This is a genomic window from Pseudoalteromonas sp. TAE56, assembly GCF_000497955.1.
Classification (GTDB): domain Bacteria; phylum Pseudomonadota; class Gammaproteobacteria; order Enterobacterales; family Alteromonadaceae; genus Pseudoalteromonas.
The window spans coordinates 76,827-134,497 of record NZ_AUTN01000062.1; the positions used below are offsets into that span (position 1 = coordinate 76,827).

Here is a 57,671-nt window from a genome sequence, read left to right on the forward strand (position 1 = left end):
GGCAGCAGCGCGGCACTCTTCGGTATCTTCATCTATAAAGGTAGTAATGCCTTTTACAAGCGCGTGCTCAAGGCGTTTTTCAACAGGCCATGTGCGCCATTCTAAATCTTCTACTCGCTCGGCTTGTGCCATACCAGAGTATTTTGGTGCAAGCTCTACTAAACGCTCGCCTGCACCTGGGTCTGTGTTAAGTATTACGTCTTCAACGGCTTTACGAAGCTCTTCTGGGATGTCGTCGTAAACGGCGAGTTGCCCTGCATTTACAATGCCCATATCCATACCCGCTTTTATGGCGTGGTATAAAAATACCGAGTGAATAGCTTCACGTACTGGGTTATTACCCCTAAATGAAAACGATACATTTGACACCCCGCCCGACACTTTACAGTGCGGTAAGTTTTGTTTAATGCGGCGTGTGCCTTCAATAAATTCTACTGCGTAGTTGTCGTGCTCTTCTATACCGGTGGCTACGGCAAATATATTAGGGTCGAATATAATATCTTCTGGTGGAAAACCAATGTCTTCTACTAATATTTTGTAGCTGCGGGCACATATTTCATATTTGCGGTCTGCTGTATCAGCTTGCCCGTCAGTATCAAACGCCATTACAACGGCAGCTGCACCAAAACGTTTTATTATTTTAGCTTGGCGAATAAACGGCTCTTCGCCCTCTTTTAGCGATATAGAGTTAACAATGGCCTTACCTTGAATACACTTTAGGCCTGCTTCTATTACTTCCCATTTAGAGGAGTCGACCATAATGGGTACGCGTGAAATATCAGGCTCTGAGGCTATTAAGTTTAAAAACTTAACCATCGCGGCTTTTGAGTCCAACATGGCTTCGTCCATGTTTATATCAATAACCTGTGCGCCATTTTCTACTTGTTCGCGGGCCACTGTTAGCGCGGCTTCAAAGTCTTCTTCCATGATTAAACGTTTAAACATGGCAGAACCGGTTACATTGGTACGTTCGCCGACATTAGTAAATACTGCTATTTGTTGGGTCATGTTGGCTCCTTAATTTAAGTTACAGGCTTCAAGGCCTGATAAACGCATGCGTACTTCAAGCTCTGGCAATTGGCGTGGTTTAACGCCCGCTAGACCTTTTGCAAAAGCACGAATATGCGCAGGCGTGGTGCCACAACATCCACCTACAATATTAATAAAGCCCGATTTACCCCAATCGATAATTTCGGCTGCCATTTCAGGCGCTTCTAAGTCGTATTCACCAAACTCATTAGGCAAGCCCGCATTAGGGTGTACCGATGTAAAGGTTTCGCACACGCGCGAAAGCTCTTCTACATATTGGCGCAGTAAATCAGGGCCAAGCGCGCAGTTTAAACCAATCGAAATAGGCTTAATATGGCGAATAGAGTTATAAAATGCTTCGGTTGTTTGCCCAGAAAGCGTACGGCCAGAAGCGTCGGTAATAGTGCCCGAGATCATAACTGGTAATGTGCGCCCTGCTTGCTCAAAGGCTTCTTCTACACCAAACGAGGCGGCTTTTGCATTAAGCGTGTCGAATATAGTTTCGATTAGTATTAAATCGGCGCCGCCTTCCATTAATGCAAGGGTAGACTCTACATACGCAGTAACTAGCTTATCAAAAGTAACGTTTCGGTAACCCGGATCGTTTACGTCTGGCGAAATTGAACACGTTTTAGATGTCGGCCCTAAAACACCGGCTACATAGCGCGGTTTTTCTGGCGTTTTAGCCGTAAATTCATCGCAAATTGCGCGTGCTAATTTAGCTGACTCTACGTTTATTTCGCGGCTTAGGCTCGCCATATCGTAATCTTCCATCGAAATAGTGGTCGAGTTAAACGTGTTGGTTTCGATAATATCGGCGCCCGCTGATAAAAAACCACTATGAATATCAGTGATTAAGTCGGGCTTGGTTAGGCTTAATAAATCGTTATTGCCTTTAATTAATACATGCCAGTCTTTAAAACGCTCGCCGCGATAGTCTTCTTCTTCTAGCTTATGATCTTGGATCATGGTGCCCATAGCACCATCTAAAATTAAAATGCGTTCTTTTAATGCTGCACTTATTTCGGCGTGTTTATTATTTGTAGGCGCGTTATTCGGCATAGTTGTTAGTCCTCACATCTTGGCTAACTAAATTAATATCATACGGTGTGGTTTGGTACACGTAGTAATTTAACCAGTTCGAAAAAAGTAAAAAAGCATGGCTTTGCCACGTTTTTGAAGGTTGTTTGGTTGCATCATCATCTGGGAAGTAATTTTCGGGTTTTGGTGCATTAGGACTTTTTTTACAATCGCGCTCGTATTCTGCTTTTAGCGAGTCGGCGTCGTACTCAGGGTGACCGGTTATAAACACTTGGCTACCCGATTTATTTTTAAGTAAGTAAGCCCCTACTCGCTCAGAACCTGCCAGTACTACTAGCTCATCGCAGGCGTTTATTTTATTTATATCAATGTGGCCATAACGTGAGTGCGGTACTAAAAAGGTGTCGTCGAATCCGCGAGTCAGTGCACCGTGATCAAAATAACATTGGTGGGTAAATACGCCACACAGTTTTTCGTCTTTTAAATCGCGCTTTAAATTGTAGCGATGATATAGCGCTGCATGTGCTGCCCAACACGAAAATAACGTAGAGGTAACGTGCTGCTCGGCCCAATCAATAATGACCTTTAGCTCATCCCAATACGCTACATCGTCGTATTCTAAATGGGCGAGTGGCGCACCAGTTACTATTAGCGCATCGTAATTGTTGTCTTTTACTTCTGAAAAATAACGATAAAAGGTATCAAGGTGCTCTTCTGAGTTGCTACTACTGCGGTGAGTGTCGAGGCGCAGTAGCTCTACGTTCACTTGCAAAGGCGAGTTGGCAAGCAAGCGAATAAACTGAACTTCGGTTTCTACTTTATTAGGCATTAAGTTTAAAATAGCCAAACGCATTGGACGTATTTCTTGCGTTTTTGCACGTGTTTTTGGCATTACAAATACGTTTTCTTGACGTAAACGTGCAATGGCCGGCAACTCGTCTTTTACTGTAATTGGCATACTTTACTCCTGCTCATAAAAACCGAAGGTTAATTATGAACTGAAAGTAAAAAATATCAACCTCTAGATGTATAGATGTCTAAATGAAATTTATTCATTCTATTAAATTAGGATTTACCGAGGTGGTATGTATGAGGAAAAACGTCTTTATTATAAAATAACCTGTTTTAATATTTTGAAGTAGCGCTACTAAAAACGAGTAGCGCATATGCAGTTAAAAACGGTAAATCACAGATAAATTAAGTGCGTAAATATCGCCTTGGTCTGCATCAAAATATTGATATTCTGCACTTAATTGCCAGCGTTGAGTTAGCCTAAAGTCAACGCCAGTTCCGTACGTTACGCCGCCTTCGTCGTAGTTTTGCTCCGTTATTAGCGTAGAGTTTGTATCTGTACCAGTTATTGATTCTGCCAGGTTTTTTAAGTCGCCTTCATTGTAACTTAATTTATTTCTACCATAGCCACCAAATAAAAACACATCAGCTCGAGATGAAATTGGATAATTAGCTTTTACAAATATACTTGTTTGCAAATCAAGGCTTGAATCGACTTCGCTCTTAATGAATTCTGAGCTAAGCGAACCGTCCTGTGGGTTCTGAGTGTAAACAATTCCGTTTAGAGGAGTTGACTCATCATTTAACCCAAAACCTATACGCCCTTCTAATGCAAAGTATCGCGAAAACTGATACCCAAACCGGCCGTAAAGCGTTGTAAACTGTATGCTATCACTCTCGTATACATCAATTTGCGTAGACCCTATCCCTACTCCTTGGTAATAACCATTTACGTGGAGTATGTCTGCTTCGCTCGAAAATGAGTATAAACCTAAAAGTAATGCCCCTAACTTTGTAACTATTTTCATGTTCATTCCTTTAAACCTTTGTAATATTAATAATATGATGTCTAACAACAAACTAAGTGTGGCCTGCCTATATAATTTACTTATACTTTGCAGCTTGTAAATATTCTGTACCATTTTTGTTAAAAATGGAATGTATTTGAACAATATAAAACAATAGATTACAGAATTTTACACAATAGAAATCCTGTAATAATAGTGTTTAAACGAGCAATCAAAACAAAGTACCGCTTAGGTAAGCGTATTGTTCTATACAGCATTCGTTGACTGTTTAACCCCTCAACAACTACAATACAACATTGAAATTTTTATTATTATTTGAAGGCTTTCCTCCATGGTTTTACCTGATAAATTTATATTCTCGATGAGTCGAGTATCTAAGGTTGTGCCACCTAAGCGCACTATCTTAAAAGATATTTCGTTACACTTTTTCCCTGGCGCTAAAATTGGTGTGCTTGGTTTAAACGGTTCTGGTAAATCTACGTTACTACGTATTATGGCCGGTGTTGACCAAGATTTTGAAGGTGATGCACATCCTCAGCCTGGTACAAAAATTGGTTATTTACCGCAAGAGCCTGTTTTAGACGAAAGCAAAACAGTTCGTGAAATTGTTGAAGAAGCTGTTGGCGAAGTTAAACACGCACTTAAACGTCTTGACGAAGTGTATAACGAATACGCCATGGAAGACGCTGACTTTGACGCACTTGCAAAAGAGCAAGGCGAGCTTGAAGCTGTTATTCAAGCGCACGATGGCCACAACATTGATAACGTTTTAGAACGTGCTGCTGATGCACTTCGCCTGCCAGAATGGGATGCTAAAATTGAGCACCTTTCAGGTGGTGAGCGTCGTCGCGTTGCTATATGTCGATTATTGCTTGAAAAACCAGACATGCTTATTCTCGATGAACCAACTAACCACTTGGATGCTGAGTCGGTTGCATGGTTAGAGCGCTTCTTACACGATTACGAAGGTACTGTTGTGGCGGTAACGCATGACCGTTACTTCCTTGATAATGTAGCTGGCTGGATATTGGAGCTTGACCGTGGTGAAGGTATTCCATGGGAAGGTAACTACTCTTCTTGGCTTGAACAAAAAGATGCGCGCTTACAGCAAGAACAAAAATCTGAAAAAGCACGTCAAAAATCAATTGCGCAAGAACTTGAATGGGTTCGTTCAAACCCTAAAGGTCGTCAAGCTAAGTCAAAAGCACGTATGGCTCAGTTTACTGAGATGCAGCAGTCTGATTACCAAAAACGTAACGAAACTAACGAGATGTTTATTCCACCTGGCCCGCGTTTAGGCGACCAAGTACTTGAAGTAACTAATCTTCGTAAGAGTTTTGGCGATCGCGTTTTAATTGACGATTTAAGCTTTAGCATGCCAAAAGGTGCCATTGTGGGCATTATCGGTGCGAATGGCGCGGGTAAATCAACGTTATTTAAAATGATAAGCGGTGAGCAAGAGCAAGACAGCGGTAGCATCACCGTTGGCGAAACTGTACACCTTGCGACAGTTGATCAGTTCCGCGATGGTATGGACGAAAGCAAAACTGTTTTCCAAGAAATATCAGACGGCCAAGACGTACTAAAAATTGGTAACTTTGAGTTCCCAAGCCGTGCGTATGTAAGTCGCTTTAACTTTAAAGGTAACGATCAGCAAAAGTTTGTTAAAGACCTATCAGGTGGTGAACGTAACCGTTTACACCTTGCTAAGTTATTAAAAGCTGGCGGCAATGTGTTACTACTCGATGAGCCAACTAATGACTTGGACGTTGAAACACTACGTGCACTTGAGAATGCTATTTTAGAGTTCCCTGGTTGTGTAATGTGTATCTCACATGACCGTTGGTTCCTTGACCGTATTGCTACGCACATTTTAGATTACCGCGACGAAGGTCAAATTAACTTCTTTGATGGTAACTATACTGAATACGAAGAGTGGCTTAAAAAGACACTAGGTGCAGCAGCAACTGAACCTAAACGTATTAAGTACAAAAAAATCGGTTAATAGCTGATTTTAGATAAATTCTTAAGCCCTGCATTTATGCGGGGCTTTTTTATGCCACCAGCATTACAGGAGCATATATTGCTAGCATGTAGAGAATTACCCGCTATGCTTAATTTATTATAAAAACAGTAAGGCTAAATTGGGTTATGCAAAATCGTCGTCAGTTTTCTCGTGTGTTATTTTCGACTACCGCTTTGTTATGTTTTGATGACCACAAGTATCCATGTAAATTACTTGATGTATCGTTACATGGCGCATTGATTACAAATTGTGATGCTTTTATTGGCAACCAAAATAGCCAAGCTGCTTTGCATTTTTCGCTTCCTCAAAGCGATATAGAAATTAAAATGGAAGTGGTAATTTGCCACATTGAAGCCGATCATATTGGTTTAAAATGCCATCATATTGATATAGATAGCATTACCTATTTAAAGCGTTTAATAGAGCTAAACTTAGCTGATGACGAACTATTACATCGCGAACTCGCCATGTTGATTCACGACACACAAGAATAGACTCATTTGGATTAGTTGATTACCATAGTGCAAACTTTTTAACTTGTGCAAACATGACTTTAAATCCACATTTACCTTTGGTGTATCACCCTAACTACTCGTTTAATTTTGATCCAAAGCATCGTTTTGCAATGAGTAAGTTTGCACATTTATATCAGCATGTTGCAGAGCTTGGTTTAATCGGCAGTAACCTGGTAGAACCAATTCTCGGTACGCCAGAGCCGCTTGAGCTAATACACTGCGAAAACTATATACATGACTTGTGGAATAACCGCCTAGATGAAAAAGCAATGCGCCGCATTGGCCTACCTTGGTCAAAAGAGCTTATGGCACGTACCTTTACAGCACCTCAAGGTACGCTGCAAACAGCTCGTTTAGCACTTAAACATGGTATAGCGTGCCACTTAGCTGGTGGTACACACCATGCGCATACCGATTTTGGCTCAGGCTACTGCATGGTTAACGATTTAGCCTTTACTACGCAAACTTTAATTGAATCGGGTGAAGTAACTAACGTACTTATTTTTGATTTAGACGTGCACCAAGGTGATGGCACAGCCGCAATGTTAGAGCATCAAGCATACGCTTATACTTGTTCTATCCATTGTGAAAAAAACTTCCCCTTTAGAAAGTCCGCTAGCGATTTAGATATTGGTTTAGCCGACAACATGAAAGACGACGAATACCTTGCCATAGTTGACGAAACCTTGAGTTATTTACTAAAAGAGCTAAACCCAAGCTTGGTACTTTACGATGCAGGCGTTGATATTTGGCAAGGTGATGGCTTGGGTAAATTAGATATCAGTTGGGATGGAATAATCAAACGCGACCACTTAGTGCTTAAACGCTGCCTTGAGCACAACACGCCCGTTGCCACAGTAATAGGTGGTGGCTACGATAAAGACCACCTTCGCCTCGCTAAACGCCACGCTATTGTTGTTGAGCAAGCTGCTGGCTTTTAGTTTGAAATAAAAATGTTAAATTCTCGTTCTTATTTAATATGTAAAATAAGAACGAACATATTATGAAACAACTATTTATTGCCATCGCACTAATTTTTATAAGCTTTACAAGCTATTCGCAAGAAGAAAGCACGCAAGAAACATACCCTAAGCTACCTACATTAAATTTACAAATGGCTGATGGTTCTGCTCTCAATACTCAAGATTTATTAGGTCAACCTTACGTTTTACACTTTTGGGCAACGTGGTGTCCGTACTGTAAAAAGCTACAGCCAGCACTTCAAAAAATTGATGATATGGGCTTAAAAGTTATTGCCGTGAGCTTTAAAGAAGATGACGATGCTGCTCCTGCTAAAGCACTTTCTAGCAGAGGTTATACTTTTAAAACAGCCGTAAAAGCCGATGCAATAGCACAGCAATTAGGTATACGAGGCACACCTACTACATTATTTGTAAATAAAGAAGGCAATGTAATTTGGCTGACTAATACGTCAAACCCAGAAGATCCAAACCTACATTTAAAGGCACGAACTTTGTTGCACTCCATCGATATGGCAACTGAGTAACTTATTGCGCTTTTAATTGATTAGGTGTTAGACCTGTCCAGCGCTTAAAGGCTCGCCGAAAGTTAGGTATATCGTAAAAAGCTAAATGCTCAGCGACCTGTTCGTTATGTTTAGCGCACAGAGTAAGTAGGTAAATAGCTTTGTGCTTATTTTGCTCATCTATTAACGCAGAAAAGCGTACTCCATTAAGTTTGAGCCTGCGCTTAAATGTAGCTGAGCTCATAGCAAAGTGCTTTGCTGTACACTCTAAATTAGCACTTGGGTGAGAGTATAAGTATCTACAAGCGGCTTCAATAAAAGTCATGCTAACTACGTTTTTATTATCTAGCTGCGACTGCGCTTGCATGAATCGTAATTGACTCGCATGCGGGTTTTTAGCTCTTAACATGGCTTTATTTAATACCCAGCGAGTACATGGCTTATCAAAACTTACCTTTAGCCCTAAATTTTGTTCGTATTCTTGAATATGCCTAGGGCGTTTAAAAGCAAAGTCGAACTGACAATACGGGTAACTTTCGCTCACTCGTTTAAGTAAACTATAAAATGCAGTGCTATATATCTCTAGCACATAGCGGTAAAGGCTTTCATCAAGCCCATGTGCTGGCTGAATATAAATATAAACGTTATCGTTTTTAATATACGTTTGGCTAAATAATAAAGGCGCTAATTGCATTCTTAAAAGTGATAATTGCTTTAATACTTGAGCTAAATTATCGCTATATATTAATGCCTGAGCTTCAGCTCGAGTGTCGTTAATAAGTTGACTACCGAGTAAAAAACCACTGTCAGTACTTTTCATCAATAACTTAAATTGAGCTAATAAACGCACCTGCTGAGACACACTAAATGCATGTTGAAAATTAAGTAAGTCTTGTTCAAAAATACCGGTACCGCGTAGCAGTTTATGTAAATTTATATCTCGGCTTTGAGCAAGCTCTACAGCTGACGTAATAAGCCCTTGAGCGCTTAAATATTTATCGTCTTGGCTAACAAACGTATGCACGGTGCACTACTTTTTGTTGATGCTTTTTTTGTTGTAATTGACTATGCAGTTGGCTTGTTAGTTTACTTGTACTACTATGCTTATTACCTTGTATTAAGGCGGTAGTGACATATTGAAATTTTGCTTTTTTAGATGCTTCAACTTTAAATGCACAGTGTTTTAGCGCTCCTTTAATTTGCGCCATCAGCTCTTTAGCTTGTTGCTCTGTAGTGGCTGGCATTAATACCATAAAGCAATCTCCTGCGTAGCGGCACACTACATCACTTAGTCGGCAGTTCATTAATAATAACTCGCTAATTTCACGTAGTAACCGGTCGCCTTCACTAAAGCCAAGCTCACTATTAAAATGAGAAAAGTCACGTATATCAATAGCTCCCAACCAAAACGGCTGTGTGTTAATTGATTGCTCATTAATTGCTGAATCTAGGTACTGCGCCTTATAAAGACCCGTTATTGAACACACCTTATCGTGCTCACGTAAATGCGCTTCACGGCGGCGTAGCTGACGATTTAATACGTACTGCTCTTGATGCCAATAATACAAACCTATACTTGTTAATAACATGCCTAACGGAGCGGGCAGAGATTCAATCCAACTCAGCCATTGGTGCGCGGGGTGCATTAGCCATTCATCAAGTAAATCGAGCGTTGCCGAGAACATAAACAGCCCTACTCCTATCACTAAGTAAGTGGTTACTTTACTCGGTGGTCTTGAAATTAATAACGCGATAATCCATACAAGTGTCATTAATACAATACCGCCCTCTCCCATAATATCGAGCCACTGAATACTGGCGTAAGTTTTTAATACTCCTAAATAACTACTTAAAAACACAGCGCTAAAAAACATCGCAATAATAGCGTTTATTAGTAATCGGTGGCTGATAAAAGGGTTAAATCGCATGTGCAGTATCTCGTTTATAAATGAGCTTTAAAGTTAGTTCATACAAGCTTGTGTTAGCAGGGTCATATTAGCTCAGCTATGTGACAACTAGATGATACATACCTTAAAAACAGCCCTGCACAGTAGATAACACCAGCCTTTACAGGGAGTGATAAAAGCTCAATACGCTCTACATATTGATCAAGTACCTCTAAATACATGCATTTAAACTAAACCCTGTCACATTTACGTAATCAATTATCTTTAGCTTGCTCGCCATACCAAGAAACAACCCTGTAATAACCAAGAGCAAATACAATGAAACACTTTAAAATAAAAGCACTGGTAGCCGCATTAGCGTTATGTAACTTAACGGCTTATGCAGAAGATGATGCAAAAGAAACCACGAAAAAAGATATAGAAGTTTCTGATAAAATTGTTGTATACGGTGAAATTGGTTATAGAAATCGCTCTGACGAACTCGCGCCAACCTTAGAATACTCACAAGAGTACTTTCAGCGTTTTGAGCCATTAACTGCAGGCGATGCATTAAAACGTGTACCCAGTGTTACATTTTTATCGGATGTACTTGAATCTGACGGTGCACGTATGCGGGGCTTGAGCCCTGCTTATACAAAGGTACTTATAAACGGTGAAGAAGTACCTGGCGCAGGTGCCGACCGTTCATTTTTTGTTGACCGAATTCCGGCTGAATTAATTGAACGCGTTGAAATTATTCGCTCATCAAGTGCCAATCGCTCAGCCGATGCGATTGCGGGCACATTAAATATCGTACTGCGCGATGGTTACAGCTTAGATGGTGGTTACTTACGCGCTGGCGGCTTACTTTATGATGATGGCGAGTTTAAAGAAAGCTTGGCTGCAGTGTACGGTACTGAATTTGCGGGGGGGCGATTATTACTTGGTGCAAATTTACAAGGCCGATATAACCCAAAACAAAAAACGAGCCTGCGCTACGGCGATAGCCCAGAAAACAATGTAAATTTTCAAACCGAAGAGTTTGATAACCGCGAAGACCAATCTGACACTCGCGATGGCGACGACACATCACTAAACGCCAGTTACGAAATTGTTTTTGATAACGATAGTCAGTTTAATATTAGCGCTATGTGGGTTGATACAGAGCGCACTGAAGATGAACGTTCGTTTGAATACGACGATACCACTGCAACCAGCAATGATATTGTAAATGGCGGAAACCTAGAAACCGATAATGCCAATGTTAAGTATATTGACCAAACTAATTACAACATCAATACCGCCTATGAATTTCCACTGCTAAACGGCACAAGTAAATTAAAGTTTGGTATCGCCAAATTTGACGAGTCGGTATACGAGCAAGAAGTAGAGCTTGATACGTCAGAGCTGCCAATGATATTTGAAGAAGAACAAGCTCAAAGTGACATAGACGATAAAGAATGGACCCTGCAGTGGCAACATAGCCAACCTTGGGGTGACAGCAAAGAAATTCAGTTTGGTGCATTTTTACAAAACAAAAAGCGCGATAGCAATATTTTTGAAGCCGAAGACGAGCTTGAATTAGCACTTACAAGCTGGGATCAATATGCGGGAACACCTTTATCTTTGGCTGTATTTACCAGTGAATTTGAACCGGTTGTTGGTGGCGTAAACACGCTAGAGGAAGACCGCTTTGATGTGTTTGCCCTTGTTAAACACCAAGATGATTTATTTGCCTGGGAATTGGGCGTTCGCTGGGAGTCTACTGATTCAAAAATTAATGATAAAACAATTGGTGTAACCGAAGATAACAATTACGATTTTGTTCTACCTTCTGCGCATTTTCGCTATAACGTGAGTGAGAATGGACGCGTTAGCGCCTCTGTTGCGCGTAGTTTACGACGCCCCGAGTTTGATTTTTTAACACCAGCACTTATCGAAAAAGAACTTGGCGATAACGACCAACTAGGTAACCCAGAATTAAAACCAGAATCAGCCTGGGGTATGGATTTAGGCTACGAATATCGCTTAGGTAAAAGTGGCGTTGTAGGCATTAATTTATTTTACCGCAAAGTAAACGACCTCATAGAAATAGCAAATACAGGACAAGAAGGCTCCGAAGGAGAAGGTACATTTGTATTGCAGCCTCGCAACACAGGCGACGGTAACGTAAAAGGAGTTGAGCTTGATTTATCTACTCCGCTTGGCGCATTTAGCATGCCTAATACGGGAGTATTTTTAAATTACTCATGGCTTGATAGTGAAGTAACCGACTTTTTTGGGTCTCGAAAATTTAACGATCAATCAGACTACGTTTATAACGTTGGGTTTATTCAAGACTTACCCGATCTCAAAGCTGCATTTGGTGCAACTTACCGTAAGCAAGGTGATGCTTATGGGCGTATTGTAGGTGAAGAAGTAACAACATCTTACAGTGCCGATCTTGAAGTGTTTATAGAAAAACGCTGGGAAAACGTAACGCTGCGTTTAGTGGGCTCAAACCTCCTTGATGCAAGTAAAGACGAAACCTTTAATAAGTTTGATACCGTATCAGATCAGTTCGATCGTAGCTTTGATGAGTACGAAATTGAATCTGAAGAAGCGGGTCCGGTTTATCAATTAATGCTGCGTTACGCATTTTAAGTCATGGTGTTTGCGTGGTAACAATGAAGTGACTTTCGATACGTTACTCAAAACGCTCTGATCAGCAAAGGAATTATAATGAATTTTAAATTAAATAAAGCAAAAGGTTTAGTGCTTACAAGCCTGCTAATAAGCACCTTAAGTGCTTGTAGCTATAACATATCAACTAAAAAAGCATTTGAGTCTATCGAGAGCAATGCTTTTGGCCCAAGCGAGAATATGCAAGGCTCGCAANAAGCCGTATGGATTAATGACAACAACTGGCTACTAGCAAGCGAAAGCCAAGGCTTGGTAATGGTAAACAGCCAAAACCAGCAGAGTAAAAACATTGCTAAAGGTAGTTTTGAGGCGCTTTCTATAAGTGCACTTAATAACTCCACTTATTTATTAGCGACCATTGATAATGACCAAGATAATGTCGTTATTTTTAAATTACAGCAAGCCAATAACAGCTGGAATATAAAAGAGTTAACTCGTATTAGCCCACCACAAGCTCAGCCCGATACGGTGTGTTTATTTAATAATAAAAACAATAATACTGTGTCGGCATTTGTGCCTGATGTACGTGGTTTGATCACCGAAACTGTTATTTACGACACAAGTAATAATGAAACAATAAATGTAAGCATGCGTGAATTTGCAGGAGTAAGCGAAGCTGCAGGATGCGCTGTGAGCGAGCAAAGCAACACACTTTTTGTAAGTGAAGGTGAAGTGGGTGTTTGGTCTATAAATGCCAATGCAGAGTCGCAAGCTGATAAAAAACCAATAGCACTCGTTGCTCCTTTTGGCTCACTAAATAGCGAAATAGGCTCTCTTTTTACATCAACCGACGGCACGCTGTGGTTTACAAGTACACATGATAATACAATTTATGCCTACAACCCTGTTACTAAAAGCATTAATAATTGGCAACTAAATGGCAATTTAGCTTTAGAGTCTGTTGCGGTTAAATACACCGCAAACAATAAGGCTATTGCGGTGTTATATAACGATGAAACAGGCGCATATACACAAAGTACATTACCAGCAACACCAGTTAAAAATGCGGGTAAAAACACTGTTAAAAAATTGACACATATACATGCCAGTGCACAAACAACGCCTGTACAAGCATTTGGTGATGCCGCAGATGATCCCGCTATTTGGGTAAACTCAAGTAACCCTGCAAAAAGCTTAATTTTAGGCACAGATAAACGTCGAGGCTTAATGGTTTACAACTTACAAGGCTGGCTTGAACAATCAATTGAGATTGGTCGCTTAAATAATGTAGATGTTCGCCAACACCCTAGTATTAAAAATAGTACGAATACTTTAATAACCGCGAGTAATCGGACAAATAACAGCATAAGTGTTTTAACAGTTGATAATAACGAGGTAAAACACCTTAATGATATTGCAACCAATCTCAGCGAAATATATGGCATGTGTATGTATTCATCAGCAACAGGGAATTATGTATTTGTTAATGATAAGTCAGGTCTTTATCAGCAATATAAGCTCGACGAAAGTGGCGATAAAGTAACAGGTAAATTAGTTCGAGAATTTAATCTACCTAGCCAACCAGAAGGCTGTAGTGCAGATGATGCGCGTGGTGAACTTTTTGCAGGTGAGGAAGACGCCGGTATTTGGTATATAGGCGCTGAGCCTACAACTGATAATACACCGGTTATGCTACAAGGCATAAATGAGCAACTTGTTGATGATGTTGAGGGTATGGAAATTTACCACGGCACAAACGCACGTTACTTAGTTGTTTCTAGCCAAGGCGATGATAGCTACGTGCTGTATAAAATAAGTAATAATATTCAGGATGTTAAAACACCCAGTTTAGAGTTTGCAGGTAAGTTTAATATAGTAAGTGACTTGGTTAACGGTATTGATGGCGCATCAGAAACTGATGGGTTAACCGTAACATCGAAAGCGCTCCCGGGTTATCCTGAAGGTATTTTAGTTGTACAAGATGGTTATAACCGACTACCGCAGCAACCACAAAACTTTAAAATAATAGATTGGCGAGAAGTAAAAAAAGCAATTAAGTAACGCTTATTTAATTGTGCTTACCCTCAATTGTAAAAGGCTCATTTGAGCCTTTTACAATATGCCTAACATTTGAATATTAAGTGCAATTAGCACAATGTAATATATATTTTTATACTACAATTTAAGCTCATAAATTAATTGAGATTATAATGCGCCTACTACTTACTTTATTACTAATCACTTTAAGTGGCTTTGCCGCAGCTGAAGAAGAAAAAGCAGAACTTCCACCGGTAGACCCCGCTTACAATGCTGAGCACCCTATGGTGTTGGTTAATCAAGGTTCGTCTATTATAGCAATGAATTTACCTGCTTATAATTCACCCAATAATGTGCAAGTAGTTTATAAAATAGGGAACCCCGATGTTGCATTTTTGGGCTTTGTTAGAAATGCAGAACTAATCACCGTAAAGCCACAAGCGTTTAATATTCAGCATTTAATGCGTGGTGAGGAAATTACAATTACTGCCGATATTTACGAGGGTGATTATCGACAAGGTGGCAGTTTAATTTATTCAAAAAAAGAACTGGTCTTGGATAAGCAATTGTATGCTAGAGAGCTTAAAGAGTTGAGTGAATCATCACAATGGCAAGACTACGACATGATCACACTAAACGGTACTGAGCGTATTTATATTCATAAAATTCAAAAAGCGCCGAGCTATAACCATCTTATTTTTGTCGATTTAGTTAACGCCTGTATGCAAAAGTTTCGGACATCTAAACGTGTACCACCTGAAAATGAGCTTACCTATAAATTTATTAATTGCGGTACGCTTAAACCGCTTTATTACAATGCGGATGATTTTAAAAAGTAAAAGAGCGAGAATAAAAATGTTCAATTACTTTAATATTTAGGCATAAAAAAAGGCTCTTTCGAGCCTTTGGATTAACTTTGGAATAGTTAAAAATTTTTAAATTAGGTAAGCGTTAATAGCTGTGGAGCAACGCTGTGATAATCAACAGCCATAGCAATACTTAACGCTATAATATTAATAATCGAAAATGCGAACACTTTACGTGCCCAACTGCTCATATCAATATTACGACGATAACCGCGCAGCGCCATTAACAACCACCAAAAGCTGGTAATACAAGCAACAGCCATAAAAGCAGCACCTGTGTAGCCAGTAATTGGCAACAACATCACAACTAATGCGTATACAGCGATGTAAAGTACGATATGGCGCTTTGCTTTATCAATACCTTGCGCTACTGGTAATACAGGAATACCTGCAGCTTGGTAATCTTTAAAGCGAAAAATAGCGATAGCGTAAGAGTGCGGCATTTGCCACAAGCTAAACATAACTAGCAGTATTAATGCGCCCATATCGAACAGCCCTGTTACGGCGCAGTAACCTACTACTGGCGGTACAGCGCCAGAAAGGCTGCCTACAAAAGTGCCATATACTGAGTTACGTTTCATGTAGAGACTATAAACCCCTACATAAATTACGTAGCCAAAGGCTGCAAAAAATACCGCGGCTTGAGTGGTATAGGCGATAAGTAAACCAAAGCCAATAACGCCCAATAAAATACCGTGGCTAAGTGCAGCAAAGGCCGACATTTCGCCTGTTACTGTTACTCGCGTACGAGTACGAGCCATGGCTACATCTATGTCTCTATCAATTACATTATTGATAGCACAACCCGATGCAACCACTAGCGACAAGCCAATTAATGTGGCAATCATTAACCATGGATCTATATCACCGCGCGAGGCAAGTAAAAACCCACCCGCTACGCTGATTAAATTGCCCATAATAATACCCGGCTTAGTCACTGATAAATAACGACGAAACATCTTAAACTCCTAGTACATCATCATTGCGTTAGATTCATAAATGATCCAAACAGATAACCCAACCACCATTACGATGATCAGGGCACTGAATAGGAATGAGAAAGTACTTGCACGGCCATTTTCGGTCGTAAAATTAAGGTGTAAAAAGTATTTTAAATGCACCCAAATTTGTACGATTGCTAAAGTAACAATGCTCCAAAGCGTTGTTACTTTTGAGAAGTCACCTTCCATTACCATGTAAAACGGTATAACAGTTAAAATTACCGATAGCACAAAGCCAATTAAGTAAGTTTTAACACTGCCATGAGATTCATCATGATGATCACTTTGCGTTTGCTTTAACGCATGCGTTTCGCTGTGGCTCATTACATTGCTCCCATCAAATAAACAACGGTAAATACACAAATCCAGACAATGTCTAAGAAGTGCCAAAATAGGCTCAAGCAACTTAAACGCGTTACGGTTGCTTTACCTAGACCACGTTTAGCAACTTCAATCATCATTATGGTCATCCAAATTAGACCGGCTGTTACATGTAAACCATGTAGGCCAACTAATGAGAAAAACGATGTTAAAAAGGCACTTTGTTGTGGGCCATTACCGTGCACAATTAGATGATGAAATTCGTATACTTCCATACCAATAAACACAGCACCTAAACAAAACGTAACAAATAACCAAGTCAGTGTTAGTGCCTTTTTTTGCCCTTGAGCGGCAATCATGGCAAAGCCAAAGGTAATACTACTAATAAGTAGTGCAGCAGTTTCTACTGCTACAAAGTCGAGTTCAAAAATATCTTTACCCGATACACCACCTGCTGTGTTCATAAATAAAACAGCGTAAGTGGCAAAAAACGAGGCAAACAATAGGCAATCGGTCATTAGATATAACCAAAAGCCAAATATCGTATCGCCAGATGTGTCGTGATGATCATGCGCGTAGGCATGGTCATCGTGTGATACAGAGTCTAAACTTGCTGATTCTAAATTTGCTGAAAGTGTACTCACGCTTTTAGCTCCTTATTCCCACTTGAATTATATGCAGCTTCAATACGTGCAATTTCATCAGGTTGTATGTAGTAGTCAACATCGCTGGTGTAACAACGCTTGATAAATATGGCAATTCCGCCCACTAGCCCTACAACAGCTAACCACCAAATGTGCCAAATCATTGCAAAACAAAAAGCGGTTAGGCTGGCTGNCTGCCATAAGTACACCTGCGGAGGTATTCTTAGGCATATGAATTGGGCTGTAGCTTGCTTTTGTTTGATAAGCTTGGCCTTTTTCTTTCGCTTCGGTCCATGCATCAATGTCATCAATGTGTGGAATAGTTGCAAAGTTATAAATTTGTGGCGGAGAACTTGTAGCCCACTCAAGTGTGTGGCCGTTCCACGGATCACCTGTTGTATCGTCAAGCGCTTCGCGGTCTCTAAAGCTCACATATAGTTGAATAACTTGGCTAATAATACCGAACATAATAATTACAGCGCCGCCTGCAGCAATGTATAACCATATGTTCCAATCTGGATTATTAGTGTGGTTTAAGCGACGTGTCATACCTAAGAAACCAAGTACGTACAGCGGCATAAATGCTACGAAGAAACCAATAATCCAACACCAAAATGATGCTTTGCCCCATTTTTCGTTAAGTTTAAAGCCCATTGCTTTAGGGAACCAAAATACAAAACCGGCAAGATAACCAAATACAGCACCACCAATAATTGTGTTATGGAAATGTGCAATTAAAAATAAGCTGTTATGCAGTACGTAATCCGCACCTGGAATAGCAAGTAATACACCAGTCATACCGCCTACGGTAAAGGTAACCATAAAACCAAGAGTCCAAAGTACGGGTACACTAATACGTAAACGACCTCGGTAAATGGTAAATAACCAGTTAAACAACTTAACCCCAGTTGGTACGGCAATAACCATGGTCATTACCCCAAAGAAAGCGTTAACGTTAGCACTCGACCCCATCGTAAAGAAGTGATGTAGCCAAACAATAAAGCCTAAAATTGAGATTGCACCGCTGGCGTAAACCATCGATTTGTAACCAAATAGACGCTTACCTGCAAAGGTCGAAATAATTTCAGAGAAAATACCAAACGCTGGTAATACTAATATGTATACCTCAGGGTGACCCCATGCCCAAAACAGGTTGATGTACATCATGGCGTTACCGCCCGCTGCATTGGTAAAGAAGTGAAAGTCGAGATAACGGTCAAGCGTTAGCATTGCAAGTACTGCAGTTAAGATTGGGAATGATGCAGCAATTAAGATGTTTGCCCATGTACATGCCCATGTAAAAATAGGCATTTTCATTAGGGTCATACCTGGTGCACGCATTTTAAACACGGTCGCTAAAAAGTTTACTGCTGTTAGAAGTGTACCGAGCCCGGATATTTGCAAGGCCCAAATATAATAATCTACCCCCACCCCAGGGCTAAAGGTCAACTCCGAAAGCGGCGGATAAGCCACCCAACCTGTTTTAGCAAACTCACCAAACACTAGCGACATATTAATTAAAATGGCACCGCTGGCTGTAAACCAAAAGCTTAAGTTATTTAAAAATGGGAATGCAACATCGCGAGCACCAATTTGAAGTGGTAATACAATGTTCATTAAGCCAATCATAAATGGCATTGCCATAAATATGATCATAATTACGCCGTGGGCAGTAAATATTTGGTCGTAGTGCTCAGGGGGTAAGTAACCTGGCGCACCACTGGTAGCAAGTGCCAACTGCGCACGCATCATTATTGCATCAGAAAAGCCACGAAACAGCATTATTAGTGCTAAAAGAATATACATTACGCCTAAGCGTTTATGATCAACAGACGTGATCCAGTCGCGCCAAAGCACGCCCCACTTTTTATACTTTGTAATAAGCCCAGCAATAATAAGCCCAGCTATCGCAATAACCGACATCGTGAACACAAGAATTGGCTCATGAAACGGAATTGCGTCGAGAGAAAGATTACCTAATAACGACATTATTATTCCTCGCCTTGGCTGTGAGATGAAGGCATTGAATGCTCATCCATTTCATGATGTTTTTTACTCATTTGCCCATGTTCGCCCATTGCATGATGTTTTTTGTTCATATCACCATGTGCCTGCATGTATTTCATAACGATGGTATGGAATAAGCCGTCATCAACTTTACCGTAATAAGCAACAGGGTTATTTTCGCTCGCTTTTGCAAGCTCAACATAATTTGCATGAGTTAGGTTATTAGCATTTGTTTTAATGTTACTAACCCACTTATCAAAGTCTTCTTGAGTAGGGGTAGCAATGGCATTGAATTTCATACCAGTAAAACCAGCACCACTGTAATTTGCCGAAAAGCCTTTAAACGTGCCGGGCTCATTAGCAATTAAGTGAAGCTTGGTTTCCATACCGGCCATTGAGTATATTTGACTACCCAATTGCGGAATGAAAAACGAGTTCATTGTGCTCTCTGAAGTGATTTTATATTCGACAGGTACATTTGCCGGAAAAACTAGTTCGTTCACCGTAGCAATACCTTGCTCAGGATATATAAATAGCCACTTCCAGTTTAATGAAACCACTTCAACAGTAAGATGTTTACCTTTACCTTCAATTGGTTTGTATGGGTCAAGCTCTTGAGTAGACACCCAAGTAATAACACCTAAAATGATTACAATAACAACAGGGACTGCCCAAACTGCGGCTTCAATTTTATTTGAATGAGCCCATTTTGGAGCATAAATTTCATGAGTTTGCGTGTCTCTATATTTCCATGCGAAATACAAAGTCATCACAATAACGGGAACGACTACAAGCAACATAAGCACGGTTGCGATGATGATTAAATTTTTTTCATCAATGCCTATTTGCCCTTTTGGATCGAGTATCCCGCCTTTACAGCCTGACAATGCCAGTACTGTACTAGCTAAAGCAATATTACAAAGGTTACGAATTAACAAGGGAGTATCCTACAAACCTGGAGTTTCAGTTTGCTGCTTTAAATAAAAAATAAAACAACGATTTTTCGATAAAAACCCAAGTTAACTAGAATTAAATTATAAAAATAAGGGACTGAAAAGTTGCAAGTGGATGCAAAAATTACCTAGCAACAAACCCAGCTTTCTAAACGCATTTATATAACGTAATAAAAGTTAACTTGGGTGAGTGGTGGTTGGCTGAAATGTGTTTAAAGAAACACGAAGCTACTTTGTTTTAGCTAACCTTAATTATTTACAGCAAGAACAAATAATTAAAACCAGCAACAAGATGCAGCGTTACAGGCAACCTGTAAAGCTAGGTGGAGCACGACAACCATGTGAAGAGATCACAGGTTGCTGAACTTTAGCCTCGCTAAAAGCAAAGGCTGCTTTACGGAGGATTATGCCAGCACGACGCGCTGGACAAATATGGAACAATAACCAACAAAGGCCAATAAGTAACTGACTTGATATGATCGGATGAGCTAAAAATTGCGCAAGATTAAGTAACAGTGGCTCTACAATAAACCCATCACTTAATAGCGCTTCAAGCTTGAAGGCATCCTCTAATGCACCGCTTAGCAACATTACAGTATTAAACACTAATAAAGTTATAGCTACACACACGCCCTTGCCTGCTTTATTCAAGCGTTCACACGTCTGCGGCTCGCCAGAGGCAAGTTCCGTAGCTGTATGATGCAAAGAAAGTGTGTTCAAAGACATTAACCTACTAAAATGACTATAACAAAATTAGAGTAATACAGTTTGCAATGGAAAAATTTAAAAAACATTGCTGTTGTAAACCCTGAAACCAGGTGCTAAATACAATCAAATCCAGCTAGCACATATTTACCTAGCGAAAATTGATCCGTATCAACCAAACTTTCAAAACTTACTGAAAGTTCGAACGTGAGTATAACAAAGAGAATTTTCTGTTCAACTAAAAATCAATTAATTTGAGTTAAGCTTTCGAAGCTATTTTGTTAATAAAAAATAACACGATAAAAAACATTCGGTTAGCTAAAATAAAAAACGATTTAAAGAGAAATATTTAATAGGATTATAGGTTTTTAGGAGGGAGTAATAATTGTGTGGCACAAATAAAAACAGCCCAAATTCAGTCACCACCGAACTTGAGCCGCCTTTCACACTGACAACATCTTCACACACAATATAAAGATTCTTGGTTTACACTACGTGGCAATTGTAGGGAATAAAAACAACTCAAGCTAAGTCACCACCGAACTTGAGCTGCCTTTCACACTGACAACATCTTCACACACAATATAAAGATTTTTGGTTTACATTACGTGGCAATTGTAAGGAATAAAAACAACTCAAACTCGTTCTTTATGGAAGTGAATCCACCGAACTTGAGTTGCCTTTCACACTGACAACATCTTCACACACAATATAAAGATTTTTGGTTTACACTGCGTGGCAATTGTAGGGAATAAAAACAACTCAAACTCAGTCACCACTGAACTTGAGTTGCCTTTCACACTGACAACATCTTCACACACAATATAAAGATTCTTGGTTTACATTACGTGGCAATTGTAGGGAATAAAAACAACTCAAACTCGTTCTTTATGGAAGTGAATCCACCGAACTTGAGTTGCCTTTCACACTGACAACATCTTCACACACAATATAAAGATTCTTGGCTTACACTGCGTGGCAATTGTAGGGAATAAAAACAACTCAAACTCAGTCACCACCAAACTTGAGTTGCCTTTCACACTGACAACATCTTCACACACAATATAAAGATTCTTTTAAGCGAGGCTAACTTATGCCTCAAGCTTATGACGAGAGCCTTGCTCTTTGTCTATGGTTAAACTTTAGAGTGTTAGCTCCAATTTGACAAACGAGAAAAATAAACCTAATAGGTGAAAAAAACTAAACTATATACCTTTGTCTAATACATTTAGATTGGATTGCTTTGGAAACTATGATGCGAAGGCGTTTTACAGGCACAAAAAAAGCGCTATAAAGCGCTTTTTAATATTTAAGACAGGCTTAAATAATTTGGTTTTCTTTCCAGGCTTGCTCTTTTGCTAAACGGTTTTTGCGTTTATCACATGGATCATCGCAATCACAGGCTTTATCAATACCAACCGAACCTAAACCACCACAGCTGCTTGCCATAGATTTTTTTTGCACGATCATACCAACGGCCATAGCCGAAACTATCAAAATTAGTAAGCCAAAAGTAAGAAGAAAAAGTGACATTGCTTAGCCCCTATTGATCAGCAATAAATTAAACTCAAATATTTTTGAGCGACTGCTATTATATACCCAAATAACACGGAAATAAACAAGTCAGCACCATACTATAAATAAGGCTTAAATGCTGGGCTTGAGTAGGTAACTAAACCCTCTTTTGATTTACCTATTAAATAAACCGGTAAATCATGTTGTTCAGCATAAGCTTGCGCTTTTTGCATCCCCATTACAGTAAGTGCCGTCGCTAAACCATCTGCCGTCATAGCGCTTGGATGAAGCACAGTTACCGACACTAAGTCGTGCTTAATAGGCATACCTGTTGCTGGATCAATTAAGTGGGTATAGATCTCGCCATCCATTTTATAAAAAATACGGTAATCACCCGATGTCGCTATACCACTTGTACCTGGCGATAAGACACGGTGTACCTTACGCTCTCCAGGTTGCGCATCTGGTTGCTCAATCGCGATTTTCCAATCCTGATTATTTGGCTTTTCACCTGCTATACGCAGCTCACCACCAATCTCAACCATGTAATTAGTAATGTCGTGGCTTTCTAATAACTGGGCAACTTTATCAATACCATAGCCCTTAGCTGTTGCCGAAAAAGAAAGCTCCAGTCCATTAACTGTTTTAGCCAGTCCTTGCTCATTTAAGATAAGTTTATCAATGCCTATTTTTTCAACCATACTTGCAAGCTCTTCATCACTTGGGCGATTAGTTGGTTTTTTATCAGGCCCAAAGCCCCATAAATCAATTAAAGGCCCCATTGTTACGTCGAGTGTTTTAGTCGATTCACCCAAGCGAATAGACTCGCTTATAACAGCCCTAAAATCTTCGCTAATTGGCATGACTTGATTTGCAGGTAATCTGTTAAATGTATTTATTTCAGAGTCTTCTATGTAAGTAGACATAGATTGGTTCACATCTTTTAAAACAGCGTCTATTTGCAGCTGTAGTTGTGAAGCCGATAGCTGGGCTTGCTCATCATAATATTTAATATGATAAGTGGTACCCATAGTCTTACCTTCTAAAAAGGTTTCTTTTAACTCTGGCTTTTCACCACACCCAGACAATAATACAGTCAGTGTAATTAGTAAAAAGGCCATTATGCCCTGTGAAGTACTTACTCGATTCATAACAGCTCTACTTAATAGATTGATAAAATTAAAGAATAAAAAAAGCCTCGTAACACAAGTGCTACGAGGCTGGTATTTTAACCAAAACTAAACTGTTTTGGTATTAGTGTTAGCCACCGAAGTCATCTAGTAAGATATTTTCGTCTTCAACACCTAAATCTTTAAGCATAGTAATAACTGCCGCATTCATCATTGGAGGACCACACATGTAGTACTCACAATCTTCAGGCGCTTCGTGATCTTTAAGATAGTTCTCAAATAACACGTTATGGATAAAGCCAGTATAGCCTTCCCAGTTATCTTCAGGCTGTGGATCTGAAAGTGCTGTATGCCATACGAAGTTAGGATTTTCAGCGGCTAGGCCGTCAAAATCTTCTACGTAGAACATTTCACGCTCAGAACGTGCACCATACCAAAAACTCATCTTACGTTTAGAGTTCAAACGTTTAAGTTGGTCAAAGATATGAGAACGCATTGGCGCCATACCAGCACCACCACCAACAAATACCATTTCTGCGTCAGTGTCTTTAGCAAAGAACTCACCAAATGGGCCCGAAATAGTTACCTTGTCGCCTTCTTTAAGTGACCAAATGTACGAAGACATTTTACCACATGGCAAGCTAAGGTTTCTTGGAGGTGGAGCAGCAATACGCACGTTAAGCATAATGATGCCTTCTTCTTCTGGGTAGTTAGCCATTGAGTAAGCACGAATTGTTTCTTCGTCTACTTTTGACTCCAGATCGAAGAAACCAAAATGGTTCCAGTCGCCACGATACTCTTCAGGAACATCGAAATCTGCATATTTAACATGGTGAGGTGGAGCTTCGATTTGGATGTAACCACCCGCACGAAACGGCACTGACTCGCCATCTGGAATTTGCAGCTTAAGTTCTTTGATGAACGTTGCTTTGTTATCATTAGAGATAACTTCACAATCCCATTTCTTAACACCGAAAATTGACTCTTCAAGTTCAATTTCCATGTCATTTTTAACATTTACCTGACACGCTAAACGACAGCCTTCACGGGCTTCACCTTTAGATATGTGATCAAGCTCAGTTGGCAGAATATCACCACCACCTTCTTTAATGTGTACACGACACTGACCACAAGAGCCACCGCCACCACAAGCAGATGATACAAATATACCTGACTCAGATAGTGCGCCTAAAAGCTTACTACCTGCTGATGTTTTAATGGCTTTATCTGGGTCGCCATTAATGCCGATGATAATATCGCCACTTGCAACTAACTGAGATTTAGCACCAATGATGACTAAAACCAGTAGTACAACGATAGCGATAAAAACACCAACGCCTAAGAAAATCTGATAATCCATGATTTATCCTCGCTACCTTTACAGTGAAATACCAGAGAATGACATAAAGCCAAGTCCCATTAAACCAACAGTGATGAAGGTAATACCTAAACCACGTAAGCCGTCAGGTACGTCTGAGTATTTCAGTTTCTCACGGATACCTGCAAGTAATGTAATTGCAAGTGCCCAACCAACACCAGCGCCAATACCATAAACAACAGACTCGCCGAAGTTATAGTTACGCTCAACCATGAATGATACCGCACCAAATATTGCACAGTTAACTGTGATAAGTGGTAAGAAGATACCTAACGCGTTGTATAGTGCAGGGAAAAACTTATCTAACGCCATTTCAAGAATTTGCACAAGTGCTGCAATAACACCAATGAAAGTTAAGAAACGTAAAAAGCTAAGATCTGCATCTGGGTAACCTAACCAAGTTAGTGAACCAGGTGCAAGTACCGCATGATAAACCAAGTTGTTTACAGGTACAGAAATACCCAATACAACTATAACCGCTATACCTAGGCCAATTGATGTAGTTACTTTTTTAGATACCGCTAAAAAAGTACACATGCCTAAGAAGAATGACAACGCTAAGTTCTCAATAAAAACGGCTTTTACAAATAAACTAATATAATGTTCCACTATTTGCCCCTTACGCTTTAGCTTCTACTTGGTCTTTCTTATAAGTACGCAGTACCCATATGAATAAACCAATGATGAAGAATGCACTCGGTGGTAAGATCAATAGACCCATAGGCTGATACCAACCGCCATCTTGTACTAATGGGATAATATCAACACCGAATAGTGAACCCTTACCAAATAGCTCACGAATGAAACCAACAGTAAGTAGTACTACAGAGTAACCTAAGCCGTTACCAATACCGTCAAGGAATGACATAAGTGGTGGCGACTTCATCGCGTATGCTTCAGCACGACCCATTACGATACAGTTAGTAATGATTAGACCAACGAATACAGAAAGCTCTTTTGCAGTAGCATAAGAAAATGCCTGTAATACTTGGTCAACAACGATTACCAATGATGCGATAATTGTCATTTGTACGATGATACGTACAGATGATGGGATCTGGTTACGAATAAGCGAGATAAAGAAGCTCGAAAACGCAGTTACAAGTGTCAATGCGATTGACATAATTAACGCATTTTTTAAGCTAGACGTTACCGCTAGCGCAGAACAAATACCAAGTACTTGTAGTGCGATTGGGTTGTTAGCTAAAACCGGACCGAATAGGACCGCCTTCATTTCTTTAGTATCAGCCATTATTTCAATGCTCCTTTACGTACTTTCGCAAGGAAAGGGCCAAAGCCATTTTCGCCAGTCCAAAAGTCAACTGCATGATCAACACCGTTAGACGTTAATGTAGCACCTGAAAGACCATCGATCTTATGCTCATCATTGCCCGCAGTACCTTTAACAATTTGAATTGGAAGTTCTTTACCTTCCCATGTAGCAGTCCACTGTGGATTTTGGATTTCGCCACCAAGACCTGGGGTTTCATTATGCTTGTAAAAGATAATGCCCTTAACTGTTTCACCATCGCTTTCAAGCGAGATAAAACCGTACATCAAGCCCCATAAGCCGTAGCCTTGGATAGGAAGAATGATTGCATCAACTGAGCCATCTTCTTTTTTAGAGATATACACCGGTGACTCTTTAGTCACACGTTGAATACCAGCAATATCTTTAACGCCTTTCTCTTGAAGAGAAACACTTAGCGCTGCATCATATTTGCTTTTTTCAAAGTCAAAGATTGTTGGGTCTGTATCTACAAACTCACCTGTAGTCATGTTTACAACGCGCGCTTCGATTTTTGCATCAAATGTTTCAAGAACATTTTCAACTTTGTCGATGCCCGCAGCAGCTAAGATATTGCTTTGAATATCTTTGTTTTTATTAGCTTGCTGTAAAGGACGAAGCTGTACAGAAGCAAACGATACAATGATTGCACACACTAAACATAGTGCTACAACAACTGATAACGTTTTGCCGATTGATTCGTTATTACTAGACATTACGTGCCAACCTCCGCTTAATATTAGCCTGCACTACAAAGTGATCGAACAGTGGAGCGAACAAGTTAGCAAATAAGATTGCTAGCATCATGCCTTCTGGGAAAGCAGGATTCACAACACGTATCATAACCACCATAAAGCCAATTAATAGACCATATGCTAATTTACCTTTGTCAGTAAATGCAGCTGATACAGGGTCAGTAGCCATAAAGAACATACCAAACGCAAAGCCACCAAGTACAAAATGCCAATACCAAGGCATTGCAAATACAGGGTTAGTTTCTGAGCCAACAGCATTTAATAAAAATGCAGTTGCTACCATACCTAGGAATACACCTAGTACAATGCGCCAAGAAGCGATACGAACGTAAATTAAGAACAAACCACCTACTAATAATGCAAGTGTAGATGTTTCACCTACAGAACCTTGAATGAAACCATAAAACGCATTCCACCATAATTCCATGTTTGCAAAGTCAAGTGTGCCAGCAAATGCTTGGCCTAGCATAGTTGCACCAGAGAAAGAATCTACTGCTGTCCATACTGTGTCACCTGAGATTTGAGCTGGGTATGCAAAGAATAAAAATGCACGACCGGCTAAAGCAGGGTTTAAGAAGTTACGGCCAGTACCACCAAAGATTTCTTTAGCGATTACCACACCAAACGTAATACCTAACGCAACTTGCCATAAAGGAATAGTTGCTGGCAAAATAAGTGCGAATAATACAGAAGTAACGAAGAAACCTTCGTTAATTTCATGCTTACGCACTGAAGCAAATATAACTTCCCAGAAACCACCTACTGCAAATGTTACAGCGTAGATAGGTAAGAAGAAACATGCTCCATAGAACATCTTAGCGCCCCAGCCTGCATCAGCGGTTAACTCGCCACCGAATAACTGGAACAAACCAACTTGCCACGTGTTTGCTAGTTCAAAACCTTGTGCTAAAGCACCAGCGGCCTGATGACCGATATTGAACATACCAAAAAACATAGCTGGGAACGTCGCCATCCACACTAAAATCATCATACGTTTTAGGTCGATGTTATCGCGTACGTGTGTCGCGCCTTTATTTACGTAGCCTGGTGTATAAAAAATAGTTGCAGCTGCTTCATACAGTGCATAAAACTTTTCATATTTACCACCGGCTTCAAAATTCGGCTCGATATCTTCTAGATATTTTTTTAAACCCATCTCTCTAGCCTTCCTTCTCGATCGTAGTTAAGCAATCGCGTAGGATAGAACCATACTCGTATTTGCCTGGACAAACGAAGGTACATAACGCTAAATCTTCTTCATCAAGTTCAAGCGCGCCCAATGAAATTGCACTGTCTAAATCACGTGCAATTAAGTCACGTAATAATAGAGTAGGCAAAATATCTAACGGCATTACGCGCTCGTAGCTACCAATTGGTACCATGGCACGTTTTGAACCACCTGTTGACGTTGTCATTTTAAATAAACGACTTGGTGCAAGGTGAGAAAGGAATGTACGCGTTACAGAGAATTTATCACTACCTGGTGCAATCCAGCCAAACAATTCTTTTTCGCGACCTTCAAGTAAAACAGATACTTGAACGTGGTAACGACCTAAGAATGCATGAACACCGTTTGAAATAGAACCCGATAGAACAGAACCAGAAATAACGCGGTTATCTCCGTCTTCTAACTCACCAGCCACTAAATCATCCAATGAAGCACCTAATTGTGTTTTCACTAAACGTGGGTTTTTAACGCGAGGACCTGCAAGCGAAATAACACGATTTGTGTAAATTTCACCAGTAAGGAATAAGTGACCATACGCAATAACGTCTTGGTAACCAATATGCCAAACTTGTTTGCTAACAGAAACTGCATCAAGATGATGGATATGAGTGCCAACGAGGCCAGCCGGATGCACACCACCAAACTCATGTACTTCTACTTGAGCTATAGATGAGCTAGGAACTTGGCTGCCTGCTTTTTTACACACAAATACTTTGCCATCGGTCAAACGCGAAACAACTGCAAGACCCGCTTCAAATGCTTGCGCATTTTCTGCAATAATTACTGCAGGATCTGCAGCTAATGGGTTTGTGTCGATTGCGGTCACAAAAATAGAACTAGGATTTGCATCCACAGCCGCTACTTTGCTGAATGGGCGAACACGAAGTGCTGTCCATTGACCAGACTGGATAAGTACTTCTTTGGCTTTTTCGCGCTCTAAGCTCGGAAGCTCGTCTGCTTTGAAAGAGTCAAAGGTGATTTGCTCACTGCCTGCTACTTCAATAACAACAGATTGCAGCACACGTTTAGCACCACGATTTATTTCTTTTACTGTACCAGAAGCTGGAGCAGTAAATAGGACGCCTGGGTTCTTTTTATCTTCAAAAAGTACCTGGCCTTTTTTGACTTGGTCATCCACACGAACATGCATGGTTGGACGCATACCGATAAACTCTTCGCCAAGCACAGCTACACGTTTGACAGCAGAACCGTCATGTATAACTTGCTGTGGCGCGCCCTCTAAGGGTAAATCCAGACCTTTTTTTATGTTGATCATACGCACTTGCATTACATTAAAGGAAAGAAACTGAAAAATCGTATCAACCACGTCGCCATTTGAGTTATTCCAAGTTATATCAAGGTACAAAAGAGCAGCTTGCTAGAGATATCAAACAAGCAACGTAGTAAAACTCATCACATATTGTCGAGATTTTAACATCATTTTAGATGACTATGCGAGTGTATTTATGAAAATTATACGACAGAAACACTTATTTAGTTTTGTTAAGTGAATTAAATAAAAATCAAGCTAGACCAAAGTGGTAGCCTAAGCAATTATCATTCCTGATTTCATCGTAAATTCAACAAATCGCATAATACAAAAAAAGCCGCGATAGCGGCTTTTTATATCTAAATTCTGTTAGTCAATCATATTAGCAATTGGCTTAACTGAATCTATGTCTTGATCGTAGTCAACACCGTCTATACCAAAACCAAATAAGCGTAAAAACTCATTATGGTAACCAACATAGTCTGTTAGCTCATCAATGCTGCTTGTATCAACACTATCCCATACAGCTTGAACGCGTGCTTGTACATCGTCTTCTAGCTCTTTATAGTTTTGGAATAAATGCCCACCGTCGTCAAAGCGAGGTGATTCACCATATAGGTTTTCACTAAATAATGCGTGAATTTGCTCAATGGTGCCTTCATATGTGCCATCTGCTTTCATAACTTTAAATAAAGCAGAAATATATAACGGCATAATAGGAATAGCAGAACTTGCTTGTGTCACTACTGCATTAAGTGATGAAACATACGCCTCACCATTTAAATCTTTTGTTGATTCTTTAATAGCAGCCGTTGCACGGTCTAAATCTTCTTTAGCTTTACCAATAGTAGCGTGTCCGTATATTGGCCATGTTAGTTCTTTACCAATATAAGTATAAGCAGTCGTTTTAAAGTTATCAGCAAGTACATCGGCTTCTTTTAAAGCGTCAATCCACATTTCCCAATCTTCACCACCCATTACTTTAATAGTGTTGTCGATATCGTCTTGGTTTGCTGCTTCTACCGTAATTTCATCAATTTCACGCTTTGATGTATTTAGGTTTTTAGTAGTAACGGCACTGCCAATTGGTTTAAGGGTAGAAGAAAACACTTCACCAGTGTTTGGATCAGTACGACGAGGCGATGCAAGGCTGTAAATAATGCAGTCTATTTTACCTAAATCGGCTTTGATAGTATCGATTGCTTTTTGCTTGATTTCGTTAGAAAACGCATCGCCATTAATATTTTTAGACCAAAGACCTGCTTCGTCTGCAGCTTCTTGAAAAGCAGCAGTATTGTACCAACCGGCAGAACCTGTTTTACGATCGGTACCTTCTTTTTCAAAGAAAATACCTAATGTTTTAGCACCACCACCAAACGCAGCAGTAATGCGCGATGCCAAGCCGTAGCCTGTTGATGCGCCAATAACTAATACATTTTTTGGTGCACTTTTTAATGCCCCTTGTTGTTTTACATAGTTAATTTGTTCTTGAACATGCTCTGCACAACCAGCTGGGTGTGCGTTTGTGCAGATAAATCCACGAATTTTAGGCTTAATGACCATTGATCATCCTATATCTTTTACAATAAAAATTAGCGCTAGTTTAAAGGCTAATACTAAAAACACTGATCTGATCAGTTAAACACTCATCAAATACTCTAAAACATTACTTAGCTAATTTTAGAGCCACCCATACAATTAGGTGAATCAGGCGCTTCGCCGCCCTGCTCTGTATACTCATCTGGTGTATATGTATGAATAGCGAGTGCATGAATATGATTTGCTAACTCATCTTTTAAAATTTCATTAATTTCGCGATGACGTTGTAATAAACGCTTACCCGCAAAACCTTCGCTAACAACTACTACTTTAAAGTGTGATTCAGTGCCAGCACTGTGCATATGACTTTCATTGATTACGTTTAAATGTTTACACGCAATGGCGTTGCTTATTTTTTCTTGGATCTGCTGCTGCATTGACATAAAAAGACCGTTTTAATTAGCTAATTTATACACTTACTATAACAATTTAACGCAGCGATTGGCTAACTAAATTGCTTTTGCTTAATGTGTTTAATAAATCGGTAAGTTAAACTTATTCGCGGATGCGCAAGTGTTGTTTGCTTGGGTATTGCATGTTGGTAGTCTCGTTGGCTATGCCCATTCATTATTAAGCAGCTGCCACTTTGTAATTTTAAGTCAGTTACTTTATTGCTTGCCTTGTGCTTTAACTTTAAAACCCTATCAGCTCCTAAAGATACACACACAATTGTTGGTTTATCACCAAGCTCTATTTCATCATCACTATGCCAACCCATCGTATCATTACCATCTCGGTAATAATTAACGAGCAATGAGTTCAGAGGCTGGCTTAAATGTGATTCTAAACGCTTTCTCATATTAAGTAATAATTCATCCCATGGTTCTACTATTTGCTTACTACTTGAATAGCCGTATTCAATATTTAAATCGCTCATGAAACATTGCAGTCGTGGAATAGGCCCCGTTTTGCCGTAAACGGTTACATCGGGTTGCTGCCAACGTAGGTTTTTTTGCAAATAATAAAATAGATCGAGGCTTTTTTGCGCACTAAGTGCCCTACTTTGATAAGAAAAGCCATTTGGTAACTGTTGGGGGTTGGCGTTTTGCCGTTGCATGTTAGAATTTACCTACATTAGATTACTGATCAACGAACCATTATGACGACGCAAGCCCAGCTAGGCGATAAAACCTTTACTCTTGAACGCTTTCCATTGGATCAAAAAAACCGCAGCTTACAAGCGTGGGATTCGGCAGATGAGTACCTTATCAATTATGTTAACGAACATCACCCTGATTGTCGCTCATTGCTTATTTTAAACGATAGCTTTGGTGCACTTGCTTGTTATTTTAATAAGTTAACGGTTTGTTCAGTTAATGATTCTTATATTAGCCACCAAGCTGCGGCTTATAACTTACAAGAAAACAAGCTGCCTACAGCAGAGTTTACGCAAGTAGATAGTTTGTCGGCATTACCAGAGGATGTAGATTTAGTACTTATTAAAATCCCTCGTAATGTGGGTTTTTTACAGTTCCAATTAAGTGAACTTAGTGAAGTACTTGCACCTGGTACACCAGTAATTGCCGCAGGTAAAACAAAAGAAATTCATAATTCAACAATAAAATCATTTGAGCAATTTATTGGTGAAACAACAACAAGCCTAGCAGTTAAAAAATCACGTCTAATATTAAGCAATGCTAAAGGCGGATATAAAGCAGCAGACTTCCCTACAACATGGGAACTTGAAGGTACTGAGTTTAATATAACAAATCATGCAAATGTGTTTTCGCGTGATTCGTTAGATATTGGTGCGCGCTTCTTTTTTAACTACTTACCAGAAACACCAAAAGCTAAAAGCATTATTGATTTAGGCTGTGGTAACGGCGTTGTTGGATTAATGACGCTTGCTCGCTGCCCTAATGCATCAGTTACCTTTGTTGATGAGTCTTACATGGCTGTGGAGTCGGCTCGGTTAAATGTAGAGATTAACCTAGGCGATAAGTTTGATAACTGTGAGTTCATCGAAAACGACTGTTTAACAGGCTTTGAAAGAGACAGTGTGGATATGGTGCTATGTAATCCTCCATTTCACCAAGCTCAAGCTGTTACCGATCACATTGCTTGGCAGATGTTCAAGCAAGCAAAAGATACTTTAAAAGAAGGCGGCGAACTGCGCATTATTGGTAATCGTCATTTAGATTATCATGATAAATTGAACCGCATGTTCGGAAACTGTAAGTTGTTAGGGTCAAACAAAAAGTTTGTCGTTCTAAGTGCAACTAAAAATAGTGGAATGCTATAAATGAAATTAACAAACATTATACTTGGGTGTTGTGTATTACTAATACTTGGTGGCTGTGCAAATCAGCCTAGCCAAGTAATACTTAACCCTGTTTATAAAAGCGGCCAAATAAGCTCTATAAATAGTAGCTTAAGTACTAGTGTAATTGATTTACGTGGCGATTCATCAACACTTAAACTTATAGGGTCAGACAAAACTAAAACCTTTGCAAGCCAAGGTATTACTAGCTCTATTAAAAGTGTTTTAGATAGTGCACTTAGCCGCAATGGCGCCAGTATTTCTAATTTGGCAAGTGTACGCTTTGAAGTAGATATTCATGCACTACAAGCGGTAGTAACCGAAAAACTAGTGAGCCATACCAGTGAAGCCCATATAGAACTTGGCGTGCGAGTTATTCGCTCCTCAAGTAACTTTAGTAAAGTGTATAGAGGTAGTGCTAATTTAGAAGGGCCATTTAGTCACGAGCGAGCAAAAATAGAAGGTCAGCTCAATAAGTTGACTGAGCAAATTATTACCCGCATTGTATCTGACCCTGAATTAATAGAATTTTTAGAAGGTTAACTATGAAACGACTTTTTTTAATCTGCTTAGGCCTATTCTTTAGTGTAAGTAGCTTAGCAGCCCAAGAAGGCCGCTTTGTGCAAAAGGATAATATTTTTCCACGCGTCGAAATTGTAACGACTATGGGTAGTATAGTGGTTGAACTTGATCGTTCAAGAGCACCCATCACAGTCAATAACTTTTTAACTTACGTGTCAGATAAAAGCTATCAAGGTAGTGTTTTTCACCGTATTGAACGTGATGTAGAAAACGAGCGCGACTTTGTTATTCAAGGTGGTGGCTACGATAAAGATTACGACGGCCTACACGAAAATGACCCTATTTTTAATGAAAGCGGTAACGGTATGAAAAACGATATGTATAGCATTGCTATGGCGTATCAGGACCGTGAGCCTCACTCTGGTACTCGTCAGTTCTTTTTTAATATGGATAACAACGATCACTTAAACCCAGGTAAAGATTGGGGTTTTGCTGTTTTTGGTAATGTGATGGAAGGCTACGAAACACTAGACAAAATTATGGCTGTAGAAACGGGCTTTAATGAAAAAATTGGTTACGATTTTGTACCTGTAAAACCAGTGGTTATTTTAAACATAAAAATGCTTGAGCAAGTCCCACTGTAATTTTTTAAGAGCAGCTTAGCTGCTCTGCATCTAAGCCAATGAAGGCCCTATGAGCAAATCACTCTCTATTAGCGAATATTTTTCTTACTTTAAAGACAAACGCTTAATCCATATTTTTATATTTGGTATGAGTAGCGGTTTTCCGTGGGTACTAATTGGCTCTGTTATGTCGGCTTGGCTAAAGGATGAAGGGCTAAGCCGCAGTATGATTGGCCTATTTGGCATTGTATTTGGCGCCTACAGTATCAACTTTTTATGGTCGCCACTCATTGACCGTACAAAACTCCCTGTTTTATATAAATGGCTAGGCCAACGCCGCAGTTGGATACTATTTTGCCAAAGCTTTATTTTTATTGGCACCCTGCTACTAGCTGGCCTTGATTTAAAAGCTAATCTGGCAATTGTTGCTGCAATTTGTTTATTAATCGCCATTGCTTCTGCGACACAAGACATTGCAATTGATGCATTTAGAATAGATACACTAAGCGAAAAAGAATCGCACAAAGCAACAGCAGCTGCAGCTATGGCAACGTCTGGTTGGTGGACAGGTTATGCGCTTTTAGGTGCCATTCCGTTTTATATGGCCGATATCCCCTCGCTCGACTGGCCACAAATTTATTACTTTTTAGCTGCTGTAATGCTGCTGCTAATGAGTGGAGCACTGTTTGCAAAAGAGCCTGAATCTAACCGCGAAGCAGTACATGCCGAACTTGAACGTGTGTACCTTGAAAAGCTCTCATCAGCAAAACAAACGCCACTTACCAAAACGATTGCCTGGCTTGCAGTAACCGTTATTGACCCCTTTAGAGCTTTTTTTACTAAAAACGGCGTTAAAACAGCATTGGCATTACTTGCGTTTATTTTCTTATTTAAGATAGGCGAAGCGTTTTTAGGGCGTATGTCGATTGTGTTTTATAAAGAAATTGGTTTTAGTAATAGCGACATAGCAACATTCTCAAAGGTAGGTACGGCGGTGCTTACAATCATATTTACCTTTGTTGGTAGTTTATTTAATCAAAAATATGGCATTGTTAGAGGTTTATTTATAAGTGGCATTGCAATGGCTGCTTCAAACTTAGCCTTTTCGTGGATCGCTTTAGTTGGCCCTGATTTAAGGCTATATGCCTTTGCTATTGTTATTGATGGGTTTACGCAAGCATGGTCGTTAGTGGCTATGGTCGCCTTTATATCGATGTTATGCGATAGAGCATTTAGTGCAACGCACTATGCATTACTGGCATCATTAGGAAATTTAGGACGAACGTTACTTTCGAGCTACAGTGGTGTCGTCATTGATGATTGGTTAATGGGGAATTGGTCGCTGTTTTTTGTTTTAACAGCCTTAATGGTTTTACCTTCACTGATATTTTTATATCTGATTAGGCATAAGTTGTATGAGCTTGAGAGAAATTATCATCAAAATATTTAATGCATCCCTGCATTAACATATTGCTTAGCACTATAAGTGCCCCTTAAGTGTACTAAGCAATTTTTGAGTTAATCTACTTTTAGCAAGCTAAGTGCTTCATGTGGATCAACTTCAAGAGCTGCACAATAACGAACAAACTCAATTACATCTAAACGGCGTTCTTGATTTTCAATCTTGCCGATAAACGAATGAGGCGTTCCAAGCACTTGTGCTAGGCTTCGCATTGTATGACCCTTTTCGTGGCGTTTACTTTTAAGCCATTTTGTTAGCTTTGCATTTTCTTCAGAAGAAACAGTTTTGCCCATCATTTTACATCTCCTACTAGATGATTTGACGTACCTATTAAAGCAGTAGTCTCTATCAATAGCTGTAGGCAAGTAAGTAGTCATACTTACATTCAATAGCAAGCTATTGCTTAACAAAGCATGTGTTGCTACTCACTCCACCAATATAGCTAAAAGCACTACGCTAATAATATGGTAAAGATTTATTTTTATTGAGAATGAAATTTTGCCCGTCTCATTCTTGGATACATTATATACTATTAACACTTTGGTTAAATAACTAATTACATACTCGGTACAAATATGAACACGAGTGAATATTTATAAACGCTGAATACTGACCTAAGTACTCAAAAAATATTAATAAATTATTTCTAGTTATAAAATATTTAAAGGAATATTTATAACAATTTTGTTCCAATTTATCGTCATATGTTTATGATTAAGCAATAATTAGCACCAAAAAGGCCGAATAATGTTCAGACTTCTTTTTTTATTACCTATCGTATTGTGCCTGAGTTGGTACTTTTTTTTGCACCATAACGGCGTACCAATTAAGCAAGGCAAAAAAGGCTTCATATACATTTTAGCGTTTTCTGCTTTTGTACTTGGCTTTTTTGTATTGATAATGCAAATAACCGAATACGCCCCAACCGATTTGTAGGCATTAAAAAAGCCGCAAAAGCGGCTTTATTCTATTTAGCATTTAGCTGTTAAACGCTAAAGCTTGCACCACAACCACAGGTTGTTGTTGCATTAGGATTAGATACAAAAAAGCGTGCGCCTTCTAATCCTTCTGTGTAATCAACTTCACCGTCAACCAAATATTGAATGCTCATTGGATCGATAACGAGTGTTACACCATTTTTTACAATTTCTAAATCGCCAGGATTCGCTTTTTCATCAAAAGTAAAACCATATTGAAAACCCGAACAACCACCACCTGTTACGTAAACACGCAGTTTTAAATCTGGATTTTCTTCTTCGTCGATTAACTGTTTAACGCGAACAGCAGCTGCATCGCTGAACTTAATTGGTAATTCTTCAGACATTTTAAAACCCTCAATATCGCAATGGCGTGATTATCTAATACCCGAGTGTTTTAATCAAGTATAGTAAAACAACTCTTTACTCTAAGTTATACCTATAAATTAGTAAAAAAGTGGTTAAACATTAGCTCACTAAAATAATACTTAAGCAAACTAAAAGCGACCCTTGTAAACTATAAATTCATTAAAAATTTTAGTTATAAAAAATAGGTCTTAATCTTTACTGCAAATTGTTAATATAAGTTACGAAAAATTCAAAATCACAAGGACTTAACTAAACTCTTTTGCTAAAATGCTGCTGAAAAATGCGGCGAGGAAATAATGCATGTGGCTTGAGCAACTCAGGCGTCGACTGGCAAAACCTAAAACATCTGTACAATTATGCTTATTAGGCGTAGTTGCCGGATTAATTGCTGCATTTTTTATTATTTTATTTCGCTTAACTATTTTGTTTTTTCAAAGCTTATTTTTGGAAACACCTGACGACTTTACTACCCTACCGACTCTTGAACGCGTTTTAATGCCATTAATAGCCGCATTTTTAATTGCGTGCTTTGCTGCATTTACTGGCTTTAAACATTACCGTTTAGGCATTCCTTTTGTTATTCATCGTATTAAACGCCATTACGGGCAAATGCCTTTATACAATACGGTTAATCAATTTGTTGGTGGCGCACTTGCACTCATTAGCGGTTTTTCGGTTGGCCGAGAAGGGCCTTCCGTTCATATGGGCGCAACAGGTGCGAGTATTTTAGCGGATAAACTACATTTACCGCATAACGCCATGCGTACTTTAAGTGGTTGCGGCGTTGCCGCAGGTATAGCGGCTTCATTTAATACCCCCCTTGCAGCTGTTATTTTTGTAATGGAAGTGGTACTTCGAGAATATAAAGTACACATATTTGTGCCAATCATGCTTGCTGCTGTTACTGGTGCATTAGCTACACAGTTTGTTTTTGGTGAAGGCTCTGAACTTGCACTCATTACAATAGCGCCATTAAGTGGTTGGCATTACCCTTATTTGATATTATGCGGTATGGCGCTGGGCGCTATAGCATTTAGCTTTAATCAAAACTTAATGCTAATTATTAAAACATTTAAACCTTTAAGTATGTTTCCTCGTTTACTAATTGCAGGGTGTATTGCCAGCTTGATAGCTTACGCGGTGCCTCATGCTATGGGTTCTGGTATGAGTGCGATTACTATCGCGGTTGAATCGCCTGATAACGTAAAGCTGCTTACTACCATTTTAATCGCTAAACTACTTGCCACATTGTTTGCTATTGGTTTGGGTATTCCCGGTGGTTTAATTGGTCCGGTAATTGGGCTTGGTGTATTAATTGGGACATTAATGGCCTTTTTTGCTCAATATATTAGCCCGGGTACTGATATTGCGGGTACGTATGGGGTTTTAGGTATGGCTGGATTATTAGCGGCTACACTGCATGCACCGCTTGCTGCATTAACAACAGTAATGGAGCTTACATCATCACCTGAAATAATCGTTCCTGCGATGATAGTTATAACCACTGCATATGTAACTGCATTACAATTTTTTGGAAATCGCTCCATATTTTTGCAGCAATTAGATTTTCAGGGATTGCCGTACCATGTATCTCCCGCTACTGAAGCATTACAAAAAGTGGGAATAATGGATGATATGGATGAAGACTTTAAATTGCTTTACTCAGACGATAAAGAGCAAATAAAAAATACGCTTGATGCCATGGATAGCCAAACACCCTTGATTGTTTTTGACGAAGAAAATGGCTATCGCCTCGCTGAATACGATTTAACGCTAATGTCTGATGAAGCAATAAATATAAATTACATTAGCTTGCAGGGCATCAGCAGCCAAGCCACCCTAGCCGATGCATTCGATATACTAAAAGATAAAAGAAGTGGCGCGCTTTACGTTTATAACCTTTTAGATAATCAACAAATTATGGGGCTATTACGCTGGGATCAAATTCATCATATTTTAACCATTCGTAACAGCTTACTTTAAGCAATAAGGATTATTATGAGCGCATTATTGATTTATAAAACACTGCACATATTTTTTATGATTGCGTGGTTTGCCGGTATTTTTTACTTACCACGATTATTTGTATATCACGCAATGAGCGAAGAAAGATCATGCAACTCTATGCTTAAAGTTATGGAGCGCAGACTACTTTACTTCGTAACCCCATTTGCTGTTTTAACGGCTGTATTTGGTGTATTAACCATTGTTGAATATGGTCGTGATTGGTTTAGATACAGTATGTGGTTACATTACAAACTTGTACTGGTAATTATTTTATACGTATACCACGGCTACTGTTTTAAGTTATTGAGTGACTTTAAACATGACCGAAACACTAAAACAGACCGCTTCTACCGTATTTTTAATGAGCTCCCTGTTATTGCGCTGCTCATCATAGTGGCACTTGCGGTAATAAAACCTAATTTATAAGCTTTGTAGCGCATGTTAAACTGCGCTGCAATTTACAATACTTGCTAATAACACGCGCGATTGCGTGCTCCATTTATGGATTATCGCGCCCATTTGATTGATTAGGAATTACCCCATGTTAAGTTTCCAAGGCGAACATATACTGTCTGTAAATCAGCTAGACAGAGACTGCATTGAACGTATTTTTGCAGTAGCTAAAAAAATGGAGCCTTATGCTAAAAAGCAAAAGCAAACAACGGTGCTTAAAGGCGCTATTTTAGCTAATTTGTTTTTTGAACCAAGCACTCGTACACGAGTTAGCTTTGGTACAGCCTTTAACTTACTAGGCGGTGGCGTACGTGAAACTACAGGTATGCAAAGCTCAGCGCTTGCTAAAGGTGAGTCTCTTTACGATACTGCGCGCGTTATTTCAGCTTACGCCGATGCTGTTGCTATGCGCCATCCTGACGCAGGCTCAGTAAGTGAATTTGCTGATGGTTGTACTGTGCCGGTTATTAATGGCGGCGACGGTCCAAATGAGCACCCGACCCAGGCATTACTTGATTTATTAACCATTGAGCGTGAATTACAGCGTTTTGATCAAAATATTGATGGCATGCATATAGCGCTTGTGGGTGATTTAAAATATGGTCGCACAGTGCATTCTCTATCAAAACTATTGTGCCATTATAAAAACGTAAAGTTTTCGATGGTCGCACCTGATGGCCTACAAATGCCAACGAGCATTTTAGATGCCGTAGAAAATGCAGGACACAAAATTGAGCTAGTAAACAAGATGGAAGGTAATTTAGCCGCCGNGTATTCAAGAAGAGCGTTTTCCTTCACAAGAAGAAGCAAATAAATACCGTGGCGGTTTTAGAATTAGCCAATCTATTTACAGCGCTCATTGCAAACCTAACTCTGTGTTAATGCATCCGTTACCACGTGATAGTCGCTTAGAAGCCAACGAGCTTGATAACGACTTAAACAGTAACGACAATTTAGCAATATTCCGCCAAGTACAAAATGGCGTATTAATTCGTATGGCACTGTTTGCTTTAACACTCGGCGTAGAAAATAAAGTCGATAAGTATGAAGTGGACGTACCTTGGTTTAGCCGCAAACGCGACAGCTAAACCCTCTTTAAGTGACAATTTATAGGATTTTTCATGACAATTAGCCAAGACTTATTTGAACGCGCTCAAGCCTCTATTCCAGGTGGCGTAAACTCGCCAGTTCGTGCTTTTAATGGTGTGGGCGGTACGCCGCTATTTATTACAAAAGCAGAAGGCGCGTTTACATTTGATGCCGACGGTAATCGTTATATTGATTATGTTGGCTCTTGGGGACCTATGATCATGGGTCATAACCACCCTGCAATTAAACAAGCCGTACACGAAGCAGTAGAAAATGGCCTTAGCTATGGCGCGCCAACTGAAGCCGAAATATTAATGGCTGAAAAAGTAAAAGAGCTGGTTCCATCAATCGAAAAAGTACGCATGGTTAGCTCAGGCACTGAAGCAACGATGAGTGCAATTCGTTTAGCACGTGGCTTTACCGGCCGCGATAAAATATTAAAATTTGAAGGTTGTTACCACGGTCACGCTGACTCGTTATTAGTTAAAGCAGGCTCTGGTGCATTAACAATGGGTGTGCCTAATTCTCCTGGTATTCCTGAAGACTTTGCTAAGCATACACTTACGGTATCGTTTAATAACCTAGATGAAGTAAAAGCCATTTTTGCAAAATACGCAGACGAAATTGCCTGTATTATTGTAGAACCAGTAGCCGGTAACATGAACTGTATTCCACCAGTGCCAGGCTTTTTAGAAGGTTTGCGTGATGTGTGTGACGAATATAAATCAGTACTTATTTTTGATGAAGTAATGACGGGCTTTCGTGTTGCACTTGGCGGCGCACAAGCTTATTACAATATTAAACCAGACCTTACGTGTTTAGGTAAAGTCATTGGCGGCGGCATGCCTGTTGGCGCATTTGGTGGTAAAACCGAAATAATGGATTACATTGCGCCTGTGGGCCCTGTTTACCAAGCGGGTACTCTTTCTGGCAACCCTATTGCGATGGCTGCAGGTTTAAAATCACTTGAGCTATTATGTGAGCCAGGTCTACACGATAAGTTAGAAGCTATTTCAAAAGCAATTTGTGAAGGCTTTGAAGCTGGCGCTAAAAAAGCAGGCATTGCATTAACAACTAATTATGCTGGCGGCATGTATGGATTCTTTTTTACTGATGCTGAAAAAGTAACGACATACAAACAAGCGACTGAATGCGACCTAGAGCGCTTCAAACGTTTTTTCCACCTTATGCTTGAAGAAGGCGTGTACCTTGCTCCATCAGCATTTGAGGCTGGTTTTGTATGTGCTGCGCATACTGAACAAGAAGTAAAAGACACAATAGCGGCAGCAGAACGCTCGTTTGCTAAACTTTAAGTTAAAATTACTTTTTATATTTTATAAACGCTTGTTTTTACAGTATGTAATTAAGACTAAAGATTGAAAAAAGCCCGAAAGGGCTTTTTTTATTTGTAAAGTACTATAAATGAATGATAATTAAGCATAACAAGGTCTATTCACCTTTACCCTAATTACAAAAATACAAGAGAGCCTTATGTCAGGATTACGCCAATTTTCTTTTCCCGCTATCCAGCTAATGGCAAATTTAAAATACAAAACTAAAATCAGCTTAATGTTTGGAATTTTACTCGTTCCTCTTGCACTTAGTTTGTTTTTTTTAGTCTCATTATTAAGTGAAAGTATCGCTGTTTCAAAAATGCAGCAACAAGGCTTAAAAGGCTACAGGTCAATACTCTCAAATCAAATGCAGGGGGAAGCAAATCAAAATATAAAAATAGCTCGCTCACTCGGTTTTGATATAAAAGACGATCAAGAAAATGAAGTACTCGAACTTGTTTCTATTCAGTCAAACCTTGCCTTAGATAGTCAATTAGCAAGTGCTTATGTAAATCGCTCTTTAGTCACGCCAATTCCTGCACTTATAATGCAAATAAACTCGACAGCGCAAAGCGCAAACACTGTTTTGGCAAGTAATCGTTTTACGCCCGATACCTTTATAGCGCTTTCAAATTTTAGTAAATCACTTCCTTTGTACGAAAAACAACTCGATAAAATACTTAATGTCGCCACCAATGCAGATAAATCAGTAAATAAGGCGCTCATGCCTTCGTTAACTAATTTACACAGTGCTGTTGGTGCATTCAAAAAAGCAATAGATGAAAAACTACTTGAGCCTGACGATATTTTATTAACTCAAGCAGAATTTAATAAGCTAACAAACAATGTTCACAGCAGTATTAATCAACTTGTTAGTAAGAGCATTCCAACGCTTGAGAGCCTTATTGAAGCAAAACTGCAAACTCAACAGTGGACTCGAAATCTTGTTTTAGCCGCTTCATTGATTAGTTTGTTATTTGCATTTTATTTAATGATTGGTTTTTATTTTGCGGTTGTTGATACCATTAATCGCTTTGCTGATGCGGCAAATAGAGCCGCGAATGGCGACTTAAATGCAACGATTGATTCAAGCACCAATGATGAAATGGGTATTATTGCATCGCGCTACAACGCATTACTTAATGCATTTTCACACTTATTATTTGATGTTAAAGCAAGTACAGAAGAGCTATGCGGCGCAACTAAATCGCTATCGCATGCGAGTAGCCAAACAAGCAATGATGTTTCAAAACAGCAAACTCGAGTAAATGCCATTTATAATGCACTAAGCGAAATGGCTCAAAACGCACTTGCAGTTGAAGAGTCAGCCCATCAAGCAACGCTTACCGCGCAAGATGCTGCTGCACATGTAAAACAAGGTTCAGACAATACAATGGAGCTTGCTAAATATATGCAAGATCTACAAATTGAATTTGCAGAGAGCCAACAAGCACTCGATAAGCTAGCGCAAGATAGCCAAGAAATTAGCAAAGTTAGTAAAGGCATTAGTGAAATAGCCGATCAAACAAACTTGCTTGCACTCAATGCCGCTATTGAAGCTGCACGAGCTGGCGAGCATGGCCGAGGCTTTGCCGTTGTAGCTGATGAAGTAAGAACTCTTGCTCAGCGTACACAAACACAAACTCAAGAAATTCACCAAATTATTAGCTCCTTACAACAAGCATCTGACGACACTCAACAAAAAATGCGCTCAAGTGTTGAAAAAATGGAGCAATCAGTAAAAGCAGCCAATCAAACTAATGATGTATTGCAAAGCGCAGAGCAAAGTATGGGCGATATTAAACATCAGGGCGAAGTTATTGCCGAGCGTGTTAAACAGCAGTCAAATGCGACAACACAAGCATTGAATGATTCGCAAGAGGTGAGTAATTTAGCCGATCAAACGCTAACATCAGCCCAATCAACGCTGCAAGATGCACAGCAGCTAAGTCGCTTATCTAATGATTTAACCAAATCAATGCAGTTTTTTAAATCTTAATACCAATTCGCTTAATTAAATGATCTATTTTGAAGGAAGAAAATCGTGTCGATAACAAGGCAAAAATTTCGTTATTTAGTTGTTCTATATCAGAAATTTTTAACGTAGTTAACGTCAGGTTTAACCCCTCAAATTGATTAAGTATTATTACGGATTGGTATAATTACGCTAACTATACTTTAAACAACAAAGCCGCTAAATAAGCGGCTTTGTTGTTTAGAGTAATCTCAAATTAACGAATACATTGTGGTCTTGGCTCAAACTCACTCACTCTAAGCGGTAGCTGAATCACCTTGCCACAACCTGGTGGTGCCTGCTTACCCGTTTGCTCATTTACAAATGCCCAGCGTATTGAAGGTGGACGAGTATCAGCTATTGCTTGAGGGTTAAGCGGCTTTAAGTAACGAATATACGCTTCTAATGCGCCTACGCTGCCTGTTAAACCTGTGCTTTTGTTGTCGTCTCTACCAAGCCACGCAACAGTCACTGTATTTTGATCAAAGCCTGCAAACCAACTATCACGTAAATCGTTACTAGTTCCTGTTTTACCAGCTAGTTGAATTGACGGAAAATGTAAATTCAATCGTTTAGCAGTGCCGTCTTTCGTTACGCGTTTCATTGCGTATTTAGTCATATACATTGCAGATTTATCAAAACGAGGCTCTGCATTTACTGTATGTTTATAAAGCACTTTACCAACTGAGTCAGTTAATGCCGAAATTGCAGTGAGCTTTTTATATTCGCCATCTGCAGCAATTGTTGTATAAAGCTGAGCAACTTCAAAGCTAGACATTTCAACAGCTCCTAAAAGCAACGATGGGTAATCGTCTATTGCCCCTGTTGCACCTAAACCTTTTAATGTATTTACTACCTTATCAACACCTACATCGAGGCCTAAATTAACCGCTGGAATATTAATACTGTTACTAAATGCTTTATAAAGAGGGATTGCACCACGGTATTGATGATCAAAGTTCTCTGGTTGCCACACTTTTCCCTGCTCGTTTGTAACCTGTACTGGCGAGTCATCAAGCAAAGTAGCTAAATTATAATGTGGTAATTGCAAGGCGGTTAAATACACAGCTGGTTTTACCAGCGAGCCGATATTACGCTTTGTATCTAAAACACGATTAAACCCTGAATAACGAACATCGCGCCCTGCAACAAGTGCGGATACACCGCCCTTTTCTACATTTACAGAGATCATGGCCGCTTCTAGATTTTCGGTTCTAGGGCGATTTTCTAGGTACGGTAAGCTTTTTTCAACAGACTCTTCCATTGCAGTTTGCTTTTGCAAATCAAAATAAGTAAATACTCTTACGCCTGCATCAAGTGTGTGCTGATCTGGCAGTAATTTATTTAGCTCCCTGTTTACTAGCTCTAAATACCCAGGGTATGATTTTTGTAAGCTGGCTTTCATAGGCGCAATATCAATTGGGCGGTTAAGCGATGCACGGTACTCTTTTGTACTAAGTAGCTTGTTTTCAACCATAAGGCGAAGCACTAAGTCTCGGCGCTCCATTGTACGCTCTTTATAGCGACGTGGGTTGTAATAAGATGGACCTTTAACCATTGCCACCAGCAAAGCAATTTGATCGTACTCAAGCTCGTCTACCGGCTTTGAAAAGTAAAAATCAGCAGCAAGCCCCATTCCATGCACACCTTGGTTGTATGACTGCCCTAGGTATACTTCATTTAAGTAAGCTTCTAATATCTGATCTTTTGAATAGCGATAATCTAAAATAAGCGCAATAAAGGCCTCATTTATTTTTCGTACTAAAGAACGCTCGCGTGTTAGGTAAATATTTTTAGCTAATTGCTGAGTAAGCGTGCTGCCACCTTGAACGGTGCGCCCCGCTTTAATATTAGAATAAAGCGCGCGTAAAATAGAAAACACCGATACACCATGATGTTCGTAAAAATCACGGTCTTCAACCACCAATAGCGTATCTTTTAGCATTGCTGGAAACTTATCTAGTGGTACAAATTCTCTATCTTGTTTAGAGTCATTACCAATACGTGCTATTTGTACAGGCTCTAAACGAGCAGAGTTTAAGCGCCTGCCAAAATTATCTTTAATAGTCGCAACTTTTTGTCCTGCAAAGCGAAGTTCAATAATATGTGATTTTTCAAGGCCATCATAAAATTCAAAGTCACGACGATAAATTTTAATGCTATCTGCTGTTTTAACAAACTGCCCTGTGCGGCTCAATCTATTAACCGATGAATAATTTAAACGCTCAAGTTCAAACACAACCTCTTGGCTTGATAAAAACTGCCCCGGATAAAACGCCATAGAACGAGCATACACTTGCGCTGGAAGCTGCCATTTATTCCCTTCAAATATACGTGTTGTTTTTGAATCCAAATAAATGAAATACATTGCCATGGCAATAAAAACAGCCAAGCTTAATTTCCAAAACACTGACCATGTTTTTCTCATAAAAGAGCGTTTAACAGTAGTTTTAACTGTTTTTTTACTGCCCTTTGAGGTACTTTTTTTTGTTGTGCTTGATGATTTACTTGCACGTTTAGTTGCAGATTTGCTGGTAGGTGTTTTTTTATTATCGGCCATTTAAGTGTAATTTATTCCAAGGGTTATTCACGAGTGTGAGCTTAGCATATTGGGCATATCCTAACATCCGAAAAGTTAACCCCCCCTGAAACAAAAAAAGCCCTACCGAAGTAGGGCTTTGTGTAAACACACTATTATTTAAATAAACTATTAGCTATTTCGAACAGAAACAAACTCTGGGTAGGCTTCAATACCACAATCGTGTTGATCCATACCGTTTAGTTCTTCTTCTTCGGTTACTCGTATACCCATTGTTTTGTTAAGCACAGTCCAAACAATAAATGATGCTACAAATACAAAGGCAAGAATACATACTAGACCAATTAACTGATTAACAAAGCTTGCGTCGCCATTTGTTAGCGGTACTAACATAATACCTAATGCGCCACACGTACCGTGAACAGAGATAGCACCCACTGGATCGTCAATCTTAACTTTATCAAGTGCTATGATACTAAATATAACAAGTGCACCACCAAGTAGACCAAGTAGACATGCCATTAATGGTGATGGTGAAAGTGGGTCTGCTGTTATAACAACTAAGCCAGCTAATGCACCATTTAATACCATAGTTAAATCTGATTTACCCCAAAGTACTTTACATACAAACAGTGCAGCAATAGCACCCATTGCAGCGGCAGCATTAGTATTAAGTAATATTTGGCCTACCGCAGTGGCGTTTTCTTTATCAGAAAGTAGTAATTGAGAACCACCGTTAAAGCCAAACCAACCCATCCATAAAATAAATGTACCTAGTGTAGCAAGTGGTAAGTTTGAACCTGGAATCGGGTATATTTCACCGTTCTTACCGTATTTACCTTTACGAGCACCCAAGATTAATACACCTGCTAATGCAGCTGCTGCGCCTGCGCCATGTACAATTGCAGAACCTGCAAAATCAACAAAGCCCATTTCAGATAAGAAACCACCACCCCATGTCCAGTAACCTTCAATAGGGTAGATAAAACCAGTTAGTACTACAGCAAAACCTAGGAAAGCCCACAGTTTCATACGCTCAGCAACAGCACCCGATACAATTGACATAGCGGTTGCAACAAATACTACTTGGAAGAAAAAGTCAGATTCTAAAGAATGGTCAGCATCGGCAGCTTGTGTACCAATTAAAGCGCCTATTGAAGGAATGAAACCACCTTCGGCATTGTCTACATACATAATGTTGTAGCCAACTAATAAAAACATCGTACATGCAATTGAATATAGCGCGACATTTTTAGTTAAAATTTCAGCTGTGTTTTTAGAGCGAACTAAGCCCGCCTCTAACATGGCAAAACCTGCTGCCATCCACATTACTAATATACCTGATATTAAAAAATAGAAGGTATCGAGTGAAAACTTTAGTTCTATTATTGTATTTTCCATGAGACCCCCTTAAATTGCTTCTTCGTCAAGTTCGCCAGTACGGATACGAACAATTTGATCTAAGTCGTACACGAAAATTTTACCGTCACCAATTTTACCTGTTGATGCAATTTTAGTAATTGCTTCAACAACGCGTTGACAATTTTCAGTACGCGTTGCAATTTCAAGTTTGATCTTAGGAATAAAATCTACTTGGTATTCTGCACCACGATATAACTCAGTATGACCTCGTTGACGTCCAAAACCTTTAACATCAACTACTGTCATCCCCTCAATTCCTAAATCAGCGAGTGCTTCACGCACGTCGTCTAATTTAAATGGTTTTATGATTGCACTAATCATTTTCATAGCGGCCCCCTCGGACTCTTTATTGTTATCTTATTGGGTTAAACAATCCAACCTTTGTGCCACTATTTTTATATATTTAAAAACAACAAGTTAATACAAAAAACAAACTCAAGATCAAAAAAAACGCACCAATTAGGTGCGTTAATTTAACAAGTCAGCTACATTGGTGCGTGATATATCACTATATATTTATCGCGTACCTAGCTTTTTTAAGAAAGGTTATACCACGCAGTTTCTGCCTTGGCTTTTAGCTTGATATAATGCTTTATCAGCAACACGCATTGCCTGCGTTAAACTAGTGTCTTGAAAGTCAGCTAAGCCTATACTCGTGGTAATTTTAATTGATTTATCGCTAATAGAAAAATCGTAACTAGCCATCTTTTTCCTGAATGCTTCAAAGTATTCACGACCGCGTTCTAGCTCTATTTCAGGTAATATTATGGCAAACTCTTCTCCGCCCACGCGTGCAACCGTAAAGTTTGAAAATGTAGATCGTATTAAAGAACCAACCTGCTTTAAGGCCTGGTCGCCGCCTTCATGCCCAAACGTATCATTAATATTTTTGAAAAAATCGATATCAAGCAATGCAAGAGTATTTTTCTGATTTTTACCTTTAAGAAGCTTTTCTGCATATTGATAAAAATAGCGTCGGTTATGAAGCCCTGTTAAATGATCCCTATGTGCACTTTCCTTAATATCTGAAATTAACGACAGCTGCTCCATTGTTTGAAGTACACGACAATGAAACTCCTCATTCATAAATGGCTTTGTTAAAAAGTCATTAGCGCCGTATTTAATAAATCGCGCGGATAACCCATGTTTCCCAGCGCCCGATAAACCAATAATTGCTAAATCGTCTCGGCCTCTAAAATTACGCACAGCTTTAACCAGCTCAAAGCCATCCATAGAGGGCATAGCGTAATCAGTCATTAGTAGCTTTATATCAGGATTAGCTTTTAATATTTCGAGTGCTTGCTGACCGTCATGGGCATCTGTTACATCAAACAATTGCTTTTCAAGCATTTGCTTCATTAACGAGCGACTTAGTAATGAGTCATCTGCTATTAATGCTTTACAGCCTTGATTTCTGAGTAATTGCGCAACGAGTTTAACGGCGTAATGGTAAGAATCGCGGTTATCTTTAATGACATAATCAACCACACCCAATTCAAGCATTTGTTGGCGCTTGTACTCATCTATTTTTGAGGTTAAAACAACGGTAGGAATTTTTTTAGATAAAGTATACTTTGCTACTTCACCGTGCGGAGCATCTGGCAAAGTTAAATCAACTAACGCAAGCGTATAATCGTACTTTTCTACATAAGTCGCGCATTCAGCTAAAGACCAAGCAAAATCGACAGCTACATCGAGGTATTGTGCCGTTAAGTGGCGAAGTACCTGCTGCACGACTTTACTGTCTTCAACCACTAATACTCTTTGCATAAAGCTTCTCTTTACCTTTAATTAATTTTGTAACAAAACAAAAAATACAATGCTATTACCGTAATAGCATTTATCAATAAACATCCGGTGTAGAGTGCACTTATGTGCTTGAAAGCGTAATCCATTAGATTTTTTGGTGATAGCTTGTATATAAAATCAATACAAGCAGGCCCGCAATATACCTGAATTTTGTAATTAACTAAATAAAGAAACCCAACCCAAAATAACTATAGAAGTGATTAATACGCATCTACAAGTGTATTAATCACTTACTTAACTAGTATTATCGGCCACTAGTCTCAATACTTTTGTTATTTAGCTCATTAATGTCTTTAATGGTGTATCAACAATAATAAGGACACCTAATGAAGCTTAGTCGTATTATCAGTTTACCGATAACCGTTATTGCATTAATAATCAGTACAAGCACGCTTGCCGATAACCAACGTCGTATTGATGTAGACAGCAAAGTTGTTACTCAACATAAAGCTAAAATCAACGGTCAACGTTTTAACTACACTGTTGCTACAGGTACACAACCTGTATGGGATGATAAAGGCGACGCGGTTGCTACACTGCAATACACCTACTACACCCGCGACAAAGTTGACGACAGAACAACCCGCCCATTACTTATTTCNGGGCCAGGTTCGGCTTCGGTATGGATGCACCTTGCTTATACTGGTCCTCGTGTATTAAAAATTGATGACGAAGGCTACCCTATTCAGCCATACGGCGTAAAAGATAACCCATATTCTGTACTTGATATTGCCGATATTGTTTATGTAAACCCTGTAAATACAGGCTATTCTCGCGTACTTGAAAACGAAAAAGGCAAACTCCTTTCTAAAGCAAAACAAAAAGAAATGTTTTTTGGTGTTAATGCCGATATTAAATACCTTGCTGAGTGGTTAAATACCTTTGTAAATAGAGCTGAGCGCTGGCGCTCGCCTAAGTTTTTAATAGGTGAAAGCTACGGTACAACACGCGTGTCAGGTCTTGCTCATGAGCTTCAAAATAGTCAATGGATGTACATAAACGGTGTTGTACTAGTATCCCCTACCGATATTGGTATTAAACGCGATGGTCCGATTAAAGCCGCTAACCGCTTACCTTACTTTGCAGCCACTGCTTGGTATCACAAAGCACTTAAAGCCGATTTACAAGCTAAAGACCTAGACGAGTTATTACCTGAAGTTGAAGAGTTTACTGTAAACGAGTTAATCCCAGCGCTTGCTAAGGGTGGCTTTATTAATGCTGAAGAAAAACGTCGAATTATTACAAAAATGGCGCACTACGCTGGCTTATCTGAAAAATTTGTTGAACAAAATAACTTAGATGTTCCAACTCAATTTTTCTGGAAAGAGCTACTGCGTGATCGCGGTCAAACTGTGGGGCGCTTAGATTCTCGTTATTTAGGAATGGATAAAAGAGACGCGGGTGAATCCCCAGACTACTGGGCTGAACTTACCTCTTGGTTACACTCTTTCACTCCTGCAATTAATCACTACTTGCGTGAAGAGCTAAACTATAAAACGGATGTAAAATATAATTTATTTGGTAATGTTCACCCATGGGATAGAACCGGTAATAATACGGGCGAAAACCTACGTTTAGCTATGGCGCAAAACCCTTACTTAAATGTGATGATTCAATCAGGTTACTTTGATGGTGCAACCAATTACTTTGACGCTAAATATACATTATGGCAATTAGATCCAAGCGGTAAAATGAAAGACCGTTTGAACTTTAAAGGCTACAGAAGTGGACATATGATGTATCTTCGCCACGCTGACTTAGAAAGCTCTAACAACGATTTACGTGACTTTATAGAGCATGCTTTACCTAAGAAAGAACAAGCAGCTAAATACTAAAATATTTAAAACATAAAAAATGGCTCTTTAGGAGCCATTTTTTATGTGCGTCTTTCATATCGTAAACAATAGCTTTTAAGTTGTGTTACTACATCGTTAAAGCAGAACTCGAGGCTTTGCATTTCATTGTCATCAATAGATTCATTTTCTGCATGCGTTTCAATCTGCTGGCATATCTCAGCCAGTCTAATAGCCCCAACCGACTTTGAAGACGACTTTAATGCATGAGCCTGAAAAGCTAAACCAACATAGTTTTTACTCTTAGCATACGCGTTAGCTAATTTAATTTGCTCCCCTGCTGTTTGTAAAAACGCATTAAATACCATGCAATGTACGCTAGGATCATCACCAAGCATTGCTTTTAGTAGCGTAATATCTAATTGATCAAAACTATCTGAAGCTATACTTTCAGTATCTGGCTTTTCGGAACATGTATTAACTATTGTTTGAGAGTGCTCCATTAATAGCGACTTTAACTTAACAAGCTCAATGGGTTTGGTTAAAAAGCCGTTCATTCCACAACTGTAACAATTATCTATATTGTTTTTGGTAATATTGGCAGTAATTGCAATTATGATCAGTTTATCAAAACGGGTGTTTTCGCGTATTTTTTTGGCTAACCCTAACCCATCGAGTAAGGGCATTTGAATGTCGGTTAGTAAAATATCAAAGCGTTTATTTTGTATGGCCTCCCAAGCTTGCTCACCGTTACTTACAAAAGTAGAGCACATTCCAAGCATAGTTAATTGCTGTTTTAACACTTGCTGATTTGTAACTTGATCTTCTGCCACTAAAACCTCAAGCGTAGGAAGCGTTACCGCATTTAAGCTTTGCTGTGTTATTTGAGGGGCTTGCACTTGTGCTGGCAAGTCAGTTTGATTAAAACTGTTAAAGTTTAGCGTAAAACAAGAACCTTTGTGCTGCTCGCTCTGTGCGCTCAAAGACCCTTGCATACGCTCTACCAGCTGCTTAGTTATCACTAAACCAATACCGGTTCCATTTACTTTACTGGTTTCAGCGCCTAAGCGGTCAAAAGGTTTAAATAGGCGAGAAATGTCATCTGGAGAAAATCCGCATCCGGTATCTATTACATCTATTTCGCATTGTTTATTACTTAACACCCGACAATTAATATTAATGCTGCCATTTAGTTTGTTATATTTAATCGCATTTGAAAGCAAGTTAAGCATCACTTGTTTAAAGCAGCGCTGATCAATATAAATACTCAATCCTTCTAAGGACTCAAAACCGTGAGTTTGCAGTGTTATTGATTGCCCTTTAATTAGCTCAGTGACAAGCTCTACTGACTCTTCTAATATGCTTTTAATAGGCACATAAGAAAAACTAAACTGCATATTACCCGACTCAATAGCTGTTAAATCAAGCACATCGTCTATGAGTAATAGTAAATGCTCTCCAGCTTGATAAATGCTTTTCGCGTTTTCTTTTTGTACTTTATTAGCACTCTCATCATATCCATACAGCTGGGCTAAGCCTAAAATTGCATTTAATGGAGTTCTTAATTCGTGGCTCATACTGGCCATAAAATCTGACTTTGCTTTACTTGCAGACTCAGCTTGAATTCGTAATGCATTTAATTTTTGATGGTTATTCGCAACCTCATCAACCATATTATTAAATGCATTTATTACACTGCCCACTTCATTTTGTTGTTGTTTATCTATATGGCAATCAAAGTCGCCTTTGGCTAAACGTGAAAACCCAAGTTTTAGCGTCCTCAAAGGCGATGTAACCCTGTAATCCACCAGCCAAGCTAAACCTATAAAAACGATAACTAAAATAATAAATTGTATATATATTAAGGTGTAATGAAGTTTTGAAGATTCGTTAATTTCATTCGTAAAATTAACAACCAAGCTAATATTAGCCAGCGGTTTGTCTAAAAATACCACCTGTTGAGATAACAGCATGTCGCCGTTTTCATTTGCTCCAACCCAATTCTCAAGCGGATACAATTGGTTTTTTGAATCAACATCAACAATTTTAATACTTTTCCAATTAGGGCGAGTTTGAAGTTGACTGTCTATTTCTTCATATAGCTCTGCATATTGCCTAGTTAACAACGGAGTCGTTATAGAAGTCGATAACTGCGCTAAAGAACGCTGAGCAGCCTTTGAAAGGCCATCGTTTACCCAACGCGCTTGTTCCGGTAAGGCGTAAAACATAAAAAGACAGGCCATAAGCAAGCCACAAAGCAATACCACAATAAAGCTTTGTGCTCTTAGGCTACGAAACCCACTAATTTTCAACATAAAAAGAGCGTAAGCCCCACTGAGTTAACTGCTGATACTCAGCTAAAGTTGCAATACTAGGTTTAATAATTGGGATACCTGCAAGCAAATGTTTATGCTCTGGGCTTTGCCCTATATCTAAAATAGCTTGTTGCACTTTTAACTGTATTGCAGCATCAACCCTTGGCTGGGCGACAATTGGGTGGCGACTAATTTCATGCATTTTATAAAGAATTTTGAGTTTATTTTGTAAGCTTTCTGGTTGTTGTTTAAATGTGCCCATTACACCACCGCCGCCATTGTTGAGTGCAGTGCTACATTTAAATATACCGATGGATGAGTTTGGACATATACAGGCTTTATTGTTAGCCCGTATAACAATGCTAAATCAGCTCTCATTAATAATGACGCACCTAATGCGTTAGGTGCAGGGAATGCTATTTCAGCGCCCTCTAGTTGGCTTAAATTATCAATATCACTGTCTTTGTTTACGAGCAAAATACCTTGCAGCTTTCGCCCTGCATCTTTTATTAGTGGTAAATATCCCTGTTTTTCGTATGCTACAACACTATGCCATGGGTTCATATATGCAAAGTCGTACTCACCATTAGCAAAGGCTTTTTCAAATACAGGAATAGACTCAACTGTAATTAGCTTTATTGTTACTCCCGTTTGCTTACTTACTTGCTTTAACAAAGGTTGCCAAATAGTATTTAGCTTTTGCGGCTCGTATTGCGGCACTACCAAAGGTATATTCTTGAGCTAATAAGAATGAGCTGTGTATCAAACATAATATAGCCACTAAATACTTCATCAATTCTCCAAATAATAGCGTGTCATTATTGCTTAAGCGTAGTTAAAGACTACTCAACACACCATTAAATTATTATATATTCGATATTTAGCATTGACCTGCTTTGATTACAGGTAGTTTTGGAGTGTATTTTTTATCTGTGAGCATATGATGCAAGTTCATAAATGTGGTGTAAGTACTTTTCAATCCGACCTTATTGCTTAGCCAAGTAGGTATTGCCCCATCAGGCAAAGCATATACTTGGTACTCAATATCAAGGCGGCCTTTGTCCTCACTCAGTAGCCAGCGTGCATTTAAAGTAGTAATTCTTATAACGCCATTGTTTTTGGGCTGCTTATTAGGGCGAGCACTAATAAGCAATTGGCTTTTATTTGCAGTTAACTGTGAATAACAAGAATAAGTAATGCTATCTCTAACAGGCCAAGGGGAATTAAAATAACTGTACACTAAATTTTCTGATGGGCTTATGTGCTTAATAGCCTTTACCTGAGATATATTTTCGAGCCATTGGGGTGCGGCATCGGTATCACTAAGTAATTCTAAAAACTCATTGGTGGATACGCCTTTCACGCTCATCTGCGCTTTTACTTCAAAGGTATTATCACTGTGGCTTTGATAATACACACTTACGCCATTTTTGTTTTTATACAAATGCCATATGGGCTCAGCGTAAGTGTTAAAACTAACTAATAAAAAAATAACGAATAAACACTTTTGCAACTGAATTTTATTACAAAAGCGCATCATTTATTTTTGCCAGTAAGGTTCTATGTCAAGTGAAGCAAGGCGACTTTGCTCCATGGCACTGACCAAATATTCAGACTTTTGTTCAAGCCATGACTGGATTTTAGCAAGCTGTTCGTCTTCTTGCCCTGCACATAATTGCTTTAAATACTCAAGCGTACTTAATTCATAAATACCATGAGAAATATCAAGCCAAGGCAATCTAAACTCTAGGCGTTCTTCTTTATCAAATAACGATCCTAAACAGTTACCGCTCAGTAGGCTATTTTCAAGCTGAGTTCGCAGGTTTAAATACGAAGCGACATCGAGTGTTTGCTCCTTTGGAAGCAACTCGTGCAGGTTTTTCCAGTCTTTATTAAAAAGCCTATTGGCAATAGACGATACATTTTGCTCAGCCGCTTGAAGCTCTGCTTGCCCCCAGTCTTTACGCCATTGCTTATCGATTAACCAGGTAGTTAACGACAGTAATAAACGATTATAACGTGCGCTGTGAAACAGTGCATTTATATCGTCAATGCTTGGCTGTAACTCTTTTAAGTCTCCAATGACTTGAGCAAGTGCTGGCGCCGCATTAATTTTTTTATAAAAAGCATGGCGTTTAGACGTGTACGTCTTTAATTGAATCGCGTTTTCTACCCACGCTAATTCACTTAATAACCATTTAAGTTCGGTACGTAAATGCTCTGTACTTTCTTTAGATACTATATCGTCGTATAGCCAAAAAGTATGGCGGATTAAACTGATGCCGTCAGTTACGCGTTTAAGTGTTTTTAAACTTGGCTTATCGAAATAGCATTGCTCGTGCTTTTGTACAAAGCGAATGCCAAAGTTCATGGCTTCAACTAAAGCACGCTCTTGAGTAGTCGACTTTGGTAATTGTACAAAACCAATAGATTTGCTTGGCATTAAAGGCTTTTTATCAGCAAGTCGATAACCACGTGCGGCCTTAGAATACAAACCTAAGCGTATGCAGTTTTGGCTAACTAGTATATCTGCCAATGCAAACAACTCATTACGACTGCCCTCAACAAGCTCAATTTCTAGCTCGCTAATAATTTCAATTTTACCCGAAGCCGCAATTTCACCTTTATCGAGTACGACTTCAATTTTAGCGCCACTTTCGGTTTCAATTAACCAAGTACGACGAATAAAGTTAGTACTAAATATTGGATACAAGTTTTTTGAGATGGCGCTTATTTGCATGCCATGAGGCCAAATATCAGCATCAAACGCCATTAAATTAGGGCGGCTTGATTCAATTGGTAAATTGTACTCTGGACGTTGGTGTAAACCACCTACCACTTCACCTGCAAGCTTTATAGTTTGCTCGCATTCGCTGTCAGAACAACGCGTTCGAAAGCCTATATCAAGCGCTCTAAGCTCTCTGCTTGGCGTATCGTAGTATGCATTTTGTAAGCTGCGAGACGGTTTATTCTTCACCGTTTTTGCAAATTGAGTAATTAACGAGGGGATCAGTGGAATAACGGCATCTGATACCAAAAATTTCAGTTCTATCTCAGTATCCATTCGGTTTGCGGATTACCTTTAAAATAAATAAGTGCTCAAAATAAACAAAGCGCCTTAACAATGCAAATTTTTTAACCTTATTTTAGGGCCTGATGACCTTTGCGGATTAAAATTCGTTCTATCTAGGAGCAATTTAATCATAGCGTGAGGCTTGTAACCTAGTGGACTCGATAACTACTCCTGCGTTACCGTACTGGGTTACAATATCAGTCTTGCTATTGATCTATTTAATCCATACTATCTAACTACTTATGTGAAATAAAAATCACGTTCATAACGGACGCAGTTAGATCAACAAGGTAGATAAATGCTAAAACATTGTTTATTAGGGCTACTTTTAACAGCCACCACATTCATGAGTTATGCACAAGAAGCACAACCTGCAAATTCAACGAATGCAAACACCGCTTATATTATCGATAATCTATACACTTTTATGCGCTCTGGGGCGAGTAAAAATTATCGACTACTCGGCTCTGTAGATGCTGGAACAAAGT

General features: G+C 39.3%; 49 protein-coding genes and 3 pseudogenes (1 of these 52 only partly in view). 19 read left to right on the forward strand and 33 right to left on the reverse strand.

What is annotated here, in order from left to right; all coding sequences use genetic code 11:
* The 4 genes from L656_RS1000000123700 to L656_RS0104010 form a co-directional block, all read right to left on the reverse strand.
* A partial coding sequence (locus L656_RS1000000123700) for a dihydropteroate synthase (protein WP_446727530.1) occupies positions 1-1,008 on the reverse strand: 1,008 nt, incomplete at its 3' end.
* A 9-nt stretch (positions 1,009-1,017) separates the two neighbouring features.
* The gene (locus L656_RS0104000) at positions 1,018-2,091 is read right to left on the reverse strand and encodes a homocysteine S-methyltransferase family protein (protein WP_024598268.1); all 1,074 of its coding nucleotides are present in this window, start codon (positions 2,089-2,091) and stop codon (positions 1,018-1,020) included.
* Positions 2,081-3,028, reverse strand: coding sequence for a homoserine O-acetyltransferase MetA (metA, locus tag L656_RS0104005; protein ID WP_024598269.1), 948 nt, complete (start codon positions 3,026-3,028; stop codon positions 2,081-2,083). The genes L656_RS0104000 and metA overlap by 11 nt, the downstream gene beginning before the upstream one ends.
* Before the next feature lie 214 nt (positions 3,029-3,242).
* Positions 3,243-3,890, reverse strand: coding sequence for an outer membrane beta-barrel protein (locus L656_RS0104010; protein WP_024598270.1), 648 nt, complete (start codon positions 3,888-3,890; stop codon positions 3,243-3,245).
* A 331-nt stretch (positions 3,891-4,221) separates the two neighbouring features.
* Here L656_RS0104010 and ettA point away from each other — a divergent pair, with 331 nt between their 5' ends.
* The 4 genes from ettA to L656_RS0104030 all read left to right on the forward strand — a co-directional run bounded on the left by ettA (position 4,222) and on the right by L656_RS0104030 (position 7,938).
* Positions 4,222-5,895 carry an energy-dependent translational throttle protein EttA gene (gene ettA, locus L656_RS0104015; protein WP_024598271.1) on the forward strand — a complete coding sequence of 558 codons (1,674 nt, stop codon included), beginning with the start codon at positions 4,222-4,224 and terminating at the stop codon, positions 5,893-5,895.
* Between the two features lie 146 nt (positions 5,896-6,041).
* A complete protein-coding gene (locus L656_RS0104020) occupies positions 6,042-6,410 on the forward strand; it encodes a PilZ domain-containing protein (RefSeq protein ID WP_024598272.1) in 369 nt (122 codons plus the stop codon).
* A 53-nt stretch (positions 6,411-6,463) separates the two neighbouring features.
* Entirely contained in the window at positions 6,464-7,372 is a 909-nt protein-coding gene (locus L656_RS0104025) for a histone deacetylase family protein (RefSeq protein ID WP_024598273.1), read from the forward strand.
* 62 nt (positions 7,373-7,434) lie between these two features.
* Positions 7,435-7,938, forward strand: coding sequence for a TlpA family protein disulfide reductase (locus tag L656_RS0104030; RefSeq protein WP_024598274.1), 504 nt, complete (start codon positions 7,435-7,437; stop codon positions 7,936-7,938).
* A gap of 1 nt (position 7,939) precedes the next feature.
* Here the strand turns inward: L656_RS0104030 and L656_RS0104035 are convergent, their stop codons facing one another.
* Positions 7,940-8,941, reverse strand: a complete 1,002-nt coding sequence (locus L656_RS0104035) for an AraC family transcriptional regulator (RefSeq protein ID WP_024598275.1) — start codon at positions 8,939-8,941, stop codon at positions 7,940-7,942.
* Positions 8,925-9,845 carry a GGDEF domain-containing protein gene (locus tag L656_RS0104040; protein ID WP_024598276.1) on the reverse strand — a complete coding sequence of 307 codons (921 nt, stop codon included), beginning with the start codon at positions 9,843-9,845 and terminating at the stop codon, positions 8,925-8,927. Before L656_RS0104040 ends, L656_RS0104035 begins: the two co-directional genes overlap by 17 nt.
* Before the next feature lie 297 nt (positions 9,846-10,142).
* Between L656_RS0104040 and L656_RS0104045 the strand changes: the two genes are divergently transcribed.
* From L656_RS0104045 to L656_RS0104055, 3 genes are all read left to right on the forward strand, one after another.
* Entirely contained in the window at positions 10,143-12,446 is a 2,304-nt protein-coding gene (locus L656_RS0104045; protein ID WP_024598277.1) for a TonB-dependent receptor plug domain-containing protein, read from the forward strand.
* A 627-nt stretch (positions 12,447-13,073) separates the two neighbouring features.
* Positions 13,074-14,486 (forward strand): phytase, encoded by a 1,413-nt coding sequence (locus L656_RS0104050; RefSeq protein ID WP_446727534.1) that lies wholly within the window; start codon positions 13,074-13,076, stop codon positions 14,484-14,486.
* Between the two features lie 149 nt (positions 14,487-14,635).
* On the forward strand, positions 14,636-15,301 hold the full coding sequence (locus L656_RS0104055) for a hypothetical protein (RefSeq protein ID WP_024598279.1): 666 nt from the start codon (positions 14,636-14,638) through the stop codon (positions 15,299-15,301).
* 101 nt (positions 15,302-15,402) lie between these two features.
* Here the strand turns inward: L656_RS0104055 and cyoE are convergent, their stop codons facing one another.
* The 17 genes and pseudogenes from cyoE to L656_RS0104140 all read right to left on the reverse strand — a co-directional run bounded on the left by cyoE (position 15,403) and on the right by L656_RS0104140 (position 32,179).
* Positions 15,403-16,287, reverse strand: coding sequence for a heme o synthase (gene cyoE / locus L656_RS0104060; RefSeq protein WP_024598280.1), 885 nt, complete (start codon positions 16,285-16,287; stop codon positions 15,403-15,405).
* Positions 16,288-16,296: 9 nt separating this feature from the next.
* Entirely contained in the window at positions 16,297-16,653 is a 357-nt protein-coding gene (gene cyoD / locus L656_RS0104065; RefSeq protein WP_024598281.1) for a cytochrome o ubiquinol oxidase subunit IV, read from the reverse strand.
* A complete protein-coding gene (gene cyoC, locus L656_RS0104070) occupies positions 16,653-17,294 on the reverse strand; it encodes a cytochrome o ubiquinol oxidase subunit III (protein WP_024598282.1) in 642 nt (213 codons plus the stop codon). The genes cyoD and cyoC overlap by 1 nt, the downstream gene beginning before the upstream one ends.
* Positions 17,291-19,283, reverse strand: a pseudogene (gene cyoB, locus L656_RS01000000121890) (cytochrome o ubiquinol oxidase subunit I). The gene cyoC and the pseudogene cyoB overlap by 4 nt, the downstream one beginning before the upstream one ends.
* A gap of 2 nt (positions 19,284-19,285) precedes the next feature.
* Complete coding sequence (gene cyoA / locus L656_RS0104080) at positions 19,286-20,239, reverse strand: ubiquinol oxidase subunit II (protein ID WP_024598283.1); 954 nt, start codon at positions 20,237-20,239, stop codon at positions 19,286-19,288.
* A 315-nt stretch (positions 20,240-20,554) separates the two neighbouring features.
* The gene (locus L656_RS0104085; protein ID WP_024596560.1) at positions 20,555-20,974 is read right to left on the reverse strand and encodes a hypothetical protein; all 420 of its coding nucleotides are present in this window, start codon (positions 20,972-20,974) and stop codon (positions 20,555-20,557) included.
* Between the two features lie 1,305 nt (positions 20,975-22,279).
* Entirely contained in the window at positions 22,280-22,492 is a 213-nt protein-coding gene (gene nqrM, locus L656_RS0104090; RefSeq protein WP_007376137.1) for a (Na+)-NQR maturation NqrM, read from the reverse strand.
* Positions 22,493-22,593: 101 nt separating this feature from the next.
* On the reverse strand, positions 22,594-23,625 hold the full coding sequence (locus tag L656_RS0104095; protein WP_024596561.1) for an FAD:protein FMN transferase: 1,032 nt from the start codon (positions 23,623-23,625) through the stop codon (positions 22,594-22,596).
* Positions 23,626-23,734: 109 nt separating this feature from the next.
* Positions 23,735-24,964, reverse strand: coding sequence for an NADH:ubiquinone reductase (Na(+)-transporting) subunit F (gene nqrF / locus L656_RS0104100; RefSeq protein WP_002958895.1), 1,230 nt, complete (start codon positions 24,962-24,964; stop codon positions 23,735-23,737).
* Between the two features lie 18 nt (positions 24,965-24,982).
* On the reverse strand, positions 24,983-25,591 hold the full coding sequence (nqrE, locus tag L656_RS0104105; RefSeq protein WP_002958896.1) for an NADH:ubiquinone reductase (Na(+)-transporting) subunit E: 609 nt from the start codon (positions 25,589-25,591) through the stop codon (positions 24,983-24,985).
* 10 nt (positions 25,592-25,601) lie between these two features.
* Positions 25,602-26,234: an NADH:ubiquinone reductase (Na(+)-transporting) subunit D gene (locus tag L656_RS0104110; RefSeq protein WP_002958897.1), complete on the reverse strand. Its 633-nt coding sequence runs from the start codon at positions 26,232-26,234 to the stop codon at positions 25,602-25,604.
* A complete protein-coding gene (locus L656_RS0104115) occupies positions 26,234-26,986 on the reverse strand; it encodes a Na(+)-translocating NADH-quinone reductase subunit C (protein WP_002958898.1) in 753 nt (250 codons plus the stop codon). The genes L656_RS0104110 and L656_RS0104115 overlap by 1 nt, the downstream gene beginning before the upstream one ends.
* Positions 26,979-28,181, reverse strand: a complete 1,203-nt coding sequence (locus L656_RS0104120) for an NADH:ubiquinone reductase (Na(+)-transporting) subunit B (protein WP_002958899.1) — start codon at positions 28,179-28,181, stop codon at positions 26,979-26,981. Before L656_RS0104120 ends, L656_RS0104115 begins: the two co-directional genes overlap by 8 nt.
* 4 nt (positions 28,182-28,185) lie before the next feature.
* On the reverse strand, positions 28,186-29,529 hold the full coding sequence (locus tag L656_RS0104125; RefSeq protein WP_024596562.1) for a Na(+)-translocating NADH-quinone reductase subunit A: 1,344 nt from the start codon (positions 29,527-29,529) through the stop codon (positions 28,186-28,188).
* Between the two features lie 363 nt (positions 29,530-29,892).
* Positions 29,893-31,086 (reverse strand): enoyl-ACP reductase FabV, encoded by a 1,194-nt coding sequence (gene fabV, locus L656_RS0104130; protein WP_024598284.1) that lies wholly within the window; start codon positions 31,084-31,086, stop codon positions 29,893-29,895.
* A 107-nt stretch (positions 31,087-31,193) separates the two neighbouring features.
* A complete protein-coding gene (locus tag L656_RS0104135; protein ID WP_024598285.1) occupies positions 31,194-31,505 on the reverse strand; it encodes a BolA family protein in 312 nt (103 codons plus the stop codon).
* Between the two features lie 62 nt (positions 31,506-31,567).
* Complete coding sequence (locus L656_RS0104140; RefSeq protein ID WP_024598286.1) at positions 31,568-32,179, reverse strand: alpha-ketoglutarate-dependent dioxygenase AlkB family protein; 612 nt, start codon at positions 32,177-32,179, stop codon at positions 31,568-31,570.
* A 42-nt stretch (positions 32,180-32,221) separates the two neighbouring features.
* Here L656_RS0104140 and L656_RS0104145 point away from each other — a divergent pair, with 42 nt between their 5' ends.
* Genes L656_RS0104145 through L656_RS0104160 form a run of 4 tightly spaced genes read left to right on the forward strand, consistent with a single transcriptional unit; the run spans position 32,222 to position 35,977 of the window.
* Positions 32,222-33,364, forward strand: coding sequence for a methyltransferase (locus tag L656_RS0104145; RefSeq protein ID WP_024598287.1), 1,143 nt, complete (start codon positions 32,222-32,224; stop codon positions 33,362-33,364).
* Positions 33,365-33,925: a YajG family lipoprotein gene (locus L656_RS0104150; RefSeq protein WP_024598288.1), complete on the forward strand. Its 561-nt coding sequence runs from the start codon at positions 33,365-33,367 to the stop codon at positions 33,923-33,925.
* A gap of 2 nt (positions 33,926-33,927) precedes the next feature.
* Positions 33,928-34,548, forward strand: coding sequence for a peptidylprolyl isomerase (locus L656_RS0104155; RefSeq protein ID WP_024598289.1), 621 nt, complete (start codon positions 33,928-33,930; stop codon positions 34,546-34,548).
* Positions 34,549-34,597: 49 nt separating this feature from the next.
* Positions 34,598-35,977, forward strand: a complete 1,380-nt coding sequence (locus tag L656_RS0104160) for an AmpG family muropeptide MFS transporter (protein ID WP_024598290.1) — start codon at positions 34,598-34,600, stop codon at positions 35,975-35,977.
* Positions 35,978-36,045: 68 nt separating this feature from the next.
* Here L656_RS0104160 and L656_RS0104165 read toward each other — a convergent pair whose 3' ends face one another.
* Entirely contained in the window at positions 36,046-36,285 is a 240-nt protein-coding gene (locus L656_RS0104165; RefSeq protein WP_024598291.1) for a helix-turn-helix domain-containing protein, read from the reverse strand.
* A 451-nt stretch (positions 36,286-36,736) separates the two neighbouring features.
* Here L656_RS0104165 and L656_RS0104170 point away from each other — a divergent pair, with 451 nt between their 5' ends.
* Positions 36,737-36,925: a hypothetical protein gene (locus tag L656_RS0104170; RefSeq protein WP_024598292.1), complete on the forward strand. Its 189-nt coding sequence runs from the start codon at positions 36,737-36,739 to the stop codon at positions 36,923-36,925.
* A gap of 49 nt (positions 36,926-36,974) precedes the next feature.
* Here L656_RS0104170 and erpA read toward each other — a convergent pair whose 3' ends face one another.
* Positions 36,975-37,313 carry an iron-sulfur cluster insertion protein ErpA gene (erpA, locus tag L656_RS0104175; protein WP_002958911.1) on the reverse strand — a complete coding sequence of 113 codons (339 nt, stop codon included), beginning with the start codon at positions 37,311-37,313 and terminating at the stop codon, positions 36,975-36,977.
* A 322-nt stretch (positions 37,314-37,635) separates the two neighbouring features.
* Between erpA and L656_RS0104180 the strand changes: the two genes are divergently transcribed.
* The 5 genes and pseudogenes from L656_RS0104180 to L656_RS0104200 all read left to right on the forward strand — a co-directional run bounded on the left by L656_RS0104180 (position 37,636) and on the right by L656_RS0104200 (position 44,217).
* Positions 37,636-39,318, forward strand: coding sequence for a chloride channel protein (locus L656_RS0104180; RefSeq protein ID WP_007584866.1), 1,683 nt, complete (start codon positions 37,636-37,638; stop codon positions 39,316-39,318).
* Positions 39,319-39,333: 15 nt separating this feature from the next.
* Complete coding sequence (locus L656_RS0104185) at positions 39,334-39,768, forward strand: CopD family protein (protein WP_024598293.1); 435 nt, start codon at positions 39,334-39,336, stop codon at positions 39,766-39,768.
* Positions 39,769-39,883: 115 nt separating this feature from the next.
* Positions 39,884-40,883 (forward strand): annotated as a pseudogene (locus L656_RS01000000121895) (aspartate carbamoyltransferase).
* 33 nt (positions 40,884-40,916) lie between these two features.
* On the forward strand, positions 40,917-42,197 hold the full coding sequence (gene hemL, locus L656_RS0104195) for a glutamate-1-semialdehyde 2,1-aminomutase (RefSeq protein WP_024598294.1): 1,281 nt from the start codon (positions 40,917-40,919) through the stop codon (positions 42,195-42,197).
* Positions 42,198-42,375: 178 nt separating this feature from the next.
* Positions 42,376-44,217 carry a methyl-accepting chemotaxis protein gene (locus L656_RS0104200; RefSeq protein ID WP_024598295.1) on the forward strand — a complete coding sequence of 614 codons (1,842 nt, stop codon included), beginning with the start codon at positions 42,376-42,378 and terminating at the stop codon, positions 44,215-44,217.
* A gap of 232 nt (positions 44,218-44,449) precedes the next feature.
* Here L656_RS0104200 and mrcB read toward each other — a convergent pair whose 3' ends face one another.
* From mrcB to L656_RS0104220, 4 genes are all read right to left on the reverse strand, one after another.
* Complete coding sequence (mrcB, locus tag L656_RS0104205) at positions 44,450-46,792, reverse strand: penicillin-binding protein 1B (RefSeq protein WP_024598296.1); 2,343 nt, start codon at positions 46,790-46,792, stop codon at positions 44,450-44,452.
* A gap of 150 nt (positions 46,793-46,942) precedes the next feature.
* Positions 46,943-48,172, reverse strand: coding sequence for an ammonium transporter (locus L656_RS0104210; protein ID WP_024598297.1), 1,230 nt, complete (start codon positions 48,170-48,172; stop codon positions 46,943-46,945).
* A 9-nt stretch (positions 48,173-48,181) separates the two neighbouring features.
* Complete coding sequence (locus L656_RS0104215; protein WP_004587162.1) at positions 48,182-48,520, reverse strand: P-II family nitrogen regulator; 339 nt, start codon at positions 48,518-48,520, stop codon at positions 48,182-48,184.
* A gap of 219 nt (positions 48,521-48,739) precedes the next feature.
* Positions 48,740-49,963 (reverse strand): response regulator, encoded by a 1,224-nt coding sequence (locus L656_RS0104220; RefSeq protein ID WP_024598298.1) that lies wholly within the window; start codon positions 49,961-49,963, stop codon positions 48,740-48,742.
* A 365-nt stretch (positions 49,964-50,328) separates the two neighbouring features.
* Between L656_RS0104220 and L656_RS0104225 the strand changes: the two genes are divergently transcribed.
* Positions 50,329-51,837, forward strand: coding sequence for a S10 family peptidase (locus L656_RS0104225; RefSeq protein ID WP_024598299.1), 1,509 nt, complete (start codon positions 50,329-50,331; stop codon positions 51,835-51,837).
* A 41-nt stretch (positions 51,838-51,878) separates the two neighbouring features.
* Here the strand turns inward: L656_RS0104225 and L656_RS0104230 are convergent, their stop codons facing one another.
* From L656_RS0104230 to L656_RS0104245, 4 genes and pseudogenes are all read right to left on the reverse strand, one after another.
* Positions 51,879-54,023 (reverse strand): ATP-binding protein, encoded by a 2,145-nt coding sequence (locus L656_RS0104230; protein ID WP_241763418.1) that lies wholly within the window; start codon positions 54,021-54,023, stop codon positions 51,879-51,881.
* A gap of 73 nt (positions 54,024-54,096) precedes the next feature.
* Positions 54,097-54,830: pseudogene (locus L656_RS1000000123655) on the reverse strand (phosphate/phosphite/phosphonate ABC transporter substrate-binding protein).
* 160 nt (positions 54,831-54,990) lie between these two features.
* Positions 54,991-55,650 (reverse strand): START domain-containing protein, encoded by a 660-nt coding sequence (locus tag L656_RS0104240; protein WP_024598301.1) that lies wholly within the window; start codon positions 55,648-55,650, stop codon positions 54,991-54,993.
* A complete protein-coding gene (locus L656_RS0104245) occupies positions 55,651-57,174 on the reverse strand; it encodes a CYTH and CHAD domain-containing protein (RefSeq protein WP_024598302.1) in 1,524 nt (507 codons plus the stop codon). It abuts the gene before it with no gap.
* A 307-nt stretch (positions 57,175-57,481) separates the two neighbouring features.
* On the opposite strand from L656_RS0104245, the gene L656_RS0104250 reads away from it, so the two are divergent.
* Positions 57,482-57,671, forward strand: partial view of a TIGR04211 family SH3 domain-containing protein gene (locus L656_RS0104250; RefSeq protein ID WP_002958928.1) — the 5' end (the start) only. It continues 416 nt past the right edge of the window; 190 of the gene's 606 nt are visible here — the first part of the coding sequence; the start codon lies at positions 57,482-57,484; its stop codon lies off the right edge, out of view.

Excerpts from the sequence above, each read along its gene's own strand:
- L656_RS0104220 (WP_024598298.1), bottom strand. The coding sequence starts at position 49,963 with ATGCAAAGAGTATTAGTGGTTGAAGACAGTAAAGTCGTGCAGCAGGTA.
- L656_RS0104170 (WP_024598292.1), top strand. The coding sequence starts at position 36,737 with ATGTTCAGACTTCTTTTTTTATTACCTATCGTATTGTGCCTGAGTTGG.
- L656_RS0104040 (WP_024598276.1), bottom strand. The coding sequence starts at position 9,845 with ATGCGATTTAACCCTTTTATCAGCCACCGATTACTAATAAACGCTATT.
- L656_RS0104115 (WP_002958898.1), bottom strand. The coding sequence starts at position 26,986 with ATGTCTAGTAATAACGAATCAATCGGCAAAACGTTATCAGTTGTTGTA.
- L656_RS0104110 (WP_002958897.1), bottom strand. The coding sequence starts at position 26,234 with ATGGCTGATACTAAAGAAATGAAGGCGGTCCTATTCGGTCCGGTTTTA.
- L656_RS0104185 (WP_024598293.1), top strand. The coding sequence starts at position 39,334 with ATGAGCGCATTATTGATTTATAAAACACTGCACATATTTTTTATGATT.
- L656_RS0104145 (WP_024598287.1), top strand. The coding sequence starts at position 32,222 with ATGACGACGCAAGCCCAGCTAGGCGATAAAACCTTTACTCTTGAACGC.
- L656_RS0104125 (WP_024596562.1), bottom strand. The coding sequence starts at position 29,529 with ATGATCAACATAAAAAAAGGTCTGGATTTACCCTTAGAGGGCGCGCCA.
- L656_RS0104010 (WP_024598270.1), bottom strand. The coding sequence starts at position 3,890 with ATGAAAATAGTTACAAAGTTAGGGGCATTACTTTTAGGTTTATACTCA.
- L656_RS0104245 (WP_024598302.1), bottom strand. The coding sequence starts at position 57,174 with ATGGATACTGAGATAGAACTGAAATTTTTGGTATCAGATGCCGTTATT.
- L656_RS0104025 (WP_024598273.1), top strand. The coding sequence starts at position 6,464 with ATGACTTTAAATCCACATTTACCTTTGGTGTATCACCCTAACTACTCG.
- L656_RS0104055 (WP_024598279.1), top strand. The coding sequence starts at position 14,636 with ATGCGCCTACTACTTACTTTATTACTAATCACTTTAAGTGGCTTTGCC.
- L656_RS0104045 (WP_024598277.1), top strand. The coding sequence starts at position 10,143 with ATGAAACACTTTAAAATAAAAGCACTGGTAGCCGCATTAGCGTTATGT.
- L656_RS0104030 (WP_024598274.1), top strand. The coding sequence starts at position 7,435 with ATGAAACAACTATTTATTGCCATCGCACTAATTTTTATAAGCTTTACA.
- L656_RS0104140 (WP_024598286.1), bottom strand. The coding sequence starts at position 32,179 with ATGCAACGGCAAAACGCCAACCCCCAACAGTTACCAAATGGCTTTTCT.
- L656_RS0104180 (WP_007584866.1), top strand. The coding sequence starts at position 37,636 with ATGTGGCTTGAGCAACTCAGGCGTCGACTGGCAAAACCTAAAACATCT.
- nqrM (WP_007376137.1), bottom strand. The coding sequence starts at position 22,492 with ATGTCACTTTTTCTTCTTACTTTTGGCTTACTAATTTTGATAGTTTCG.
- fabV (WP_024598284.1), bottom strand. The coding sequence starts at position 31,086 with ATGGTCATTAAGCCTAAAATTCGTGGATTTATCTGCACAAACGCACAC.
- L656_RS0104210 (WP_024598297.1), bottom strand. The coding sequence starts at position 48,172 with ATGGAAAATACAATAATAGAACTAAAGTTTTCACTCGATACCTTCTAT.
- ettA (WP_024598271.1), top strand. The coding sequence starts at position 4,222 with ATGGTTTTACCTGATAAATTTATATTCTCGATGAGTCGAGTATCTAAG.
- L656_RS0104155 (WP_024598289.1), top strand. The coding sequence starts at position 33,928 with ATGAAACGACTTTTTTTAATCTGCTTAGGCCTATTCTTTAGTGTAAGT.
- hemL (WP_024598294.1), top strand. The coding sequence starts at position 40,917 with ATGACAATTAGCCAAGACTTATTTGAACGCGCTCAAGCCTCTATTCCA.
- cyoD (WP_024598281.1), bottom strand. The coding sequence starts at position 16,653 with ATGAGCCACAGCGAAACGCATGCGTTAAAGCAAACGCAAAGTGATCAT.
- cyoE (WP_024598280.1), bottom strand. The coding sequence starts at position 16,287 with ATGTTTCGTCGTTATTTATCAGTGACTAAGCCGGGTATTATTATGGGC.
- L656_RS0104000 (WP_024598268.1), bottom strand. The coding sequence starts at position 2,091 with ATGCCGAATAACGCGCCTACAAATAATAAACACGCCGAAATAAGTGCA.
- mrcB (WP_024598296.1), bottom strand. The coding sequence starts at position 46,792 with ATGGCCGATAATAAAAAAACACCTACCAGCAAATCTGCAACTAAACGT.
- erpA (WP_002958911.1), bottom strand. The coding sequence starts at position 37,313 with ATGTCTGAAGAATTACCAATTAAGTTCAGCGATGCAGCTGCTGTTCGC.
- L656_RS0104160 (WP_024598290.1), top strand. The coding sequence starts at position 34,598 with ATGAGCAAATCACTCTCTATTAGCGAATATTTTTCTTACTTTAAAGAC.
- L656_RS0104215 (WP_004587162.1), bottom strand. The coding sequence starts at position 48,520 with ATGAAAATGATTAGTGCAATCATAAAACCATTTAAATTAGACGACGTG.
- L656_RS0104120 (WP_002958899.1), bottom strand. The coding sequence starts at position 28,181 with ATGGGTTTAAAAAAATATCTAGAAGATATCGAGCCGAATTTTGAAGCC.
- L656_RS0104050 (WP_446727534.1), top strand. The coding sequence starts at position 13,074 with ATGCGTGAATTTGCAGGAGTAAGCGAAGCTGCAGGATGCGCTGTGAGC.
- L656_RS0104240 (WP_024598301.1), bottom strand. The coding sequence starts at position 55,650 with ATGATGCGCTTTTGTAATAAAATTCAGTTGCAAAAGTGTTTATTCGTT.
- L656_RS0104200 (WP_024598295.1), top strand. The coding sequence starts at position 42,376 with ATGTCAGGATTACGCCAATTTTCTTTTCCCGCTATCCAGCTAATGGCA.
- L656_RS0104165 (WP_024598291.1), bottom strand. The coding sequence starts at position 36,285 with ATGATGGGCAAAACTGTTTCTTCTGAAGAAAATGCAAAGCTAACAAAA.
- L656_RS0104150 (WP_024598288.1), top strand. The coding sequence starts at position 33,365 with ATGAAATTAACAAACATTATACTTGGGTGTTGTGTATTACTAATACTT.
- L656_RS0104020 (WP_024598272.1), top strand. The coding sequence starts at position 6,042 with ATGCAAAATCGTCGTCAGTTTTCTCGTGTGTTATTTTCGACTACCGCT.
- L656_RS0104095 (WP_024596561.1), bottom strand. The coding sequence starts at position 23,625 with ATGAATCGAGTAAGTACTTCACAGGGCATAATGGCCTTTTTACTAATT.
- metA (WP_024598269.1), bottom strand. The coding sequence starts at position 3,028 with ATGCCAATTACAGTAAAAGACGAGTTGCCGGCCATTGCACGTTTACGT.
- L656_RS0104135 (WP_024598285.1), bottom strand. The coding sequence starts at position 31,505 with ATGTCAATGCAGCAGCAGATCCAAGAAAAAATAAGCAACGCCATTGCG.
- nqrF (WP_002958895.1), bottom strand. The coding sequence starts at position 24,964 with ATGGATTATCAGATTTTCTTAGGCGTTGGTGTTTTTATCGCTATCGTT.
- L656_RS0104230 (WP_241763418.1), bottom strand. The coding sequence starts at position 54,023 with ATGTTTTACGCCTTACCGGAACAAGCGCGTTGGGTAAACGATGGCCTT.